At 51.5% G+C, this 57,671-nt stretch carries 53 protein-coding genes (1 of these 53 running past the window's edge); 23 read left to right on the plus strand and 30 right to left on the minus strand.

From position 1 onward, the window contains the following. The first annotated feature begins 445 nt into the window (after positions 1–445). Positions 446–1,135, plus strand: a complete 690-nt coding sequence (locus tag WH50_RS07230; RefSeq protein WP_110186709.1) for a ketol-acid reductoisomerase — start codon at positions 446–448, stop codon at positions 1,133–1,135. Here WH50_RS07230 and WH50_RS07235 read toward each other — a convergent pair. Continuing rightward, positions 1,125–1,619 carry an Lrp/AsnC family transcriptional regulator gene (locus tag WH50_RS07235; RefSeq protein WP_104154812.1) on the minus strand — a complete coding sequence of 165 codons (495 nt, stop codon included), beginning with the start codon at positions 1,617–1,619 and terminating at the stop codon, positions 1,125–1,127. The two genes, WH50_RS07230 and WH50_RS07235, sit on opposite strands and share 11 nt — an antisense overlap. Before the next feature lie 351 nt (positions 1,620–1,970). Between WH50_RS07235 and WH50_RS07240 the strand changes: the two genes are divergently transcribed. The 4 genes from WH50_RS07240 (at position 1,971) to WH50_RS07255 (ending at position 7,564) form a co-directional block, all read left to right on the plus strand. Then, the gene (locus tag WH50_RS07240; protein WP_110186710.1) at positions 1,971–3,164 is read left to right on the plus strand and encodes an amino acid aminotransferase; all 1,194 of its coding nucleotides are present in this window, start codon (positions 1,971–1,973) and stop codon (positions 3,162–3,164) included. A gap of 147 nt (positions 3,165–3,311) precedes the next feature. Beyond that, the gene (locus tag WH50_RS07245) at positions 3,312–3,791 is read left to right on the plus strand and encodes a prepilin-type N-terminal cleavage/methylation domain-containing protein (RefSeq protein ID WP_110186711.1); all 480 of its coding nucleotides are present in this window, start codon (positions 3,312–3,314) and stop codon (positions 3,789–3,791) included. 18 nt (positions 3,792–3,809) lie between these two features. After that, positions 3,810–6,572, plus strand: coding sequence for an EAL domain-containing protein (locus WH50_RS07250; protein ID WP_110186712.1), 2,763 nt, complete (start codon positions 3,810–3,812; stop codon positions 6,570–6,572). A gap of 194 nt (positions 6,573–6,766) precedes the next feature. Then, a complete protein-coding gene (locus WH50_RS07255) occupies positions 6,767–7,564 on the plus strand; it encodes a copper resistance protein NlpE N-terminal domain-containing protein (protein ID WP_110186713.1) in 798 nt (265 codons plus the stop codon). A 105-nt stretch (positions 7,565–7,669) separates the two neighbouring features. Here WH50_RS07255 and hutH read toward each other — a convergent pair whose 3' ends face one another. The 3 genes from hutH to hutI form a co-directional block, all read right to left on the minus strand. Then, positions 7,670–9,208 (minus strand): histidine ammonia-lyase, encoded by a 1,539-nt coding sequence (hutH, locus tag WH50_RS07260; RefSeq protein WP_110186765.1) that lies wholly within the window; start codon positions 9,206–9,208, stop codon positions 7,670–7,672. A 102-nt stretch (positions 9,209–9,310) separates the two neighbouring features. Next, a complete protein-coding gene (gene hutU / locus WH50_RS07265) occupies positions 9,311–11,002 on the minus strand; it encodes a urocanate hydratase (protein ID WP_110186714.1) in 1,692 nt (563 codons plus the stop codon). A gap of 135 nt (positions 11,003–11,137) precedes the next feature. Continuing rightward, entirely contained in the window at positions 11,138–12,406 is a 1,269-nt protein-coding gene (gene hutI / locus WH50_RS07270) for an imidazolonepropionase (protein ID WP_110186715.1), read from the minus strand. 189 nt (positions 12,407–12,595) lie between these two features. On the opposite strand from hutI, the gene WH50_RS07275 reads away from it, so the two are divergent. Further along, the gene (locus WH50_RS07275; protein WP_165838342.1) at positions 12,596–13,408 is read left to right on the plus strand and encodes a DUF2927 domain-containing protein; all 813 of its coding nucleotides are present in this window, start codon (positions 12,596–12,598) and stop codon (positions 13,406–13,408) included. 104 nt (positions 13,409–13,512) lie between these two features. On the opposite strand, the gene rhtB is transcribed toward WH50_RS07275, so the two are convergent. From rhtB to prmB, 6 genes are all read right to left on the minus strand, one after another. Further along, positions 13,513–14,142: a homoserine/homoserine lactone efflux protein gene (rhtB, locus tag WH50_RS07280; RefSeq protein WP_110186717.1), complete on the minus strand. Its 630-nt coding sequence runs from the start codon at positions 14,140–14,142 to the stop codon at positions 13,513–13,515. A 13-nt stretch (positions 14,143–14,155) separates the two neighbouring features. Continuing rightward, positions 14,156–14,482: a hypothetical protein gene (locus WH50_RS07285; RefSeq protein WP_133251270.1), complete on the minus strand. Its 327-nt coding sequence runs from the start codon at positions 14,480–14,482 to the stop codon at positions 14,156–14,158. 74 nt (positions 14,483–14,556) lie between these two features. Next, positions 14,557–14,829 (minus strand): DUF6489 family protein, encoded by a 273-nt coding sequence (locus WH50_RS07290; protein ID WP_104154823.1) that lies wholly within the window; start codon positions 14,827–14,829, stop codon positions 14,557–14,559. Between the two features lie 120 nt (positions 14,830–14,949). Next, positions 14,950–16,119 (minus strand): MFS transporter, encoded by a 1,170-nt coding sequence (locus tag WH50_RS07295; protein ID WP_110186719.1) that lies wholly within the window; start codon positions 16,117–16,119, stop codon positions 14,950–14,952. Positions 16,120–16,123: 4 nt separating this feature from the next. Further along, a complete protein-coding gene (gene aroC, locus WH50_RS07300) occupies positions 16,124–17,227 on the minus strand; it encodes a chorismate synthase (protein WP_110186720.1) in 1,104 nt (367 codons plus the stop codon). 114 nt (positions 17,228–17,341) lie between these two features. Then, positions 17,342–18,259, minus strand: a complete 918-nt coding sequence (gene prmB, locus WH50_RS07305; protein ID WP_110186721.1) for a 50S ribosomal protein L3 N(5)-glutamine methyltransferase — start codon at positions 18,257–18,259, stop codon at positions 17,342–17,344. 155 nt (positions 18,260–18,414) lie between these two features. Here prmB and WH50_RS07310 point away from each other — a divergent pair, with 155 nt between their 5' ends. Together WH50_RS07310 and folE are read left to right on the plus strand one after the other, a co-directional pair. Further along, positions 18,415–18,960: a Smr/MutS family protein gene (locus tag WH50_RS07310; protein ID WP_110186722.1), complete on the plus strand. Its 546-nt coding sequence runs from the start codon at positions 18,415–18,417 to the stop codon at positions 18,958–18,960. Positions 18,961–19,077: 117 nt separating this feature from the next. Then, on the plus strand, positions 19,078–19,617 hold the full coding sequence (gene folE, locus WH50_RS07315) for a GTP cyclohydrolase I FolE (protein ID WP_104154828.1): 540 nt from the start codon (positions 19,078–19,080) through the stop codon (positions 19,615–19,617). 67 nt (positions 19,618–19,684) lie between these two features. Here folE and WH50_RS07320 read toward each other — a convergent pair whose 3' ends face one another. Beyond that, a complete protein-coding gene (locus WH50_RS07320) occupies positions 19,685–20,587 on the minus strand; it encodes a DUF4892 domain-containing protein (RefSeq protein ID WP_165838343.1) in 903 nt (300 codons plus the stop codon). Between the two features lie 192 nt (positions 20,588–20,779). On the opposite strand from WH50_RS07320, the gene WH50_RS07325 reads away from it, so the two are divergent. After that, positions 20,780–21,697 carry a chemotaxis protein CheV gene (locus WH50_RS07325; RefSeq protein ID WP_110186724.1) on the plus strand — a complete coding sequence of 306 codons (918 nt, stop codon included), beginning with the start codon at positions 20,780–20,782 and terminating at the stop codon, positions 21,695–21,697. 62 nt (positions 21,698–21,759) lie between these two features. Here WH50_RS07325 and WH50_RS07330 read toward each other — a convergent pair whose 3' ends face one another. From WH50_RS07330 to WH50_RS07345, 4 genes are all read right to left on the minus strand, one after another. Further along, complete coding sequence (locus WH50_RS07330; protein WP_165838344.1) at positions 21,760–22,551, minus strand: alpha/beta fold hydrolase; 792 nt, start codon at positions 22,549–22,551, stop codon at positions 21,760–21,762. Positions 22,552–22,638: 87 nt separating this feature from the next. Then, entirely contained in the window at positions 22,639–23,094 is a 456-nt protein-coding gene (locus WH50_RS07335; protein ID WP_110186726.1) for a SixA phosphatase family protein, read from the minus strand. A 65-nt stretch (positions 23,095–23,159) separates the two neighbouring features. Further along, on the minus strand, positions 23,160–23,438 hold the full coding sequence (locus tag WH50_RS07340) for a DUF4389 domain-containing protein (RefSeq protein WP_110186727.1): 279 nt from the start codon (positions 23,436–23,438) through the stop codon (positions 23,160–23,162). Beyond that, positions 23,439–24,464, minus strand: a complete 1,026-nt coding sequence (locus WH50_RS07345) for an NAD(P)H-dependent glycerol-3-phosphate dehydrogenase (protein WP_110186728.1) — start codon at positions 24,462–24,464, stop codon at positions 23,439–23,441. A gap of 255 nt (positions 24,465–24,719) precedes the next feature. Here WH50_RS07345 and minC point away from each other — a divergent pair, with 255 nt between their 5' ends. The 3 genes from minC to minE all read left to right on the plus strand — a co-directional run bounded on the left by minC (position 24,720) and on the right by minE (position 26,627). Next, positions 24,720–25,457, plus strand: a complete 738-nt coding sequence (gene minC, locus WH50_RS07350) for a septum site-determining protein MinC (protein ID WP_110186729.1) — start codon at positions 24,720–24,722, stop codon at positions 25,455–25,457. A gap of 104 nt (positions 25,458–25,561) precedes the next feature. Continuing rightward, positions 25,562–26,371, plus strand: a complete 810-nt coding sequence (minD, locus tag WH50_RS07355; protein WP_110186730.1) for a septum site-determining protein MinD — start codon at positions 25,562–25,564, stop codon at positions 26,369–26,371. A 1-nt stretch (position 26,372) separates the two neighbouring features. Then, positions 26,373–26,627, plus strand: a complete 255-nt coding sequence (gene minE, locus WH50_RS07360) for a cell division topological specificity factor MinE (RefSeq protein ID WP_104154837.1) — start codon at positions 26,373–26,375, stop codon at positions 26,625–26,627. A gap of 95 nt (positions 26,628–26,722) precedes the next feature. Here the strand turns inward: minE and WH50_RS07365 are convergent, their stop codons facing one another. The 3 genes from WH50_RS07365 to dinG are packed head-to-tail and all read right to left on the minus strand — an operon-like array spanning position 26,723 to position 31,845. After that, positions 26,723–28,177, minus strand: a complete 1,455-nt coding sequence (locus WH50_RS07365) for a protein adenylyltransferase SelO (protein WP_110186731.1) — start codon at positions 28,175–28,177, stop codon at positions 26,723–26,725. Further along, positions 28,155–29,696, minus strand: coding sequence for an ATP-dependent RNA helicase RhlB (gene rhlB / locus WH50_RS07370; RefSeq protein WP_110186732.1), 1,542 nt, complete (start codon positions 29,694–29,696; stop codon positions 28,155–28,157). Before rhlB ends, WH50_RS07365 begins: the two co-directional genes overlap by 23 nt. Before the next feature lie 28 nt (positions 29,697–29,724). Beyond that, positions 29,725–31,845 (minus strand): ATP-dependent DNA helicase DinG, encoded by a 2,121-nt coding sequence (gene dinG / locus WH50_RS07375; RefSeq protein ID WP_110186733.1) that lies wholly within the window; start codon positions 31,843–31,845, stop codon positions 29,725–29,727. 187 nt (positions 31,846–32,032) lie between these two features. On the opposite strand from dinG, the gene lexA reads away from it, so the two are divergent. Both lexA and WH50_RS07385 read left to right on the plus strand, forming a co-directional pair. Beyond that, a complete protein-coding gene (gene lexA / locus WH50_RS07380) occupies positions 32,033–32,668 on the plus strand; it encodes a transcriptional repressor LexA (RefSeq protein WP_110186734.1) in 636 nt (211 codons plus the stop codon). 3 nt (positions 32,669–32,671) lie between these two features. Continuing rightward, positions 32,672–33,130: a cell division inhibitor SulA gene (locus WH50_RS07385; RefSeq protein ID WP_110186735.1), complete on the plus strand. Its 459-nt coding sequence runs from the start codon at positions 32,672–32,674 to the stop codon at positions 33,128–33,130. A gap of 288 nt (positions 33,131–33,418) precedes the next feature. Here WH50_RS07385 and WH50_RS07390 read toward each other — a convergent pair whose 3' ends face one another. The 3 genes from WH50_RS07390 to topA form a co-directional block, all read right to left on the minus strand. Further along, entirely contained in the window at positions 33,419–33,694 is a 276-nt protein-coding gene (locus WH50_RS07390) for a hypothetical protein (RefSeq protein ID WP_110186736.1), read from the minus strand. A gap of 147 nt (positions 33,695–33,841) precedes the next feature. Then, entirely contained in the window at positions 33,842–34,363 is a 522-nt protein-coding gene (locus WH50_RS07395) for a DUF6586 family protein (RefSeq protein WP_110186737.1), read from the minus strand. A 219-nt stretch (positions 34,364–34,582) separates the two neighbouring features. After that, the gene (topA, locus tag WH50_RS07400; protein WP_110186738.1) at positions 34,583–37,198 is read right to left on the minus strand and encodes a type I DNA topoisomerase; all 2,616 of its coding nucleotides are present in this window, start codon (positions 37,196–37,198) and stop codon (positions 34,583–34,585) included. Positions 37,199–37,601: 403 nt separating this feature from the next. Here topA and WH50_RS07405 point away from each other — a divergent pair, with 403 nt between their 5' ends. Then, the gene (locus WH50_RS07405) at positions 37,602–38,261 is read left to right on the plus strand and encodes a hypothetical protein (RefSeq protein WP_110186739.1); all 660 of its coding nucleotides are present in this window, start codon (positions 37,602–37,604) and stop codon (positions 38,259–38,261) included. Between the two features lie 57 nt (positions 38,262–38,318). On the opposite strand, the gene WH50_RS07410 is transcribed toward WH50_RS07405, so the two are convergent. From WH50_RS07410 to cobT, 3 genes are all read right to left on the minus strand, one after another. Further along, the gene (locus WH50_RS07410; RefSeq protein ID WP_110186740.1) at positions 38,319–38,585 is read right to left on the minus strand and encodes a DUF1653 domain-containing protein; all 267 of its coding nucleotides are present in this window, start codon (positions 38,583–38,585) and stop codon (positions 38,319–38,321) included. 11 nt (positions 38,586–38,596) lie between these two features. Further along, positions 38,597–42,532, minus strand: a complete 3,936-nt coding sequence (gene hrpA / locus WH50_RS07415) for an ATP-dependent RNA helicase HrpA (protein WP_110186741.1) — start codon at positions 42,530–42,532, stop codon at positions 38,597–38,599. A 99-nt stretch (positions 42,533–42,631) separates the two neighbouring features. Beyond that, on the minus strand, positions 42,632–43,765 hold the full coding sequence (cobT, locus tag WH50_RS07420) for a nicotinate-nucleotide--dimethylbenzimidazole phosphoribosyltransferase (RefSeq protein ID WP_110186742.1): 1,134 nt from the start codon (positions 43,763–43,765) through the stop codon (positions 42,632–42,634). Positions 43,766–43,856: 91 nt separating this feature from the next. Between cobT and WH50_RS07425 the strand changes: the two genes are divergently transcribed. The 4 genes from WH50_RS07425 (at position 43,857) to rimK (ending at position 46,727) form a co-directional block, all read left to right on the plus strand. After that, on the plus strand, positions 43,857–44,669 hold the full coding sequence (locus WH50_RS07425; RefSeq protein WP_207780220.1) for a DUF4198 domain-containing protein: 813 nt from the start codon (positions 43,857–43,859) through the stop codon (positions 44,667–44,669). A gap of 8 nt (positions 44,670–44,677) precedes the next feature. After that, positions 44,678–45,211, plus strand: a complete 534-nt coding sequence (locus WH50_RS07430; protein ID WP_110186744.1) for a carboxypeptidase-like regulatory domain-containing protein — start codon at positions 44,678–44,680, stop codon at positions 45,209–45,211. A 146-nt stretch (positions 45,212–45,357) separates the two neighbouring features. Further along, entirely contained in the window at positions 45,358–45,825 is a 468-nt protein-coding gene (locus tag WH50_RS07435) for an ATP-dependent zinc protease family protein (RefSeq protein ID WP_104152366.1), read from the plus strand. Further along, entirely contained in the window at positions 45,822–46,727 is a 906-nt protein-coding gene (gene rimK / locus WH50_RS07440; RefSeq protein WP_104152176.1) for a 30S ribosomal protein S6--L-glutamate ligase, read from the plus strand. The genes WH50_RS07435 and rimK overlap by 4 nt, the downstream gene beginning before the upstream one ends. Positions 46,728–46,812: 85 nt before the next feature. On the opposite strand, the gene WH50_RS07445 is transcribed toward rimK, so the two are convergent. Beyond that, positions 46,813–47,682 carry a mechanosensitive ion channel family protein gene (locus tag WH50_RS07445; RefSeq protein ID WP_110186745.1) on the minus strand — a complete coding sequence of 290 codons (870 nt, stop codon included), beginning with the start codon at positions 47,680–47,682 and terminating at the stop codon, positions 46,813–46,815. 94 nt (positions 47,683–47,776) lie between these two features. Between WH50_RS07445 and WH50_RS07450 the strand changes: the two genes are divergently transcribed. Continuing rightward, complete coding sequence (locus WH50_RS07450) at positions 47,777–48,286, plus strand: hypothetical protein (protein ID WP_110186746.1); 510 nt, start codon at positions 47,777–47,779, stop codon at positions 48,284–48,286. Positions 48,287–48,350: 64 nt separating this feature from the next. On the opposite strand, the gene WH50_RS07455 is transcribed toward WH50_RS07450, so the two are convergent. The 3 genes from WH50_RS07455 to yfcD all read right to left on the minus strand — a co-directional run bounded on the left by WH50_RS07455 (position 48,351) and on the right by yfcD (position 51,781). Next, positions 48,351–48,947, minus strand: a complete 597-nt coding sequence (locus WH50_RS07455) for a response regulator (protein ID WP_110186747.1) — start codon at positions 48,945–48,947, stop codon at positions 48,351–48,353. Positions 48,948–49,015: 68 nt separating this feature from the next. After that, positions 49,016–51,172: a putative bifunctional diguanylate cyclase/phosphodiesterase gene (locus WH50_RS07460; protein ID WP_110186748.1), complete on the minus strand. Its 2,157-nt coding sequence runs from the start codon at positions 51,170–51,172 to the stop codon at positions 49,016–49,018. A gap of 105 nt (positions 51,173–51,277) precedes the next feature. After that, entirely contained in the window at positions 51,278–51,781 is a 504-nt protein-coding gene (gene yfcD, locus WH50_RS07465) for an NUDIX hydrolase YfcD (RefSeq protein WP_110186749.1), read from the minus strand. 322 nt (positions 51,782–52,103) lie between these two features. Between yfcD and WH50_RS07470 the strand changes: the two genes are divergently transcribed. Continuing rightward, positions 52,104–52,745, plus strand: a complete 642-nt coding sequence (locus WH50_RS07470; protein WP_110186750.1) for a hypothetical protein — start codon at positions 52,104–52,106, stop codon at positions 52,743–52,745. A gap of 198 nt (positions 52,746–52,943) precedes the next feature. Here the strand turns inward: WH50_RS07470 and WH50_RS07475 are convergent, their stop codons facing one another. Together WH50_RS07475 and WH50_RS07480 are read right to left on the minus strand one after the other, a co-directional pair. Continuing rightward, a complete protein-coding gene (locus tag WH50_RS07475) occupies positions 52,944–53,339 on the minus strand; it encodes an acyl-CoA thioesterase (RefSeq protein WP_110186751.1) in 396 nt (131 codons plus the stop codon). An 87-nt stretch (positions 53,340–53,426) separates the two neighbouring features. Further along, complete coding sequence (locus WH50_RS07480) at positions 53,427–54,347, minus strand: LysR family transcriptional regulator (protein WP_110186752.1); 921 nt, start codon at positions 54,345–54,347, stop codon at positions 53,427–53,429. Positions 54,348–54,506: 159 nt separating this feature from the next. On the opposite strand from WH50_RS07480, the gene WH50_RS07485 reads away from it, so the two are divergent. Together WH50_RS07485 and WH50_RS07490 are read left to right on the plus strand one after the other, a co-directional pair. Beyond that, complete coding sequence (locus WH50_RS07485) at positions 54,507–55,097, plus strand: malonic semialdehyde reductase (RefSeq protein WP_110186753.1); 591 nt, start codon at positions 54,507–54,509, stop codon at positions 55,095–55,097. Between the two features lie 228 nt (positions 55,098–55,325). Continuing rightward, positions 55,326–57,671, plus strand: the 5' portion of a protein-coding gene (locus WH50_RS07490) for a Lon protease family protein (protein ID WP_110186754.1). The gene runs 48 nt beyond the window's last position; 2,346 of the gene's 2,394 nt are visible here — the first part of the coding sequence; the start codon lies at positions 55,326–55,328; its stop codon lies off the right edge, out of view.

A 57,671-nucleotide genomic window follows, 5' to 3' on the forward strand; every position in this document is an offset into this window, starting at 1 on the left:
CACCTTGGCCTGAGTCAACATCCAACCCAGCAGGCTGTTGAAAAACGTTATCGAGGCAGTCGAGACAAGGAAATACCCCGAGGGCACAAGAAACAGGCGAAAAAGCGGAGTTTAGTGAACTAAATGAGCATTTGACTCGCTCCGCTCGCCCCTTCGGGGCCGTGCTAAAGCACGTTCAGCCTTTGGCTGTGAGCCTGTTTTTGACGCGGTATTCGGCAACGCAGATAGATTTTCAACGACCTGCTAGGCACGATGGGGTGCTGCAAACCGACTCAATTCATACCTCAAGGAAGGAATTTCACTCAATATGGATACGTCACATCAATCCGCCACGAAGGCATCAATAGCTCCATTCGCCAATACGATACTGGGCGCAGTTTTGCTTCTGGCAATGGCAGGCTGTGCTCCACAACAAAAGGCAGTTACCTCCACACTGTCTTCACCCATGTCGCTGGAAAAAGCCCTGGTTGAACCGGCACAGGTGGAAGAGGCCATCGGGCTGGAGAAACAGCTCAACAGTCGCACCGATGAAGCCATTCCCTCTGGCGAAAATTGGTTCAAAGTGCTGCCGGGCACCATTCCCGTCATCATCACCGCCCCTCATGCCACACGGCCCTGGCGAGAAGGCAAAAGACGTTTTTCTGACGGGGGAGGTACAGCATCGCTGGCAGTACTGCTGCATGAGCTGACAGGCGCAACCGTCATCTACACCACGTACGAGGGGCCTTCAGACCCCAACTATTACGACGACAACGCATTCAAGGAGCAACTGGCACAGCTCATCGCCCTTAACAAGCCCCGTATGGTGCTGGATATTCACGGTAGCCATGCTTACCGCTCTTACGATGTGGATGTTGGCACAATGAATGGAGAGTCCCTGCAGGGTGAAGATAAGCTGCTGTCAGACCTGATTCAGCGCTTGCATCAGGACGGCATTTTCAGCCTTTCGGGTAACCGTTTTCCTGCTGCCAAAAACGCTACCATCACCCGCTTCAGCCATCAGCATGGTGTGCCTGCCATCCAGCTGGAGATCAACTCCACCTATGTCATGCCTTCTTCAGGCAATCTTGAGGCGCAGCGCTTTTCAAGACTGGCTCAGGCACTGGCTCGCTACATACAGGACATCAGCCACTGACAGAAGACATGGCGCGCTGCATAGGCATGCTGGTTTCATTCTTGACCTCACGCAGCGCGAAATTGGAATGCACTTGAGAGATACCTGGCATGCTGAACAGCTTCTGATTCAGAAAGCGGTCATAGGTCGCCATGTCAGGTACCACGATACGCAGCAGATAATCGGAATTGCCGGTCACGGCATAGCATTGCAGGACTTCGGGGAACTGTACGATAGCCTCCTCAAACTCCCGGCCAGCATCGGCCGAGTGACGCAACAGAGTGACCGTCACCAGAACACAGAGCCCCTGGTCCAGCGCCTGAGGGTCAAGCAGAGCCGTGTACTTGCGGATCACCCCCTGTTCTTCCAGCGCTTTGACGCGACGCCAGCACGCTGCAGGAGACAGCCCGACCCGGTCTGCCAGCAACTGATTTTTTATGCGGCCATCCTGCTGCAATTCCGCTAGTATTAGGCGGTCAAATTGATCAAAGGGTAAAAACGACATTCCAACAGGCCTCGGGCGAAAGAAAGGTTATTGTGACCAATACCACTTCTGAGAAAGAATAAACTGTTTCAGCCCGTTTTTGTTAAAGAAATAGCAAGCAAATTTCCTGCAGACGTCGTTACAATACAGCCACGCTAAATCATTTTCTTAGTAGCGTACCGCTCTCCAGGAGAGCCTGACTTCCGTCGCATGATCTGACCAGGCGCCAATCCATTACCTCTGTACGTCTCAGCCAGTGCAGACTGCCATCAGCCTGCCCCGGCCGCCGAAACAGACTCAGAGTACAATGGCCTCTCGCCACGAAAGATCAGGCTGATACTCATCATGTCCGACCAACTATAGAGAATTGCCATGTTCGAAAAACTGACTGCCCTGCCTCCGGATCCCATTCTGTCCCTGATGGGCTTGTTTCGTCAGGACACCCGCAGCAATAAGGTGGACCTCGGTGTTGGCGTCTATAAGGACGAACAGGGCAATACGCCGATCATGGCGGCTGTTCACGCGGCAGAAACACGTCTGCTGACAGAAGAAACCACCAAAACCTATATCGGCATGGCCGGTTCAGCCCTGTTCAACGAGCGAATTGCTGAACTGCTGCTAGGCAATGATCACCCTGCAATCAAAGACAAACGCATTGTCACTGCCCAGACGCCCGGAGGCTGTGGTGCTCTGCGTATGGTTGCTGAGTTTCTGCACCAATGCGCGCCAGGCAGCACCGTGTGGGTAAGCGACCCGACCTGGGGCAACCACATCCCACTGCTGAGCAGTGCTGGTCTGCAGCTGAAAACCTACCCCTACTACGACGGTGTCAAAAAGGAAATTCGCTTTGATGCCATGATGAGTGCACTGGAGCAGGCGGCAAAAGGCGATATCGTGCTGCTGCATGGCTGCTGCCACAACCCTAGCGGGGCCGATCTGGACAAGGACCAGTGGCACGCTGTCACCGAGCTGATGCTGCGCAAAGGCTTACTGCCTTTTATTGATATCGCCTATCAGGGCCTGGGAGATGGCCTGGATGAAGATGCTTACGGCGTACGTTATGTCGCGGCTCATGTACCTGAAATGGTCGTGGCGGGCTCCTGCTCGAAGAACTTCGGTCTGTACCGTGAGCGTGTGGGCTATCTGGTCGTTCTGTCAGCCAGTGCCGAACAGGCTGTCAATGCTGGTAGTCAGGTCATGACAACCATCCGTGCTCACTACTCCATGCCTCCGTCACATGGGGCCGCTATCGTTGAGACCATCCTCAGCAGCGTCGATCTCAAGAAACAGTGGCTGGATGAACTGAATGTCATGAACCAGCGCATTAATGGTTTGCGTCGCGAGCTGAATCTGGCACTGCAACAGCAAGGCGTCGATCAGGACTTCAGCTTTATCGAACGCCAGAAAGGCATGTTCTCGTTCCTAGGCATCAATAAGAAACAGATTCTGCGCTTGCGCGAAGAATTCGCCATTTATATGGTCGACTCCAGCCGAGTCAATGTTGCCGGACTGGCTTCAGGCAATATCGAATACGTTGCATCCTCCATTGCCGCAGTTATTCGCTAACCTTCGATCTCCAGAGGCGCTATGCCTGCAGTGACAGATAGCGCCTTTTCCACGCCTTATTCCCGTAATTACTTTCTATACCTGCCCGCAGCAGGATACTAAACTACATGTCGAATAAGCTGAGTGCTCAACACCTCAGAGGGTTGCATGTATCCCACATATAACAACAATATTAAACGTCTCCAACTTGGGCTTACCTTACTTGAACTGGTCGTTGCAACAGCGATTCTCGCTATTCTGGCAACCCTTGCCGTAGCGCAATATCAGAATTATCAGGAAAGAATCAAGCAGGAACAGGCGATTCAGGATATCCGCCTGCTGTCGGTCCAGATATCGTCCTATGCCTTTGACCACAACGGCAGCTTCCCGGACTCTCTGGATGATATTGGTCAGGGCAGCTATGAAGACCCCTGGGGCAACCCCTACCAGTACCTCAACATCACCACGACGAAAGGCAAGGGCAAGGTACGCAAAGACAAAAACCTTGTCCCTATCAACTCGGACTTTGACCTTTACAGCATGGGCCCGGATGGCAAATCCGTCAGCCCACTGACAGCACAGGCCAGTCGGGACGATATTATTCGAGCCAACAACGGCCAGTATTACGGCCTTGCTTCAGACTACTGAGAGTGAGACAGCATCTCGATGATTGAGCGCCGCTCACTGAACAGTCGCATTGCAAGACGTGTCTTTATACTGTTCGTCTGCTCCGCGCTGCTGCCAATCGGTATTACCGCCTGGATGTCCTACCGTCAGGTAAGCAATCTGATAACAGAAGAGCGGCAGACTTATTTACGCGATCTCAGCAAAAGTTACGGCCTTGCTCTGTTCGAGCGACTGCAGGATGCAGAGGTCACGCTGCGAGACAGTGCCTACATCGCCGAGTCTGCACAAACCCTGATGGCCTCTGTTGAGAAGCCGAAGCTTGAGCGCATGTTCGACTCAGCACTGCTGCTACAAGGCAACAGCTCGGCAACCCTGATTGGCCCCCCCTCTGCTGTATTGCAACGCTTGCACCCCACAGAGTCTGACGGCAGCAAGCTTTCCGTATTGCCCGACGAAAAAGACAAGCCTCGCGTCACACTTTCTATCCCGATAAAGCTTGAAAGTGGCACCGCATACGCCTTGGGCGTCTTAAAAGACAGCTATGTGCTACCCGATACGGCCATCCCGGAGAATACCGACATCTGCGTTCTGGACAGCCGCAAAAACAAGATTTCCTGCTACAACAACGGCCTGTTTACTTCAGTTAAAGATGTGAAGACCCAGCTTAATATGTCCACGCAGCGCAACTTTACCTGGCAGGATCAGGATCACGAGTATATCGCCAGCTTCTGGGACTTATTCCTCGACCACCAGTTCAGGAGCCGCCCATGGACTATCGTTGCCAGTCAACGCAAAGACAGAGCACTGGCCACATTGCAACGGTTCCGCACGCTGTATATTCCGCTACTGGGATTATCGCTGCTGTCTATCCTGCTTTTCAGTGTGCGAACGATCCGTCGCTCACTGAAACCTATCAACAATCTGATTGTCGGCGCACGTCATATCTCTGCTGGCGAGCTTAAGCACAGAATCGACATTGACAGCCATGATGAGTTCTCCGAGCTGGCAGTCGCCTTCAACGATATGGCAAAGGTACTCAACAGCCACCGCGAGCAAGAAACGTCTCAGACCGAGATTGATCAACTGATCCTCACTGGTAATGCCGAAGCACGTATTGCACGCGCCATCCTTCAAGGCCTCAACAATGTGTATCCCTATCAGCGCGCATCCATTTACTTTGAGGCAACCCGCACACTGCACTCCAGACCAGCCGCACTGACGCTGGAGAGCCTGCCTCTGGAGCCATCGGTATTTATCGCCGCCTCCCATAAGAGCAGCACGCCCGTCCCCATCGAAGCCATCCTTAACGAATCTGCGGTGGTTTCCATGTACGGCGCCGGACACTGCTCTTACATGCCACTGATCACGCAGGGGAAATTGCTGGGCGGTCTGATCATCCAGACTGAAAAGACGCCCTCTAAGCCAGTACATCAGGCCGCACTGGATGCCTTCATCAACAGAAGCACCATCGCTCTGTCTGCCCTCGCGCGTGAAAAGCAGCTGACCTATCAGGCAACCTATGACCTTCTCACCCAGATACCGAACCGGACATTGCTCAAAAAATGCGTACAGGATGCGATAGAGGCATACCAAAGCCAGCATGGATTAGTGTGTGCCATGCTGTTTATCGACATTGATCGCTTCAAGCAGGTCAACGATGTGCACGGCCATCATGTAGGTGACCTGCTGCTTAAGCAGATTGCCCAGCGTCTGCAGTCAGTCACGCCCGAGCAGGCCACCCTTGCCCGCTATGGTGGCGACGAATTCATTGTGTTTATTCCCGATACTAGCGTCAGCCTGGCCGAACAGGCGGCGCGGGCCATATCGAAATCCACGGAAGCTGAATTTCACCTCGGTAGTGTCAATACCTTTGTCAGCGCCAGTGTCGGCATATCCTTCTACCCGACCCATGCACACAATTACGATGAGCTGCTGCAGCGTGCGGATACAGCGATGTATTACGCAAAAGCAGCCGGACGTAACCGGCTTTATATGTACAACGAAGACATGACCAAGGCCGGCAAGCAGCGTGCGGATCTGGAGTACTTTCTGCGCTCTCAGGTCCAAAGCCATCATATCGAGGTGTTTTATCAGGCCAAGGTATGTGCCAGCACCGGTCAACTGGAGGGCTTTGAAGCGCTGATGCGCTGCAAGCACCCTGACTTCGGCTACATTTCACCTGCTTTGCTGATCCCTATTGCAGAAGAAACAGGGCTGATCCATCGGTTAGGTCTGCAAGTCATGCGCGATGCCATGAGTCAGTGTTTGCAATGGCGTGAAGAAGGAAAAGCTGTGAGCAGCCTTGCCGTCAACATTTCACCGGTACAGCTGTTCAGCACCGGTTTTATTGGCCAGCTGCATAGCGTGCTGTCTGAAACGGGTTTTAATCCTGAGCACCTGGAGCTGGAAATTACCGAAAGTATTCTCATCAATCAGCCAGCCTCTGTGTGCAGCCTTCTGGAGGAAATCAGAGCGCTGGGAGTGCGCATTTCACTCGATGATTTTGGCACGGGCTATTCTTCACTGTCCTACTTCGGCAAGCTGCCTATTGATGTTCTCAAGATAGACAGAAGCTTTGTCATCCCACTGGAGACGGAGCAAAAGCAGGTCGAAATCATCCGCTGCATCATCGACCTGGCCCACACCTTTGATATCAAGGTAGTGGCGGAAGGCGTTGAAACCGAAGGCCAGCTGAAAATGCTGCAACAACTGGGATGTGATGAAATTCAGGGGTTCTACTTCAGCCGTCCCCTTCCGGGAGAAGAGGCCGGACAATTGGCTCCCGTATTTGATTTGCCTTAGCAGGCGATGATTCCCATGCCGACACTGTCCACCATGACACCGACGTCTGGCCACAATGAAATATACTTTCACGAGTCAGGCGTAGGGGAACCTCACAACGGCTGCTATCATGACGCCGTCTCTCGCAGCTGATCTGTATTGTTCCTCAATAAAGCTGGCTGCCTGTATCGTTATCCGTCTCAGGAAACCTCACTATGAATACCGCTATCAGGAACAGAGCTACTGCCAATCGCCGCCCTCTTTATCTGGCATTGCTGCTCTGCCCTGCTCTGCTGTTGGCCGGTTGTCAGAGTACCGCGCAGGTTGGTAGCACAACGTCGGGCCAGAATCCGCAAGCCATGCCACCGGTGGCATCGGCTCAATCAGCACAGCCGGTTAAACCGGTAGTCGCACCAGCACCGGCCGTCACTCTGGGAACCCCCTGGAATATGCCTGCCAGTTTTAATGGCACGTTGCCCTGCGCTGACTGCGAAGGCATTGCGACCCACCTGATCCTGCTCGCCTCCCATACCTATGTCCTGCAGGAGACATATCTGGGCATCGAGTCTCACACCACCACTCAGGTGGGCAGCTGGCGATATGAGGACTACCGGGTCCTGCTGGATAACCCGCAGCGTAAACTGGGCTATGCGGTCACCAGTAATCACACCCTGCACCAACTGGATCAGGACGGTCAGCCCATCGACTCCAAACAGAACTATAGCCTGACGCTGAACCAGGGCGATGAAGACAACGCCCTGCCGCTGAAGGGGATCTTCAGCTATCAGGGCGATATCGCCGTACTCAAGGAGTGCAGCAGTGGTAAGGTCTTCCAGCTGACAGCCACACCAGAAGCACTCAACCTGCAAAACATGTACAAAAAGCTGCAAGGCAAGGACAAGGAAGCGCTGCTGGCAGAAGTATCAGGCCTTCTGGGCAGTGGCGACAAAGGTCAGGATGTACTGGATATTGAGCACGTGCAGAAGCTGACGACTGCGGGCAAATGCCAATAAGCATCTGGCCGTCAGTAGCCATCGAACTGAAAAGCCTCTCGTAGAAAACAACAAAGCCGACCCTAGTGGTCGGCTTTGTTGTATCAGTCAAAGCGAAAACTGTCGTTACTCACCCAGGCTGGGCAACAAATGGGCTGGCATCAGCGCGTTGTAGTGAGCCTGATGGATCAGTGCCTGTGCTTTGGCGATGTCAGGGGCAAAATAACGATCCTTGTCATAGAAACTCACCTCTTCACGCAGCATGGCATGAGCCTGCTGCAACGGCTGCGAAGGCTTGTGCGGTGCCCGGAAATCAACTCCCTGACAGGCCGCCAGCAGTTCCACCGCCAGAATCCCTGCCGTATTGTCTGACATATCGCGCAGACGACGAGCTGCAAAGGTCGCCATGGAAACATGGTCTTCCTGGTTGGCAGAGGTGGGCAAACTATCGACAGAGGCTGGATGCGCTAGCGTCTTGTTTTCCGATGCCAGTGCCGCGCCGGTGACCTGAGCAATCATGAAGCCCGAGTTGACGCCGCCGTTGTTAACCAGAAACGGCGGTAGCTTGGACAGATTGCTATCAATCAGCAGGGCCATACGGCGCTCAGACAGTGAACCGATCTCAGCAATGGCCAGCGCCAGATTGTCTGCCGCCATTGCCACAGGCTCAGCGTGGAAATTGCCACCGCTGATAATGTCGCCATCGTCTGCAAATACCAGCGGGTTGTCAGAAACGGAGTTCGCTTCCACCAGCAGCACTTCAGCTGCCTGACGGATTTGCTGCAGGCAAGCACCCATGACTTGGGGCTGGCAACGCAGTGAGTAGGGATCCTGTACCTTCTCGCAGTTCTGGTGAGAAGAGCCAATCTCTGATGCGTCCTGCAGTAAATGGCGATAGGCCGCCGCTGCATCCATCTGCGTCTGATGGCCACGCACTTCGTGAATACGCGCATCGAAGGGGCGACGACTGCCCAATGCCGCCTCAACCGACATGGCTCCCGCCACTGTCGCCGCCGCATAGAGATCCTCTGCGTAGAACAGGCCTTGGAGGGCAAAAGCCGTAGACGCCTGAGTACCGTTCAGCAGTGCCAGACCTTCTTTCGGTGCCAGGGTAATCGCATCCAGCCCTGCAATCTTCAGACCTTCCGCACCGCTCAGACGTTCCCCCTTGTAAAGCACTTCACCCTCGCCCAGCAGTACGGTGCTCATATGAGCCAGTGGCGCCAGATCACCGGAGGCACCGACTGAGCCTTTCTCAGGGATGCAGGGATATACCTCTGCGTTGACCAGACGTACCAGCGCGTCGATCACTTCCAGACGGATACCAGAGAAGCCACGCGCCAGAGAGTTGATTTTCAGTACCATCAACAGGCGCACCGTGGAAGGCTCCATAAACTGGCCCACACCGGCAGCGTGAGACAGCACAATACTGCGCTGCAGCAGCTCAAGATCTTCGGGGGAAATACGGGTATTGGCCAGCAGCCCGAATCCAGTGTTGATACCGTACACTACGCGGTTTTCCGCAATCACCTGCTGGACGGTTGCCGCACTTTTATGAATGGCCTGATGGCAAGCCGGATCAAGATGCAGCTCGACCGCTTCACGAGCCACTCGGCGCAGATCAGCCAGAGTCAGCTGTCCGGGTTTGATAGTGAGTTTGAACACAGCAACCACTCCACTTGTGCAGAACGCACTTTTATTTTTTTGAAAGTCAGAAGGGATGAAGTAATTCACCTCATCCCTCGGGTAATTACAGCAAAGGGCCTATCAGCCGTTCAGCATCGGCAAGTCCAGACCCTGCTCATTGGCGCAGTCCACAGCGATCTGGTAGCCAGCATCCGCATGACGCATCACGCCGGTACCCGGATCATTGCGCAGGACGCGGCCCAGACGCTTGCTCGCAGCTTCAGTGCCGTCAGCCACAATGACCACGCCAGAGTGCTGAGAGAAGCCCATGCCCACACCACCACCGTGATGCAAAGAAACCCAGGTCGCACCGCCAGCGGTGTTCAGCAAAGCATTCAGCAATGGCCAGTCGGACACGGCATCAGAGCCATCCAGCATGGACTCGGTTTCGCGGTTGGGGCTGGCAACGGAGCCTGAGTCCAGATGATCACGACCAATCACCACAGGCGCTTTCAGCTCACCCTTAGCGACCATTTCGTTGAAAGCCAGCGCCAGACGTGCGCGATCCTTCAGACCGACCCAGCAAATACGAGCTGGCAGCCCCTGGAAGGCAATACGTTCACGCGCCATATCCAGCCAGTTGTGCAGATGGGGATTGTCAGGAATCAGCTCCTTCACTTTCTGATCTGTCTTGTAAATATCTTCGGGGTCACCTGACAGTGCCGCCCAGCGGAATGGACCAATACCTTCACAGAACAGCGGACGCACATAAGCAGGTACGAAGCCCGGGAAATCGAAGGCGTTTTCCACGCCCACTTCCAACGCCATCTGGCGGATGTTGTTGCCGTAATCCAGCGTCGCTGCACCGCGCTCCTGCAAGGTCAGCATGGCCTGCACCTGCACCGCCATGGACAGTTTGGCTGCCTTGACTACCGCCGCTTCATCCTGCTGGCGCATTTCGCGGGCATGCTCCATGGTCCAGCCCTGCGGCAGGTAACCGTTCAGCGGATCATGTGCAGAAGTCTGGTCAGTGACCACGTCAGGTGTGACGCCACGCTTGACCAGCTCGCTGTATACATCGGCAGCGTTACCCAGCAGACCGACAGAGATAGCTTTGCCGCTCTCATTGGCTTCGTTGATAATTTCCAGCGCTTCGTCCAGCGACGTGGCTTTGTAATCCACGTATCGGGTACGCAGACGGAAGTCGATACGGGTTTCATCACACTCAACAACCAGTACGTTGAAGCCCGCCATCACACCGGCCAGAGGTTGGGCGCCACCCATGCCACCCAGACCGCCGGTAAGAATCCAGCGCCCTGTAGCTACACCGCCAAAATGCTGTTTGGCGACGGCGACGAAGGTTTCATAGGTACCCTGAACAATCCCCTGTGAGCCGATGTAGATCCATGAACCAGCCGTCATCTGGCCGTACATCATCAGACCTTTCTTATCCAGTTCGTTGAAATGCTCCCAGTTGGCCCAGTGGGGTACCAGGTTGGAGTTAGCAATCAGGACACGCGGTGCATTCTCATGGGTCTTGAACACACCCACGGGCTTGCCGGACTGAATCAGCAGGGACTCGTCATCTTCCAGACGCTGCAATACTTCAATGATCTTGTCGTAGCAGGTCCAGTTGCGTGCAGCACGGCCGATACCACCGTACACCACCAGACTCTGCGGATGCTCGGCCACATCAGGGTCAAGGTTGTTCATCAACATACGCATGGCGGCTTCGGTCAGCCAGCTCTTACAGGTTTTCTCGGTGCCGTGGGGCGCACGGATAACCCGGCTGGTATCCAGGCGGCTGTTAGCTTGAGTATTTTGTTGAGTCATGCTGATGCACCTCTGATCTTTCCCTCCGACCGGGTCGGAGCACAGTTATTTTTCCAACGGAGATGTTTACTAATTCAACGGAGATTGCTGCTGATTCCAGTTTTCTCATTGCCACGCACACGCGGGCGGTATTTCCTATATCGACTTGCTGTCAGGCTCATGCTCTGACAGCCGTCCTTTCCAAAACCGTAATGTGGGCTGAGATACCCCAAATTCATAAGCCAGCTCTGCAGGGTGGCGAATATTCCAGACCAGCAGATCAGCCTGCATACCTTCACGCAGCATGCCCAGCTGGCCACTACGCCCAAGTGCGGTTGCTGCATGCTGGGTGACGCCACGCAAGCTTTCCTCCGGAGTCAGACGGAACAGCGTGCAGGCCATGTTCATCATGAGTCGGATCGATGCCAGCGGTGATGTGCCTGGATTGAAATCCGTAGCCACGGCCATCGGCACCCTGTACTTCCGCAACAGTTCGATGGGCGGCAAGGTTTTTTCACGCAGGAAGTAGAACGCCCCGGGCAGCAATACCGACACCGTGCCTGCTTCGGCCATCGCAGCAACGCCAGCCTCGTCCAGATACTCGACATGATCCGCCGACCAGCCTTGATAGCGCGCGACCAGCTCGGTGCCCCCTAGCAGGCTCAACTGCTCGGTATGCCCCTTGATAGCCAGCCCATGTGTCTGCGCTGCCTGAAACACCCGCTCACACTGGGCAGGGCTGAAGGCAATCCCTTCGCAGAACACATCAACGGCATCAGCCAGTTTTTCTTCGCTGACCAGAGGAATGAGGGTCTGGCAGATCATGTCCACGTAGTCGTCTGCCTTACCCTGAAACTCAGGAGGGATGGCATGAGCAGCCAGCAAGGTCAGGGATACGTTGACTGGCATATCGGCCGTCAACTGCCGCGCCGCTCGCAGCAACTTGATCTCGTCTTCGAGCGTAAGGCCATAACCTGACTTGATCTCGATGGTGGTCACCCCTTCACGCATCAGTGCCAGCAGGCGCGGACGCGCCGCTGCTACCAGCTCTTCCACTTCTGCCTGCCGCGTAGCGCGTACAGTGCTGAGAATCCCACCACCTTGTCGGGCGATGGTTTCGTAAGGAACCCCTAACAAGCGTTGTTCAAATTCAGCAGCACGGTTGCCAGCGAACACCAGATGAGTATGGCAGTCGACAAAGCCTGGGCTGATCCACTGGCCAGCCAGGTCAACAACCTCAATGCCATCAGTATTCAGTGTGGTGGCAGGCCATTCATCCATTGATCTGATCGCGGCAATCCTGCCATCTGCAATCAGTAGCGCCGCGCGCTCCATCACGCCGTAGGCTCCATCACGTTGCGGATCCAGCGTAATGAGGTTGGCGTTGATCAAGACACGTTCGCAGCCATGGTTGACCTGAGGCATGAGGTTGCTCCTGCATGTACTTGCTTGTATATACAACTATATACATTAATATTTGCCCGTCAACTGCCCGACACAAAGTTTGGTAGCGATATCCCCGAACAAGGAAGTTGTATGCAGATCGGATCGTTAGCGCAGATGGCCAACTATTGATCGGCTATGCTGAATACGGATGATGACGAGGTGGGAGTGATGAAAAGGACAGTAAAGCGCTGGGCCAGCCGCCTGATAAGCCTTGTGCCGTTACTGCTGAGCGGCATAACAGATGCGGCTCAGACTACCTCGGCGCACAACTGGCAAGACCCTGGTTATATTGCTTCATCCTTCATCAAAATCGCACTACAGCGCGAGCATGAGCAAGTCCGTAATGGCATTCTGCTCAAGTGGCAAAATCCGATTGACTACTACATCTACACACCCAATGAAGCCATTGCCCCCTTCGCGGCCCTGATGAAAACGCATTTGCAGCAGCTATCAGACATCACCGGGCTACCCCTTCGATCAGTGCCCTTCAAGCAGGCGCGCATGCAGATATTTATTGTCCCTCAGGCTCAGGTAGATCAAACCCTGATTCGCTTCTACGGACGGCAACCGTTCAATAAGAAAATTACCAGTCATGCGGTGTGTTATGGCCAGGTCAAACTGCACAACAACGTGCTGCAGGGGGCGACGATAGTCATCCCTATCGATAATGCCATCGCCAAGGGTAAAGCCATCGACTGTTTGATTGAGGAGACGACTCAGGTACTTGGTTTGCCCAATGATTCGGATCAGGTTTTCCCGTCCATCTTCAATGACTACAGCATTGACCGTTACCTGTCCGGTCTGGACTACGTACTGCTGAAGATCCTGTTTGACTCACGCTTGCAGACAGGCATGAGTACCGCAGAAGTGCAAAAGCTGCTTCCAACGATCATCAGGGACCTAAAGCAACGGGGAGAAATCAAGGGGGCTGAACGGAAAGTGCGCAGTGAGGGTTTGTATCGCCAGCTAGGCGGCAGCTGACAGGATGTTATTACGCTGCCGCACAACAGGCTGTTGGAAAAGTAGTTTAAGAGCAGCTCAGACGGGCAGCCTGAGCAGCCCGTTAGAGTGAGGGGTCAGCTTACTCAGTGCCCCATGCGGGCGACAGCCAGCAGACTGCCGGCGCCGATAAAAAAGCTACCCAACACACGATTCTGCATTTTGACCCGTGCACTGTCGGCGAAAAAGGGCCGCAGACGGGAAGCTAATGACGCAAACCCCACCATCACCACAAAGTCGACACTGACCATCGTGGCTCCCAAAATGAGGTACTGCGCCAGCAGTGGCTGACTCAGGTCGAGAAATTGCGGGAACAGCGCCCCCAGGAAAATAATGGATTTCGGATTGGTCAGATTCACAAAGAACGCCGTCCACAACTGCTTGAGACTATCCTGCTTGCGCATGTCTCCGCCCGCCTGCCAGTCCAGGGCGGGCTTCTCTCGCCACTTGCGAACACCCAGATAGACCAGATAGCCAACACCAACCCACTTGATTAGCGTGAATGCAACGACGGATGTTGCCACCAGAGCCCCCAATCCAATCCCCACAATAGCAACAACCGCCAGAAAACCCAGCTGAAGCCCGACAATACCGGCAATGGAGCCGCGCAGACCATGCTTCAACCCATTACTCATAGTATTGACGGCACCTGGTCCAGGAGTAAGGCTGAGCAGCAGGGTTGCGACAAAGAACGTAATCCACACGCTTAAGGACATGATGCAGGAGTCTCTACCAGTTCAGAATCATCCAGACAGCGGGCAGCGCTGACAACGCACCATAAACGCGTGCCGCCAGCCGACCACTGAGAATTTTTTTCAGAATGACGAAATGCAGAATGGGGAAGGTAACGAACAAGCTACAGAGCACCATCCATCCGTTAAGATTCAGTGCGCCATAGACCGCAGAAAGAATCAGCACCAACGCGCCAAGATTGCCCCAAATCATCAATTCTGCAGTGATTTCCGAGGCGTTCTTTTTCATCAGAGCCTGCACTGACAGTGCGGCCGACATGGAAAACGTTCCTCCCAACAGGAACGCAGCAAGTAAACCGTTCATAGGCCCTCCAACAACAGCCGCCCATTGTAGTGAGGGATAATGAAGGACTCCAGTATAGCTAGTCGCTGGAGCGACTATTCCTTCTTATCAGTCTCATTAGATTCCTGACGCATACCGAAGCTGTTGCTCATCATTCCCAGCATCATTTTCTGCCAGGCCTCCATGGTCCCGATAGCCCCCGGAATATGAGGCTTTAACCAGCTGAGGGCATCATAGCCTTCCACTCCAGCTTCCATCTGCTCGCGAAAACGGTTCAACATTTCCTGATGCAGCGGCTCCAGATCAGGTAAACCGAACACTTTACGCAATTCCTCAGGCGTGACGTCTACCACAACATTGAACTTCATGTTTTTACTCCATATCTGTATGGCCTCGGTACACGCGACGCCGTAAACAATCACTTAAATGTCTTTTCACCAAGCCTAGCCGAGGGCTCGCTGCAATACCAACAGCCCCGGTATGAAACATCAGGCACTTGCTGTTGCCTGTTCCTTCAATCCCCAACACGCCAGCAACAGTGCCAGGCTGGTCACTATGGCGGCAAAGATGAACGTCTGCGACATGCCCAGTTCTTCCCAGATGTAGCCACTGGCCAAGGCTCCCAGAGAGCCACCTGCACCATACGCCACTGCAGAAAACAGCGCCTGCCCCTGCCCTTCATTCCCGCCGGAAAAATACTGCTGGACCAGGTTGATACCACAAACGTGCAGTACGCCAAACGTTGCCGCGTGGCAAAGCTGGCTGATCATCGCCAGTGGCAACGACTCGGGAGCCCAGGCTGTCAGCAACCACCGAGCAATACTGATCAGCAGCGCCAGCTTCAGCAGACGCAATACACCCAGGCGCAAAAAACGGTACATGTAGAAAAACAATACCACCTCTGCCAGTACACCCAGCGCCCAGAATCCGCCGATGGCCATGCTGGAATAACCATGCGCCTGCATATAGAGACTGTAGAACGTGTAATACGGACCCATGGCGACCTGTGACAGCAGAAAAACCACGTAGAAAAGTATTACTTGAGGAACAAGAAAACGCTGCAGGAAAGAGGGTCGCTGCTGATTATTGATGACCCCCTGTGGCTCACTAATGGAACAGGCGCACCCCCAACTTCCGGCCAGTGCAGCCATCAGGAACAGCGGCAGCAAACTTACAGGAAACCTCTCGAACAATGCCCCCAAGCCGACCACGGCCAGCACAAAACCAAGCGATCCCCAGATACGAATGCGACTGTAGTAAGGCCGCTGCAAGTCCAGATATTGCAGCGTAATCACTTCAAACTGCGGCAGCACGGCATTCAGAAAGAAGGTGAACGCCGTCATGGCCAGCGCCATCGTCAACCAGCTATCAGCCAGCCAGACCGTGATGACACTGAGCGTACCAAGAAAGGCTCCTATACGAATGATACGTAGCCGCTTGCCGGTATTGTCCGCCAACCACCCCCATACATTCGGACCAACGATACGGGTAGCCATATAGATGGACATCAACTGGCCGATGGCTACGCCGTCAAAGTCATGATCTTTGAGGTAGAGACCCCAATAGGGAGAGAAACAGCCGATGAAGGCAAAGTAGCAGGCATAAAAGCCGGACAGGCGCCAATAAGGCAACCCGTCTCGACTGAAAGGTACTTGCATCTGCTCAGGCAGAAGCGGGAATGACAGGTGTACTTACCTGAACATCCGCATTTTGCGCTCGATGGCGCAGGTAGTGATCCAGCACAACAATGGCCATCATTGCTTCTGCGATGGGAGTAGCACGAATGCCAACGCAGGGGTCATGGCGACCGTGTGTGACGACTTCGATAGGCTCTCCGCTTGCATCAATACTGCGACCAGGCAGACGCAAGCTGGAAGTGGGTTTTAATGCAATGCTGACGAGCAAATCCTGTCCACTAGAGATCCCGCCCAGAATGCCCCCGGCATTGTTGGACAGAAAACCCTGTGGTGTCAGCTCGTCACGATGTTCCGTACCCTTCTGCTCTACACAAGCAAATCCGGCACCCACCTCAACACCCTTTACGGCATTGATACTCATCATGGCATGGGCAAGATCGGCATCCAGTCGATCAAATACCGGCTCGCCAAAACCAGGGATCATGCCTGTGGCTACCACGTTGATCCGTGCACCGATGGAGTCCCCTTCTTTACGCAGTGCATCCATGTAATCTGCCATCTGCACTGCAGCGTCCGCGTCGGGACAGAAGAAGGCATTGTTGGTGACTTCATCCCATGAGAACTTGGCCGGATCCGCTTTGATTGGCCCCAGCTGAGAGAGGTAGCCCTTGATCTCAATGCCCAGCCGCTCTTTCAGAAACTTCTTGGCAATGGCACCTGCAGCCACACGCATGGCGGTCTCACGTGCAGAAGAGCGACCACCGCCACGATAATCGCGAATACCGTATTTATGGGTATAGGTGTAGTCCGCATGAGCAGGTCGAAATGTATCCTTGATGTTGGAGTAATCCTTGGAGCGCTGGTCCTGGTTTTCGATCAGCAGGCCAATGGAAGTACCCGTTGTCACACCTTCGAACACGCCGGACAGAATCCTGACCTCATCCGGTTCACGGCGCTGAGTGGTATAACGCGATTGTCCGGGCTTCCGACGATCCAGCTCGATCTGGATATCTGCTTCAGTCAGCGCAATGCCGGGTGGGCAACCATCAATGATGCAACCCAAGGCGATACCGTGACTTTCTCCGAAGGTAGTCACCGTGAATACCTGGCCTATGGTATTACCTGCCATGTGAAATCTAACCTCTGCTCAGGTTGCCCATACAACCTGTTAAAAATTCGTATGCTCCATGGAGCATGATTAATCTGGCAGCTTACTGAGCCAGCCGCCCTATCAGGACTGCCATCAGAACAGATGTGCACACTGCCGCAGTTGATCAGCGGTCAGCATGAAGACACCATGTCCACCGCGCTCGAAGTCCAGCCACAGGAAAGGTACCTGCGGGTACTGCTCCTGCAAGTGAATCTCAGAATTGCCAACCTCTACGATGAGCAAACCATCAGGGGTCAGATAGTCTACCGCCTGACGCAGAATTCGACGGGTAACGTCCAGTCCATCGTCCCCAGATGCAAGACCGAGTGCGGGCTCGTGGTGGAATTCGTCAGGCATAGACGCAATATCTTCGGCATCAACATAGGGAGGATTGCTGACAATCAGGTCGTACTGCTGTTCTGCCAAACCGTTGAAGACGTCAGAACGTATCGCTTTGACTCGATCCTCCATCTGGTGGCGCTTGATATTGAGCTTGGCAACAGCCAACGCATCAGGAGAAATATCAACCAGATCAACGCTGGCATCATCAAACACACTGGCACAGGCAATACCGATACAACCTGACCCTGTGCACAAATCCAGAATGCGGTGTACTGGTTTGCACTGCAGCCAAGGCTCGAAACGTTGCTCGATCATTTCTGCAAGAGGTGAACGTGGCACCAGCACACGCTGATCAACATAGAACTTCAGGCCAGCAAACCATGCCTCACCAATCAGGTAAGCGGCTGGAATACGATCCTTGACGCGCTTTAACACCCAGTCAGTGATCTTCTCACGTTCCTGACGTGTCAGGCGTGCGTCCAGCACCTCCTTGTCCACATCCCACGGCAGGTGAACAGCGTTGAGCACCAGATTCACGGCCTCATCCCATGCGTTGTCCGTGCCATGGCCAAAGAAGATCTTTGCTTCACTGAAACGGCTTACTGCCCAACGGATCATGTCACGTACCGTGCGAAGCTCATCGACGGCCTGTTCGGTGTTTAACTGCATCTCTAGTCCTGTTTACCCTGGTCCCAGCATGGACAGCGTGCGCACTCTTAGTCGTATTGCCGTCTCAGTAGCAGAATTTGGCTGGGAGGGACCAGTTCGGTTAAAGTGCCCCAATATTAATGAAACACGCAGCACAAGGCTATCTGTGAACACCCATGACTGAGGACGAATTCGAGCTATTCCGCAACCAGATGCACGGGGTAAGACGGATAAAAGCACCACAGCAGGTAGACAACTCCCGCCCCAGCAAAGATCAGAGCCTCAATCAGTATCGCCGCTACGCTGCTAGTCAGGAGATCGTTCAGGATCAGTCTGAGCTGACTGATGCTCACGTTGAGTTGGTTGGATCTGATACCCCGCTGCTGTTCTGCACGCCAGGTGTCCAACTCAATTTATTCAAACGACTTCGTCAGGGCCGCCTGGCATGGGAAGCTGGTCTGGACCTACATGGATTCAAGATAGAACAGGCACGTGAAGAGCTAGACCGCTTTATCCGTGATGCATTACGTATGGATATGCGCGTAGTACTGGTTGTACATGGCAAGGCCGTCAGTGACCAGGGCAAGTTCCCATTGCTGAAGTCCCACACTAACGACTGGTTACGCCAGATGCCAGCCGTACTGGCCTACTGCAGTGCCTTACCTAAAGACGGCGGCAACGGTGCACTCTACGTCCTGCTGAAAAAAGGCAGGCAAAGATGAAATATATGAACTGCAACGTGTGAAGTTTTCACCATTTCTCTCTACGCGCGGGCTTTACCCGACGCGCATTATTCCGTAATTTAGCGGCTTTTTTGCCAGACTAGCTGAGGACCCTGTATGGAACAGGCTTTCGCTCATATCATCACGAGCATAGGAGAAAATCTTGGCCGGGAGGGCCTGCGTGACACGCCCAAGCGCGCAGCCAAAGCGATGAGTTATCTGACTCGCGGTTACCAGCAAGATCTGCAGGAAATCGTCAACAATGCGCTATTTCCGTCTGAAAACAGTGAAATGGTGATTGTACGCAATATCGAGCTGTACTCACTGTGTGAGCATCATATGCTGCCTTTCATTGGTAAAGCACATGTCGCGTATATCCCTAAAGGCAAAGTGCTAGGTCTGTCAAAAGTGGCACGGATTGTCGATATGTTCGCTCGACGCCTGCAAATTCAGGAAAACCTCACCAAAGAGATTGCTGAAGCGGTCTTTCAGGTCACCGAGGCCGCAGGCGTTGGCGTCGTTATCGAGGCTCAGCATATGTGCATGATGATGCGCGGTGTTGAGAAGCAGAATGCCAGCATGACAACATCCATGATGCTGGGGAACTTCCGCACCGATGAACGTACCCGCAACGAATTCCTGTCGCTGATTCGCTGATTCGCTCAACATTACAAAACTAGGGAGTTCTCGCTGAACTCCCCTGACCTCACACTGTTGTTTAGCTCTATTTTTCGTCTTTAGGATAAGCCCAGAGCGCCACTCCATCGTCAGTAGCATTTGAGAATGGCCCCAATGGCCATACTTCAATCTCGACATCCTCGACACCCTGATCCCTGAGCAAACGTTTCACTTGCTCCCCTCGATTGCGAGCACGTTCCAGCAAGTCAGCCGGATCCTCTGCCCCTTTGATTCGACTGACCAGCCAAACAGACTTCCACTGCCCCTGTAAAACAGGATCGATCCAGTGATCAGGCAGGAAAGGTGTCACCAACTGATCATCAGACGAAAACTCTACCGGAACCTGCAATTTCAACGGCCCTTCGGCAGATCCGTTTCGGCCCGTTTGCACAATATCAAGGTGGAGATAGGCGCGTCGATTTGCACGTAACACCGAGTACGCAGCGACATAGATATCGCCATCCTCTACAGCAAAGCGTGCTAGCAGATAGTCCTGCTCTCTATCCATACCGTAGAGCACGGGATCATTGAACACATCGCTGGACCAATAGCTGCTATCACCGCAGGCGCGCGACTGACATTGAAAAAGAATTTCGGGATCGTGCGACGCGAGTTGCTCTTTGATCGACTCGAAAGCTTCTCGTGGTGCAACATTAGCAGGCAATTGGTACGTCAGACGCCACAATCTGCCTTTGCTGCGAATTTCACTCTCGGCCTGAATCTGACCATTGGATTTAACCATCGGACCGGTGGGTAACAGATGATAGTCAACGGTGTTTCGTCGATAAGTCACTATCCAGGAACCTGGGTAACGACTGAAAAGAGGGTTATCCTGACTGCCTGGTACATCATCTTCAGCAAAGGCAGAAATCTGCAAAACTGTATTAAGCACGACAAAGATGCCAACCCACCGCGCTAATAGTGATATTCTTCCCGCTAACGCTGTCACACTCAGCCCCCACATACTAGACTATTGATACTATTGTGAACTGGCCGCATCATACTTGTTGCCGCAGCACCGCTGCCACTTTCCAAAAGCGCTGGCACGACAAAGATTTAGCGTTGCTCAACAAGCATATAGAGCCAGAACTTATCGAATGCAACAACCCATCTAGATGGGACTGAACGAGCAGGATTTTCTATGGCTGGCGTACTAGACTCCGTAAACCAGCGCACCCAGCTGGTGGGCAAGAACCGTCTTGAGTTACTTACCTTCAGACTGAATGGTCCGCAGATCTACGGTATAAACGTTTTTAAAGTACGGGAAATTCTACAAACCCCCAAATTAACCGAAATTCCTGAAAGCCATCCGGTGATCAGAGGTACTGCGTATATTCGCGGGCGTACCATTCCGGTTATTGACCTAGCATTAGCAATGGGTAGTTCAGTACCCACTGACATTGAAGGCAGTTTTATCGTCATCAGTGAATACAACATGACCGTTCAGGGATTTCTGGTACGGGCAGTTGAACGCATTATCAATATGAACTGGGAAGACATTCTTCCACCCCCGAGTGGTTTGGGAAATCGTCACTATCTGACCTCAATTACACGCTTTGAGAATCGTCTGATTGAAATACTTGATGTTGAGAAAATTCTGTCCGAAGTAGCACCACGCAATGACGACGTCAGTGAAGAAATAGTTACAAAGGTCAAGGATCAACGCCCCGAACACTTCCGCGTTCTGATCGTCGACGATTCGTCCGTAGCCCGTAAGCAGATTAAACGTGCAGTAGAGGCCGTTGGTGCAGAAACCGTGTTACTCAATGACGGTGCGGAAGCTTACAGACACCTCCTGGAACTCAATGAGCAAGGCATAAACGTAGCCGAACACTATTACGTGCTAATTTCTGACGTGGAAATGCCAGAAATGGACGGCTACACCCTGACAGCAAAGATACGCTCAAACAGTGATTTGAAAGACCTGTATGTGATGCTCCATACTTCGCTGAGCGGCGTCTTCAATCAATCCATGGTCGACAAAGTAGGTGCTGATGACTTTTTGGCGAAATTCCAGCCTGATGTGTTAGCTGAACGCGTGCTGTTTCACAAACGCTAACGTGTGAAGTGGAAACGCGCCTAATATAGGCGCGTTTCCACTCTTACGTATCAGTCAACTAGCTATTTGCCTTCTCGTAGACTCTGCCAAAACCAACCTGCCACCTTGCCTGTGCCATCCTCCAGATGAAGATGGTGCCCTCCAGGTAATTGGGCCACCTGCAAATGAGGGATGACAGCCTGGCGTTGAGCCATGACTGGCCACAGCTTGATGTTCCCCTGATCAGCCAGCAACAAATGAACTGGCATCGAAAGACTAGCCAATACCGAGATCACTTCTTCCTCAGTCATCCGCTTAGTACTTTCACGCAACCGTGGGTCATGACTCCATTTGAGTCCCACATCCGTCACTGAAACGCCTCGCTCAATCAGGCGCTCTGCAGCCTGCCGGCTCAGCGGCCAAAGCCCATTCATGCGCGCCAGAGTAGCATGCTCATAGTCCTTGAAGTAACGTACCGGCCGCTTTGCTTCAGCACCCTCGGACTTACGCAGCACTTTCAATGCCGGCGGACTCCAAGCAGTCGACAGAGGCCCTAACGACTCAATCAGCAATAGTTTCTTGATGCGATCACTCGCAGCACCCGCGACAAGTGTAGATATTGCTGCCCCCAAGGAGTGACCAAACAGCGTGAAAGAGCACCATTGCAGCTCATCAGCCACGGCCAATACATCATCAACATATTGCCCAACCGGATAGTGCTGACTTTCATCCCGCCATGCAGAGCGGCCATGACCTGGCAAATCAATAGCAATCAGATGAATCTGCAGCTTAGCCCGGGGACACATCACATCCAACGCATCCAGCAACTGGGAAAAACTGGCAGCATTATCTAACCAGCCATGAATTGCCAGCACCGGCTCAGCGCCTGGAGTCCCCCATTCCAGCGCAGCAATTCGCTGCCCCAGAAAACTAACTTCCCTCATTCTTTACTCTCGGCTCAGTTAACGCACTGCTATCCAACGACCTTCAGCCATGGCACATCCGTACTCAACCACATCCATGTTGACTACCCGCACCTCACTGGTCCCCAATAGCTCGCTCTCCGCCCCCAACAGCCATCCAAGCAGTTCGCCTACAAGGGGCATGTGTGCTACCAGCATCACAACCTGCTGCTCTGCGAGTACATCCCGCAACCAATCCAATGTCGAATGAACAGGAGCATCAGGAACTAATAGACTACTGGTGATGATCGGCAGTTTGCACATTTCTGAACAACGCTGAGCTGTCTGCTGCGCACGTACAAATGGACTCGCGCAAAGAAGCGACGGGCTATGACGTGCGAGCAACGCGGTCAGCACCTGCGTATTGTCTTTCTGACCACGCAAGGTCAATTGCCGCTCGGCATCAGAATTTGCCCATTGCTCCGCCTCACCGTGGCGCATGACAATCAATTTCATATTTTTCCTGACACTCTTCAGCTAGCAAAATGGACATCAAGCTCGGGTTGACGTTATAGCGGCTTCTATTTACTGCTCGGCCATGCACTGAAGGGGAAAGGCTTTTCTTCAGAATGGTAAGTCAAGAATGCAAGTGCCTGACAAATAAACTCTCTAAGCGAATATCCCCACTCCAACAGAGCACGACTGGACTCACCAATAATCAAGCGGACAAGCCACTGTAAGACAATAACAAAGAAGGTTGCCAGGACTGCCAACTTCAATAGCAAAACAAAGAAAATCATGTACACAGTGCGGACCACATTCTCTTCTGAGAACAGCCGACCCAAAAATGAAGATTTCATCTAGTTCCCTCTTGGTAGTACAAACTCAACGTCAGAGCTTTGCTCACCTCCCATTAACGCCTGTACAACCTGTTGTACCGGCCGCTGATTGAACACTACTTCGTACAACCCATCGACCAAAGGCATATACACACCCAGCTCTGTCGCCCAGTGTTTTACAATCTGGAGGGTTCCAACCCCTTCCGCTACCTCTCCCAACTCTTCAACAATCTGGCCTAACGATCCACCTTTCCCCAGGGCGTGTCCGACCCGATAGTTACGACTGAGGGGCGACATGCAGGTAACAGCGAGATCACCGACACCAGCCAAGCCTATAAAGGTTAGTGGATTAGCTCCAAGACATACGGCGAATCGACTCATTTCCGCCAGACTGCGAGTCATTAACATACTACGCGTGTTCTCTCCCATTCCAAGGGCGGCCGCCATGCCTGTCGCTATCGCATAAATATTCTTTAGTGCCCCGCCTAGCTCCACCCCATACATATCGTTGTTGGCATAAATGCGGAAATAATCTCTTCGCAATACACGTTGAACAGCGGCGCGGACCTGAGGATTGTTGCTGGCAATCACCGTTGCAGTTAATTGACGCCTGGCAACTTCCTTGGCTAGGTTGGGTCCGCTCAAGACTCCAATAGGGTGATCTGGCAGCTCTTCGCACATGATCTGACTCATTAATTTAAAGCTGTCCGATTCAATGCCCTTGGTGGTACTGACAATCTGAGCTTCAGGCTGAATACAAGGCTTTATCTGCCGCAATACTTGTCTAAATGCCTTACTCGGCACTGCCATAAATATCAGATGACTATCTGCAACGGCATAACCTATATCACTGCATGCCTCCACATTTGCTAACAATGGATAATCTGGCATGTAGCGATTATTTACACGGCTCTTTTCAACCTCTTCAGCCTGCTGGGCATCCCGCATCCATAACCGGACCTGATGACCATTCTCGGCTGCAATATTCGCGATGATGGTGCCAAAACTTCCTCCACCCAGAACGGTTATGGCCTGATGATGAGACATAGTTCTCCTCGATATTCCGATATTGAACGCCAATCTGGCAGAGATTGCGCGAATGGTATCACTACTGTTCGCTGAAAATATAAGGCCGCATGCAATTACAGAGCGTCAATGAGGTCTCTAAGACACAACTGTTAAAAAGTCGTGCTATTATTGCACCGCTAATTTACTGAACTCACCCTGCGACCACGCCTTGATTGCTGGTTGGCAGTCGCCCCAAACAATTTAGGCAATCGCAAACATACAGGCAACCGACTCATGTCATCGCCCGCAACATCGAAAGCTTCCGACTGTTTTCGCCTGAAAGGCAGCATGTTTACGCTCAGCATGATTGAGCTAATACATTATTCGGCCATAGAGTTCAGCAACCAGCTATCCAGAACCGTCAACCAGGCTCCTCGCTTCTTTCAGCAAATGCCAGTGGTTATTTCTCTGGAACATCTCGCAGACGACAGCACTCCTGACTTCAAGGAAATCATCGAAATCTGCCGTTCACTAAAGGTGAATCCTGTAGGCATTCGAGGAGGCAGTGATGCCATGGTGGAAAATGCGTTCACTGCGGGTCTGCCCAGCATGGGCTCTGTCACGCCGTCTCCATCACCACAGCGAGCACAGACCTCCAGCCCACAGCCAGCCGCTGTGGAGCCCAGCCTGGTGCCAGCCCGTATCATTGACCGACCAGTGCGTTCGGGCCAGCAAATATATGCTCGGAATACCAGCTTGATAGTTCTTGCTCCCGTCAGTGCAGGCGCTGAATTGTTGGCAGATGGTGATATTCATGTATACGCGCCTTTACGCGGACGTGCTCTGGCAGGTATAAACGGCAATACTCAGGCAAGAATTTTTTGCAATGCACTGGAGGCAGAGCTGCTGTCAATCGCAGGCCAATATAAATTGAGCGAAGATTTACAGCATTCCGAGCTTTGGAAACAAAGTGTACAAGCCATGCTAGAGGATGAAAGCAAACTTCAGCTGAGTCCACTTTCGCTCAGCTAACTTCGCGCTGGCCGTTCACCCAAGTGCTTACATGTCATTCATAGAATTGGCCGTTTTTATTTTACGCAGTAATCAGATTTTTGCTTTTTAAGGAAAACACGACCGTGGCTAAAATTATCGTTGTCACCTCCGGTAAAGGTGGAGTAGGCAAGACCACCTCTAGCGCGGCCATTGGCACAGGCTTAGCCCTGCGTGGCCACAAGACAGTCGTAATCGACTTTGACGTTGGTCTAAGAAATCTCGACCTTATAATGAATTGCGAGCGTCGCGTTGTTTATGACTTTATTAACGTAGTCAACAATGAGGCAACTCTCAATCAGGCCCTGATCAAGGACAAGCGAGTTGAAACGCTGTACATCCTGCCCGCATCACAGACACGCGACAAAGACGCTCTGACCCGTGAAGGTGTAGAAAAGGTACTAATTGAACTCGCCGAGACATTTGAATACATCGTATGTGACTCCCCAGCGGGCATTGAGAAAGGCGCCTTAATGGCCCTGTACTTCGCAGACGAAGCCGTCGTGGTTACCAATCCTGAAGTCTCCTCCGTCAGAGACTCAGACCGGATTATTGGAATTCTCCACAGCAAGTCACGTCGTGCAGAAACAGGTCAGGAGCCGATCAAAGAGCACCTGTTGCTGACCCGCTATGACCCGGAGCGTGTAGAATTGGGAGAAATGCTCGGCGTCAAAGACGTGCAGGACATTCTTGCCATTCCGCTGCTTGGTGTAATCCCCGAGTCAGAGGCGGTACTCAAGTGCTCCAACCAAGGTATTCCCGTCATTCTGGAATCTCAGAGCGACGCTGGTCAGGCTTATGAAGACGCCGTGTCCCGACTGCTCGGCGATGAGCGCCCGATGCGTTTCCTGACCGCTCCGAAAAAAGGATTCTTTAAACGTATGTTCGGAGGTTAAAGTGGCCAGTTTTTTCGATTATTTCCGAAGCCGTAAGCCCAACTCCGCCTCCGTCGCGAAAGAACGTTTGCAAATTATCGTTGCGCATGAACGTTCACAGCGACAGCAGCCGGATTACTTACCTGCGCTGCAAAAGGAACTGCTGGAAGTTATCAAGAAATATGTGCAGGTTGCACAGGACGACATATCGATTCAGATCGACAATACCGACAACTGTTCGGTATTGGAACTCAACATCACGTTGCCAGAAAAATAAGCACGCTTTAACAAGAACCTATCAATATAAAAGTGCGAGCCGACTAATTGTCGGCTCGAATCTCTTCTCACGATGTAATGTTCTGCATTTTACGCTCAGGATGAGCAACTAATCTCAAGCGATTTCCCCCACTGTGGAGGTCTCTTTGCATACTTCAGAAACTCTGGCTGCTCATCAAACGGTTTTTGCATGATCAGGAAAAGACGCTCAACTTCACTGATATCTCCTAGCTCCGCCTTTTCGATAGCTTCCTGTAGCAAATAATTACGTATTACGTAGTGGGGATTAACAGCATTCATCAACTGTTGGCGCTGATCCCAGTCTTGGCCTTTCAGACGGTGCTGATACTGCTCAAGCCAAGTATCAAACTCAGGTAATTGCATAAACTCACTACGCAACTTTTCCGGCCGCCGACCTGGCCTTACCTCACCCAACCAACGAAATGCCAAGGTATAGTCCATTTTATTGGTCGCTAATAACTGCAACCAAGCCTTAAGCATCTCATGATCGCTTTCAGTGAACTCAGGTAACCCTAAGCGCCTTCTCATCAGCTCAGAAAATTCCCGCACCAGAATTGGCTCAAAACTTTCCAATCCCTTTCGCAAGCCTTCCATTTCAATTATTGGAGTCAACGCTTGCGCCAAACATTGCAAGTTCCAATAAGCAATTGATGGTTGTCGGTAGAACGCGTAGCGCCCTTGTGAATCAGAGTGATTGCAGACGAAGCGTGGATCGTAATCGTCCAGGAATGCGAATGGCCCAAAGTCGAAGGTATCACCCAGAATAGAAAAATTATCGGTATTCATCACGCCATGGCAAAACCCGTAGGCCTGCCAATAGGCGATCATCTTCGCAGTACGCTCAACAATCTCTGCAAACATGGCTTCGTAAGGCAGTGAGAGCGATGTGAAATGGCTGAAATACGTCTCAAGGCAGAACTCAGCCAACTGCTTTAGCAACTCATGCTGCTGACTGTAATAGAAGTACTCAAAATGACCGAATCGAACATGAGTTTTAGCAATGCGAATCAGCATCGCTCCACGCTCTTCCGTCTCTCGATAAACCGGTTCATCACTCCCCAGCAAACCCAACGCCCTTGTCGTTGGTACACCTAATGCCGCAAGCGACTCCGAACACAAATATTCGCGAATGCTCGAACGCAATACAGCGCGCCCGTCACCCATGCGAGAATAAGGCGTCGGGCCAGCCCCCTTCAGATGCACATCCCAGACTTCACCTTTGGTGTTTTGTACTTCACCTAAAAGGAGACCTCGACCATCACCCAGCCTAGGAGTATACCCACCAAACTGATGGCCGCTGTACACCATAGCAAGAGGGTTGGTGCCAACCCACGATGAACTACCACCAATGAGGTCAGCAATGTCACGGCGCTTGAACTGTTCGACATCCAGATCTAACAAGGCCGCAGCGGCAGGACTACCAGTCAACCACCGCAACCCTGCTAAAGGAGCAACCGCTTGCCGGGAATAGAACTCCTGCGGCAAGCGGCTGTATCGATTTATAAACTCAAGCGTTTCCAGTGTTTTCACTGGCAACTCCTAAGAGGTCTTCTGGGGGATGTTCACAAGGTAACTTATGCCCAATCAGCTCTTCCAGGGAGTGCAACAGGAAGGCATCGTCTTCGCCAATCAAACTGATTGACGTTCCCGTTTTACCTGCACGCCCGGTACGGCCGATGCGATGCACATAGTCTTCAAGATCTTCTGGAAGATTGTAATTGATCACGTGACTGATATCGTCAACGTGAATACCGCGTCCAGCGACATCTGTAGCGACCAATACATCAATTGATCCAGAACGGAAGGCCTCCAACGTACTCACACGCTTACGCTGAGTAACCTCACCAGAAAGCATTGCGACCTTGACGCCATCCTTGCGCAAACGCTCGTACAGACGTCGTGTCTGATCTCTGCGATTAGCAAACACCATCACCCGTTTCAGCTCACGAACCACAACCAGATTGCGAATGATTCGGTATTTATCGCTTTCGGCCACCATGTAGGCCACTTGCTCGACACTGTCAGTGGTCAATCGCTCTGATTCGATTGCGACATGCACCGGATCCTGTGTCCATTGTTCAGCCAATGCCAAAATGTCACCCGAATAGGTGGCGCTGAACAGTAACGTCTGCCGATCCCCCGTACGGGGAGTCTGACGAATAATACGACGTACATCAGGAATAAAGCCCATGCTCAGCATGCGATCGGCTTCATCCAGAACGAGCACTTCAACATCTCGCAGATTGACATTACCGCGGCCAATAAAATCGATCAGTCGACCTGGCGTAGCAACCAGAATATCGATTCTCTCACCGATCAACTGCTCACGCTGCTTCTCGAAATCCATACCGCCAAGAATGCTGACAACATTCAAATCAGTAAATCGCGACAGTGCTACAGCGTCTTTGGCAATCTGCATTACCAGCTCACGCGTAGGTGCCAGTATCAGCGCACGCGGAGTTCCATTTGGCAACGCGACATCTAACGGGAAGTCAATCAGGTCGGTAATAATGCTGACAAGAAAAGCAGCGGTCTTGCCTGTACCCGTTTGGGCTTTACCAGTTATATCCCGTCCCTGAAGGCTAAAAGGCAATGTTTTAGCCTGTATGGGGCTGCAATACTCATACCCCAGCTCAGCCACTGCATGCAGCACATCATCTGGCAGATTCAGATCATGAAATCGCACCTTACCTTCTGCTGGATAAACCTCAAACTCGGCGGGGCTCCAAGAGTTACGAGATTCAATATCTCGCGAACTGCGTCGTGTTCCATTCTTGGCCCGACGGGGGGTATTGCCAGCTTTCTCTTGCTGATCATCTGACGCAGAGAAGGTCTCTATCTCAGAGTCGCTCTCGTCACCATCACGCTGGTCAAGACGCTCTGAAGCGGGTTTACGTCGTCCATCCGTACGTCGACGAGACTTGTTATTACGACCACGAGAACTAGAACGACCAGACGCCTTTCGCTCGCCACGATCACGTTCGCCTTCAGACTGGGTCACAGCCCCACTGTCGAGCTTTTCAGCCTCACGCACGTTGTTTTCTTGCATCAAATCCTCTCTGGTAGGCACTAATTCATTAATCTATTCGACGACGAAATGGGGGCAGTGAATCCAGCAATGCCTTTCCGTATCTTTTGGAGACAACCCGGCGATCAAGCAATGTAATGCGGCCAGTATCTTGCTCCGAGCGCAAGAGCCTTCCCGCAGCCTGCACAAGTCGAATACTGGCATCAGGCATACTGATCTCCATAAAGGGGTTGCCACCCCGTTTTTCAATCCATTCTGCTAGGCCAGCCTCAACAGGGCTATCAGGCACCGCAAACGGAATTTTGGCAATGATAACATGAGTCAGGTATTTTCCTGGCAGATCAATACCTTCTGCGAAAGAAGCTAACCCGAATAAAATACTACCCCGCCCCTCATCCAGGTTTTCGCGATGCAACCTCAAGACTTCCTGTTTGCTGTAAGTACCTTGGGCGAGGATTAGATCAGCCCAAGGCTTGCCGATTTTTTCTAGCACCTCTTCCATTTGCCTGCGAGAGCTGAATAGCACTAGCGACCCTTCATGCAGGTTAAGGTTTTGCCTCAGCCACTCGACCAGCTCGGCGGTATGCTCCTGCGCTCGCGTAGGCTCATTACGCAAGAGAGGAACCCACAGCTCAGCAGCATCACCATGATTAAATGGGCTCTGCACGCGCTCATAGGCTGCATCACTTGGCAAGCCGGCACGCATCATAATGCGATCAAACCTGTTTAATGCTGTTAATGTTGCTGAGCATATTACAGCGCCAAAACATCTATTCCACAGCACCTGACGTAAACGCTCTGCCGCCAGTATCGGACTGGAGCATAGATTAGTATCCAATATATCCTGATAGTCGAGCTTCTCTGCCCACCGAGCCAATGGCACAGCGCCTTCTGCATCATGCTCACTGTAACTCGTGCACAGCGCCCGAGCCTCCTGAATACGCGCAAGCATCTGCCCAATGATAGGGAACCAGGCCTCAGCTTCCTTGGCTGATATATCAGGATATTCCCCCCCCATCGCCTGCTGAATGCCGCGACTCAATTTATCAACGAGACTTTGCAGTGCGCCCCAACCTTGCCGTAACTGATCACATAAGCCGCGCAGCTCTTCAGGCACACGCCCTTCAGCAAAACGGTATACGTTTGAGCTGTACTCGCTGTCATCACCCCACGTGACGGTGCTGCCAATCAATTCATTAAGGTATAGCAAACCCTGCTCAAGGGTTCTCACTTCGGAAGGAATCTGCTCTACAGCCTTCACCATATCGCCTGTCAGTCTTAACTGAGCTGCCATCGATGCCATATTTTTGTTCAGCTGCTTCAACCATCGATCGGTTGAGCGTACGGCCATCGCAAAAGTAAAGTGCCCAAGCGCCTTATCAGGCAAATGATGGCCTTCATCAAATACATAAATGGTCTTAGCTGGAGCAGGTAAAATGACCCCCCCTCCCAAGGAGAGATCTGCCAGCACCAAGTCATGATTTGCGACGATACAATCTGCGTCCTCAAGCTCCTGTCGAGCACGATAAAATGGACACTGACTAAAAAACTGGCAACGATGGCGAGTGCATTGCTGATGATCAGTCGTGAGCTTACTCCAACTACTGTCTGGCAACGGGTTGGGTAAATTATCTTTGTCACCGTTCCACTGGCCAGAAGACCAGATTTGCATCAGATTTTGCCAGTCCTCACCCTCTGCATCTTTGTTGCTCAGGGCATCCTGTTCAAACAGTGCCAACGTCGGATCGCTTGTCGCTCCTGTCAGACGCTCCAGCTTACTTGGACAGAGGTAGCGTCCCCTGCCTTTCGCCAGAGCATAGGAAAACTGCATACCGCCATTAGCCTTCAAGTCCGGCAGATCTTTTTGTGTTATTTGCTCCTGCAGAGCAACTGTTGCAGTAGATACAACAACCTGCTTTTTCCACACTTTTGCCAGCGGCAGGGTAGCAAGCAAGTAGGCGACTGTCTTCCCTGTTCCAGTGCCCGCCTCTATGACGCAAAGGTGCCGACCACCAATGCGGTTATGCTCAGAATCTTGCTCGATCTCTCCAAAAGTACGCGCAATAGTTCCAATCATCTGCCTCTGACCAAGCCTGGGTCGAAGAGATTTTGCCCCTAGATAAGCTCGATAGGCTTGCTGGATAGCCTCTTTATGGCTTTCTTCTAACATGCAACATCTTCCGCAATTCTGACTGGCTCATTCCACCAGCATTGTATAGGTAATCCCTATGTATGTCCGTTGCCACCAGCGCTACTACAAGCCGACAGAGCTGGTCAGATTTTCATCTTTTGGATTTACAACATGAGATGACTGTATATAATCACAGATACTGTATAAACAGACAGATAAAATCACAATGATTAAGCTAACACATCGCCAATCAGAAGTTCTTGAGTGCATTCGCCGGTATATTGAAAACACTGGCTTTCCTCCAACGCGCGCCGACCTGGCACGAGAGCTTGGCTTTCGCTCTCCTAACGCGGCAGAAGAGCACCTGAAAGCCCTGGCTCGAAAAGGCGCTATCGAAATTATTGCTGGAGCCTCACGCGGCATTCGCATTCCAGGTGATTCAGGCTCTGCCAATGATGAGTCCACACCCGAGGAAGAGACTGGTTTACCTATCGTCGGTCGCGTTGCAGCAGGCAGCCCTATTCTGGCTCAGGAACATATATCTGACCGTTGCCAGGTCCCACCTGATTTCTTTTCCCCCAAAGCAGATTACTTATTACGTGTTCAAGGTATGAGCATGCGAGATGCTGGAATTCTTGATGGTGATCTACTCGCAGTACATCGCACTCAGGAAGTCCGCAATGGGCAGATCGTTGTAGCTCGAATTGGTGATGATGTGACCGTAAAGCGTTTTGAGCGCAATGGACACTCGGTACAACTCATTGCTGAAAATCCAGATTTTTCTCCCATAGAGTTAGACCTCACCGCTGAAGAACTGGTGATTGAAGGTTTAGGCGTAGGCGTCATTCGCAGAGGAAGTTAAACCATGCTGTCATCCCTTACTCGTGCCACTTCAATATTGCAGCTAGACCATATTGCCAACATCAGGACGTTACCACCCACCACAGAATACACTGGCAATCATAACCAGGCAGGTATCACTGAGGTCGTGGTAAATCAGCAAAGAGATGGCAAAGAACTATGGCTACTACCGATGCTGGCACAGCTTAATGTGGATGACCGCTGGTTTACCTGGGTTGCCCCCCCGAACAATCTGGAAAAGGATTGGCTGCTCACAGTCGGCATAGACCTCAACAAATGTATTCTGTTGAAACCATGTCGCGGCCATGACGTCTACAATCTTAGTCGTCGAGCATTGCGCCAAGGAAACTGCCACCTTGTCGTCAACTGGCCGGAAAAGGAAATTTCATCAGCGGAATATGAAGGTCTGGAGCAAGCAGCTTTTGATGGTGACAGCCATTGCATCTTGATTCGCACTCGTTAAATCAGCTGAGCATCTGTATAGACGTGTGCATGACATTTAATGCCAGCTGAAGACGGTGACCCGAACATATAGATTCGTTCTGGGCAATTTATGTCGCATAACCTAATGAGCAGCGTGCAAAGTAAGACTCATCAGTAACTTAGTCGTTAGCTTGATGATTTATGAGAATAAATAAGTGACGTCTTTAGCTCGGCAGTGGGTTTAGCCAGCATAGGGCATTATCTAATTCTGTACAGTTCTTCAGCAAGCGAGTTCCCCAAGCCCGTCAGAAGCGTAGCCGCTTAAACCTTAATGCAATACGCGAGACGCTTCCGAATCAACGTCTGCTGCCTGTCTTTCCGCTAATTTCTCAGTCAATGCTTGCACGCCTGATGACAACATCCCTCTGGCCATTTCCAGGTATTGCTCACCCAGAAAATCTCGCATCTCACTCACTACTTGAAGTTTGATTAGAGGCACAACCTCATCTTCATCATGAAGCTGCAGCAACATTTCCCCATTTTCCAGCTCAACAATTTCCAATACTTTTGTATTCTCCAGCAAGCTGGCTAACTTCTCACTCACTTATCCAAAACTCCAACATGAAGCCCACCCATTCATTGAGCCTATATAAACGGTGAGACTGAATCTCGGGAAAAATCTCTGTAGACCGCAATTATCAGTTAACCATGAGGACTACAATTTAAAAGCTACGGACAAATACCACTAACCTTACCACTCAGCGAGCTGCTCACGCCCCTGTTCAACCAGCGCCTTCAATGCCTGCAACCAAGTTGCTAACTGCTCGTATCTGTACCCATCCTCAGCATGATTGGCTGACAGCTGGACTATGTGAATTTCGGAACTGGTAGAAGGCTGATCTGTAACGGCCTTCTCAATCACACGCCAGCAACCTTGATACTCAGTAATGAGCATACTTAACCAGCTATCTGGCTCACCCAGTAACTGCTGAATATAAGCGTACTCTGGCCCCTCATAGCCTCGCTGCTCAAGTAAATCATGCAAATCCAAAGCAGATCTCACTTGCTCCGCTGGGAGCTTGTAGCCCTGAGCAATCTCCCTCAGAAAGGCATGGTAAGCACCGTAGAGATGAAACAAAACGGACTCATGAAAAGACTCGATTAAAGCGTGCTTATCCCAACTCGTAGAATTACCAGCCTGGACAAGAGCATCCAGATGCAGACGTGCAAAATATAATTTCTTATTGGTTCTGCTGGCATAGAGCGGGCTCATGATCACGACCTCAACTTATGACGTTAGATGGTAATACAGAGAAGGTAGCGCTACAGACTTGCCATGACGAATATAGCAAAACCCTACCACAGATATTATAGGCAGGTAGCCCTATGCATTGAGGGTAGACCCAGCCTCAACCAAGTCGCCCCATCAATGAGCTTCAGAACTCAAATAGGCATGAACTGAAACCGACATGTTTCCACGCCGCTAGTTCAACTAGCCAACTACCCAATGACCATCCTTATAGTGCGCCTTCCACCCAGTGGCCTTCCCTTCGACTTCTGTCATGACATATTGCTCTTTGGCTTTGCGACTAAAGCGAACCATTGCAGGATTACCATTAGGGTCTTTTACAGGTGCCTCTAACAGGAAATGATATTTAGGATCGATTTCATCCTTGTGCGGTAGCAACTCATGGATGAATGGAGCACGAGTTTCTCTATTTTTGGGGAACTGACTGGCCGCCAGGAATAATCCGGTCGCGCCATCACGCAGTACGTAGTGATCATCTACCTTTTGACAGCGAATCTCAGGCATTGAGACAGGATCCATCTTGGGTGGCGCGGCTTCACCACTTTTCAGAAGCTTACGAGTGTTACCACAACTCTCGCTGGTACACCCAAAATACTTGCCGAATCGACCCGTTTTTAGCTGCATATCAGCGCCACACTTATCACACTCGATCAGTGGGCCATCGTATCCTTTGAGCTTGAATTGACCTTTTTCAACATCAAATCCAATGCAGTCCGGGTTATTACCACACACATGGAGCTTGCGATCAGCATCTATGAGGTAACTCTCCATCGCCGTACCGCATAAATGACAACGCTTTTTATTACGCAGCAGGCGAGATTCCTCTTCGTCATCCCCCTCTAAACTGACCACTTCGTCACCAGGAACCAAATTGATAGTTCCCTTGCAGCGCTCTTTTGGCGGCAGGTTATAGCCTGAGCACCCCAGAAAGACACCTGTAGTACCTGTCCGAATCATCATCGGGCGACCGCATTTAGGGCAGGGAATATCCGTTTCAGTGGGAGCATTAGCACGCATACCGCCATCATCATCGTTGGCCGCATCCAATTTGGCTGAGAACTCGCGATAGAACACATTCAATAGCGTACGCCAGTCTTCCCGTCCGGTAGCCACATCGTCCAGACGCTCTTCCATCTTGGCCGTGAAGCTGTAATCAAGTAAGTCGGGAAAGTTCTCTACCAGACGATCAGTGACAATATCCCCGATCTTTTCCGCATAGAAGCGACGATTCTGTACCTCTACATAACCCCGTTCCTGAATGGTGGAAATAATAGAGGCATAAGTGGATGGGCGACCAATCCCTCGTTTCTCCAGCTCCTTGACCAGGCTTGCTTCAGTAAATCGAGGCGCGGGCTTGGTGAAATGCTGGCTAGGCAACAGCTCCTGCAACGTCATGACCGATCCAGTCTGCAAGTCCGGCAGAATGACATCTTCTTCTTTTTTGCCTGCGGCAGGCAGAACACGGGTGTAGCCGTCAAATTTCAGAATCCGGCCCTTAGCTTTTAGCTCAAACTCGCCCGCCACTACCGTCAGTGTCGAACTGAGGTACTTCGCTGGCACCATCTGACAAGCTACGAACTGACGCCAAATCAGGTCATACAAGCGCTCTGCATCACGATCCATACCAGCAAGCTGAGTTGCCTTGAGATTCACGTCGGAAGGACGTATGGCTTCGTGAGCCTCCTGAGCACCTTCCTTACTTGAGTAGACATTCGCTGTTTCTGGCAAATATTCGCTACCAATCTGGCTGAGAATATAGTCGCGACATCCTGCTACAGCCTCTGCTGACAGGTTCGTAGAATCTGTACGCATGTAGGTTATGTAACCAGCTTCATACAAACGCTGAGCCAGCATCATGGTCTTTTTCACCCCAAAGCCGAGACGCGTACTAGCTGCCTGTTGGAGAGTAGAAGTTATAAATGGCGCTCCCGGCTTGGACTGGGTTGGTTTGTCCTCACGCTCTGCAAGATTGAACTGTGAAGCTTCAAGGGATGCCAGAATCTTATCGACCTGACTACGACTGACGGGGCGGAATGCCTCCCCAGACTGCCTGACAACCTGAAAACGCACCTGATCTTTGTTCTGTTTTAGATCTGCAGCGATTTCCCAGTACTCTTCAGGGATGAAGGCACGAATTTCGCGTTCACGCTCGACAACAAGACGCACAGCTACGGACTGCACACGGCCCGCAGATAACCCTCGTGCAATCTTGGCCCACAGCAATGGAGAAACCATGTAGCCCACAACGCGATCAAGGAAACGCCGCGCTTGCTGAGCATTCACTCGACTCATATCCAAGATGCCAGGGTTGGTAAAAGCCTGGCGAATGGCATTTTTGGTAATTTCGTTGAAGACTACGCGACGATAGCGGTCAGGATTGCCGCCAATGGACTCCATCAGGTGCCAGGCAATAGCCTCCCCTTCGCGATCCAAGTCCGTTGCCAGATAAATAGCTTCAGCGTCTTTGGCAAGGCGTTTGAGCTCGTCTACTACCTTCTCTTTGCCCGGCAACACTTCATAATGTGCGTCCCAGTTATTGTCAGGGTCGACCCCCATCCGAGCTACTAACTGCTCATGTGCTTTTTTGGCTTTGTAGATAGTTTTCTCAGCCGCAGACATCTTTCTGGTCTTCGCAGCCTCTTGAGCACGTTGCTTGGGGTCTACGGTCTTGCCACTACCACTGGTAGGCAAATCACGAATGTGCCCCACGCTGGACTTAACCACATACTCCGGCCCAAGGTACTTGTTGATGGTCTTGGCTTTGGCAGGTGACTCGACAATTACTAATACTTTACCCATAACCCCTTAAAAACCCCTTTCAGGTGGGTGACAGCCACAACCCATAACCAGGCAATACGACGCAAGCGCATTGCGGATCAAGCCTAATTCATACGACGTCTTGCGCGGCACTTATAACGACCTCAAAAACGCCTTGTCAAGTTTTATCTTATTTAAGGACAGTATCAGTACAGCACGTAACCAGCTTTGCCGGTATCAAATGATAACTGCAGTTTTTACTGCTGCTACCTTCACTCCAGCGGCAATGATTGCGTAACCGCCTCTGTAATACTTACTTGCTGATCTTTGTTACCACGCGACGCGCGGTTCGCACTGATACTGGAAACACTTCAGCATAAGTCGTGAAGCAAAAGCAAAATTAAGTACAATCCTATCTCAGATTATTTACCTGGATCGATGTTCTATGTGGCTTACCGTTGTTATTGCTGTACTACTACTGGTGCTTATCACCTCTCTGTTTGTCAGCCACCTGGCCTATAAGCGTGAACAAGCAATGTTGGCAATTGAGCAGCGATTTGGAGCATTACGCAGCAGAACTGAATTTCTACAGGAAATTCAAAGTGCCGTTCAGCACCTGATCATGCCCCCTTTGATCTGGAATTATCTCATCGACTTCCATATCAGCCTGCTGACACAGATGAAAGAAGTAAAACCCGATGAAGCATACCTGAATGATCTTATCGAGGAACAAGAAGCTCTGCGCAGTCAGCAGGGCGTCTATCAAGTACCCGCCACTGATCGATCCATCGTGCGGGCACAAAAATATATTAAATATGTAATGCGCACACTTCGCCAGATGAGAGGAGAGAACATGCTGAGCGCCCATCAGCTGGATGAGAGCATTCATCAACTGTCCTACGTGCATAACGTCATTGAAATTGACGCTCACACGCAACAGGGCATCAAGGCACTGGAGCAACGTCATTATCAAGAGGGCGTAACTCACCTCAAGCATGCAAAGGCGATGATTGCTCGCACAGTGATGAGTGACGAAGAACGTCAGGAACGCACACAGAAGGTTGACCAATATCTGGCCAACCCTTATAACCACACCGTTTCTTGAACCCCATCAACGTACAGCAGGCATTGCTATTGAGTGGATGGCTGTGAGATAGCACACTTACTGACCACTCTCTTCACTGTCCCTCAAGCCCGAGCTCGCCTTCTGCAAGGAAAAACGAGGAACGATTTCGCCAAGCACATCGACACTGTCACAGAAACTGCTTAACGGCCTTACCCATAAGCCACGTTCTCCGTATAACGCCCTGTAGAGCACCATCCACTCCTCAGTCTCCGTGTGCCGCACCACCTCCAACACCTGATACCGCCCGCCTTTGAAGTGCAGGTAGAATCCTGGCTGGACAACAGGTTGCTGTTCATCACTCACTGCTTTGCTCCTTAGGCACGTCGTACCTGTTCCCACAGTTTGTTCAGCCGTTTTGCAGATACAGGCTGCAATGTTCCCAGATTCTGAGCGAATAACGAAATCCGATATTCTTCCAGCATCCAGCGAAATGCTTCAAGATTGGGATCTACGATCCCCAGTTTTTCATGAGCCGACTTTCGTTCCGCGTATTGCATCCAGTACGCCTGCAGCTCCTGACTGGCAGCCATTTCCTTGCCAAGATGATTCTGAAAACGCTCCAGCCTTAGCTCAATGCCACGCATGTACAGACTCATGCGTCTCAGATAATGTAAAGGCGTTGCAGACACGAACCCTTTGTATACTAGTTTTTCAAGCTGCTGCTTAACATCCGAAAGTATCAGAGCCCAGGCCAGATTGACCTTTCCCTGTAGGAACTTTGCTACCCGGTTTCGACTTTCCAATATGGCAGCCACCAGCTCCGCCAGCTCATTGGCAGCTGCCACAACTTGATTTCGCCCTGCATCAAGTCCTAGTTCAAAGGCCTCTCGTGTACGCGGCCAATCCTTATCGTGCAGAAATACCTGTTCAAACGCAGCATTAATAACATCATCCACCAACTCTTCCTTACGTCCTACCGCCACGAAGAACAAAGCCGATTGATTCAGTTTAGGCATATTTTTCTGTAGATACTTAACTTGCTGAGCCAAACGAAGCCGGTAGAGTCGCAACAATCCCAAACGCATGGATGCTCTGGCCAGATCAGGATGATCAAAAACTTTCACTTCAAGATGATCGCCAGCATCCTGCCAGGCAGGATAACCTTTCAACTTTATTCCTGCCTGCTCCAGCGTAATCTCCTCTGGCAACGAGACATCCTCTGGCCAGTCAGTCAACCCCGTTCGCTCTAGCTCAGCCAAGGGCATGCGCGCCAATTGCTGCTGTACCTGCCCGGCAAACTGCTCACATAAGGCTTCAAGGTCACGCCCCATACCAAGATCTTTCCCCTTGGCATCCAGCACACGCAGGTTAAATAAATGATGAGCTTCAAGTGCATCTAACTGCCAGTCCTCGGCAGGCACGAGCACACCCGTCATGCGGCGTAGCTGTAGTGTTATCGCTTCGAGCAAGCTACCATCAGCAGAAGACATCGATGCCAGCATGGCATCAACAAAGTCAGGGATGGGCACGAAATTACGTCGCAACTGCTTAGGCAGCCCCTTCAGCAAGGCAATACATTTATCGCGCAACATTCCTGGCACAAGCCACTGCAAGCGCTCTGCGGGTAACTGCCGCAGCAGTGCCACTGGCACGTCCAGCGTGACGCCATCGAGCTTATGCCCCGGATCAAAATGGTAACTCAGCGGAAGCTCCATGCCCTGCCAGCGAAAAACATCAGGATATTGAGCCTCAGTTACACCTTCGGCCTGATGCCTCATCAGATAGGCTTTGGTTAAAAACAGTGCTTTAGGATCGCGCTGCTCAACACGTTTACGCCAACTCTCAAACGACGTGCCCCCAACGACCTGTTGCCCGCCCAGTTCATCCAGCTTCTCGCGATAGAACGCGTACAGCGTTTCTTCATCGACCAGAATGTCGCGACGGCGTGACTTCGCCTCTAATGTTTCTACCTCGTCAAGCAGCTCCCGGTTATGGCTAAAGAAAGGTGCTCGCGTATCGTAGTCGCCATTCACCAGTGCCTCGCGAACGAACAGGGTCTGGCTAACCTCACTATCTACCGTGCCAAAACTGACCCTGCGTTTGGGGACAATAATCAATCCAAACAAAGTTCGCTGCTGATAGGCAACTACCTCTGCCCGTTTACGTTCCCAGTGTGGTTCAAGATAAGCATCCTTGAGTAAGCCTTCTGCTAGCGGCTCTACCCACTCGGGCTCAATTCGGGCTGCACAACGACCGTACAGACGGCTGGTTTCCACCAGCTCGGCAACAACAACCCAACGAGGCTTTTTCTTGAAGAGTGCAGAGCCGGGGAAAATCATAAAGCGACGATTGCGGGTGCCGTGGTAATCCCCCTCGTCCGCTTTCTGGCCGATATTCCCCAACAGCCCGGTCAGCAATGATTGATGGACCGCTTCGTAGCTTGCCGGATCCGCGTTGAGAGCCAGCCCCATCTCCTTGATCAGCAAATACAGCTGGCGATGCACATCACGCCATTCCCGCATGCGCAAATAGTTGAGGAACTGCTTGCGACAATACTGGCGCAACTGATTCTGGCTTAACTCCTGACGCTGCTCTTCATAGCCCTGCCATAACTGCACATAACTGAGGAAATCCGAGTCATCATGCTGCCACTGCCGGTGTCTTTCATCAGCAGCCTGCTGCTTCTCAGTCGGACGCTCGCGAGGATCCTGCACCGTCAAGGCACTCACAATGATCAGCACTTCGCTCAGGGAGTTACGCTCAGCTGCCGCAAGAATCATGCGCCCTAATTGTGGATCGATAGGCAGTCTGGCCAGTTGCCGCCCCAGAGCCGACAATTCACGGGTGTTATCTACCGCCCCCAGCTCTTGCAACAGGCGGAAGCCATCATTCACAAAGCGGCTGTCGGGCCGCTCAAGGAAGGGGAACGCTTCGATATCACCGAGCTTGAGAGACAACATCTGCAGAATGACGGACGCCAGATTGGTCCTCAGAATTTCTGCATCGGTAAACAGGGGCCGCGAAATAAAATCCTCTTCGCTATACAGTCTGATACAGACGCCGGGGCCAAGACGCCCACAACGCCCTTTTCGCTGATTGGCGCTCGCCTGGGAAATGGGCTCAATCGGCAGGCGTTGTACTTTAGATCGATAGCTATAACGACTGATGCGCGCGACACCGGTATCAATCACATAGCGAATACCCGGCACTGTTAACGAGGTTTCAGCCACGTTAGTGGAAAGGACAATACGCCTGCCACGCCCCGAAGGATGAAATATTTTTTGCTGTTCCGCGTTAGAGAGACGCGCATAGAGAGGCAGTACTTCAGTGTCACGCAGATTAGCCTTGCGCAGCACTTCAGCCGCTTCGCGTATTTCTCGCTCCCCACTGAGAAATACCAGCACATCACCTAGCGGCAAGCGTTGCTGACGCTCGTACTCCGCCAGCTCTCCCACCGCCTCCAATACACCTTCGTATTGCGTCAGATCACGATCACCGGCCTCTTCATCATCGTCAGACCAGCCCACCAGCGGACGGTAACGCACTTCGACCGGGTAAGTTCGACCAGAGACTTCAAGCACAGGGCAATTATCAAAGTGCTGGGAAAAGCGTTGCAAATCGATGGTTGCGGAGGTGATGATGATTTTCAGGTCAGGGCGCTTCGGCAGAATTCTGCGCAGGTAACCAAGCAGGAAGTCGATATTGAGACTCCGCTCATGTGCCTCATCGATAATCAGCGTATCGTATTGTTCCAACAGTGGATCATGCTGAGTCTCTGCCAGCAGTATGCCATCGGTCATGAGTTTGATACGGGTGCTGGCGACCGACTCATCGGTGAAGCGAACCTGATACCCCACCATCTCACCAAGCGGCACGGACAGTTCTTCTGCCACTCGCGCAGCCACTGCACGCGCGGCCAACCGTCTTGGCTGAGTGTGGCCGATGCGACCACGGGCACCACGACCCAACTCAAGACACAGCTTGGGCAACTGGGTGGTTTTACCTGAGCCCGTTTCGCCTGCAATGACGACTACCTGATGACCATCAATCAATCTCAGTATTTCGTCACGCTTCTGGCAAATAGGTAGTTGCTCGTCGTAGTTGAAAACTACGCGTTGTTCCAGGCGGGAAGCGACGGTAGCCGCAGAATTATCAGCCAACGTCTCGAAGCGTCCTAGCAGCTTGTCAAACGGCCGCTGCTCTTTCTGAGCTTTGCGAATAGCACCCAATATTCGTCGCAATTGACGCGCATCAGCTAGCGTACAATGTGCGAGACGGTCGTACAGCTCATTAAATGATAGGTTTTCCACTGCAGATCTGTATCCTAACCTGTCGATTTGGGCTGGGCATTATAGGCGAGAGCCTACGGCTATGCAGCTTTAGGCTCCGAGCGCAAATTAAAGAACCCGCTACTCAGCCCAATCCCACTCCATTTCTTCCACTGTGGCCATGTCGTTGTGTAACAGACAGGCCTGGCGCAGTACCCCAAGAGCAATTGCCGCTCCACTACCCTCGCCCAGGCGAATATTGAGATTGAGTAAAGGTCTGGCCGCCATCGCAGCAAGAAGGGGCTCGTGTGCTGGTTCGGCAGAGACATGACTGAAGATTAGCCATTGTCTGACAGCGGGCTGAGTGCGGACGGCCAGCAAGGCAGCTGCACTACCCACCACACCATCTACCATGGCAGGAAGACCTAACTGAGCACAACGGATAAAGCCTCCGACTTGAGCCGCTATTTCCAATCCACCCAGACTTTGCAGCACTTTCAACGGGGGAGTGGCAGATGTTATCTGATGGTACCTGAGCGCCTCAGCGACACGGGCCACCTTCAACGCCAGCACATCCTCATCCAGTCCGCTGCCGGCACCACAAACCTGCTCAGCTTTCAAACCCAGACAGGCAGCGGTCAGGGCTGCTGCCGAAGACGTTGCGCCACTACCGATGTCCCCCGCCAACCACAAACGACAGCCGGACTCCCATGCAGCATCCACGCGATCTCGGCCAATCGCCATTGCCTTGAAGCATTCATCTTCCTGCATTGCCACCTGATCAACGAAACTGGCCGTACCCTGCCTGACAACTCGATTCAACACACCCTGCATAGGCTCAAGCTGACCACGCGCCCCGACGTTTACCAGCTCAAATCGAGCCCCCTGCGTCCGAGCAAGGATGCTGATCGCCGCACCACCACGTGAAAATATGCGGATACGCTCTCTGGTAAGCTTCTCATGGGAGGAAGAAATACCCTCATCAATGACACCGTGATCGGCCGCAAAGACAGTGATATGAACAGGATCGATTGCAGGCCTGGCTGTGGACTGCATTGCCGCCAGCAACACTGCCACTTTTTCAAGCTCTCCCAGGCTTCCCAGGGGCTTGGCCAGGCAGGCCTGCCGCGCCTCAGCCTGTTGCCTGAAGATCTGCTTGAGAGATTTGCTCGCCTGCTCAAACCAGTAATCAGTCACTTTCGCTCCTCTGGCCTTGGGGCCGACATCTTTTGTGAAGGTGGTATAAAAAGTGTTCAAGGTTATAAGTAATGCCATTTAGGGAGTCCAGCGATTAATCCACTTGCCCCTTGACCATGACAAGCCCTATTCCTACCATCTGCGGCATGCTTACCAAGGACGCCAGCCGATGAATGCACTGCTCTGCAGCTTAGGAGTATCCAAGCGCCTCATACAATGGGGGGCAGGAGTTGCAGCTGGCATGGTGTTTTCAGTATCGGCACAGGCACAGTTTCAAGAGATCATCCCTGATCAAGCAATATTACAGGACGTACTGCAACGTCATCTGCACCTGGACATTCGCTTCACTCATCCGATGGACATGGGCCCGGTGCTACCTATGGATTACCCGGAGGAAGTCGGCGTTATTGCCAATGGTCGTCGAACCATACTGACGGACAAGTTACAGACAAATACGGAAGACGGAGCGCAAACTTTCGGCCTGGACTATGAAGTCAAAGCACCGGGTGATCATATCTTTTATATAGTGCCGGCCCCTTACTGGGATCCGTCCGAACAGAAAATGATCAGCCAGTATGCAAAGGTCATTGTAGACGCCTACGGTGCCGGTAATGGCTGGGACGTACTGGTCGGCATGCCGATGGAGATTCAGCCCCTGAGCCGCCCTTACGCACTATGGGCTGGCAATGTATTTCAAGGCGTCGTCCTGCGTCATGGAGAGCCAGTCCCCTATGCTGAACTGTCGGTAGCCTACCACAACGATGGTAGCGTAATTCCGCCTGCAGATTCTTATTCAGAACAAATCATCAGGGCAGACATCAACGGCACATTCACCTATGGTATACCGAAGGCAGGCTGGTGGGGGTTTGCCGCCGCTGCCATGGCCAACGACCCCCTTAAAAATCCAGAGGGTGAAGCCGTTAACCACGAAGAAACTGGCGTGATCTGGGTTCACGCGCTCGACATTCACAAGGCCCATTGATCAAACCTATGCGCAAACTGTTTTCCAAGCTGCCCTCCCTTTGCCTTCTGGGCATACTGTGCTCGTTCAGCAGCTCAGTATTTGCGCACAAATTAAAGCTGTTCCTCTCCGTTGAGGGCCGTTATGTTTCCGGGCAAACCTACTTCATAAATGACGGCCCCGCTCCTGGCACCACTATCAAACTACTGGATGCACAAAACAGAACCATTACCCAGATCCTGTCTGACGCGGATGGCTATTTTCGCCTGCCACTTCCTGAACGAGGCGAAGTGATGGTTGAAGCCGATGCAGGGGCTGGACATTCCGATCATGTACATCTCACGCCACAACCGGCTGTCAGCCAGACAGCCGCCATTGATGATGATATGAGCCCCTCACAGCGACTGGACTTTGGCATCATCCAACATCAGCTCGACAACCTGCACGAACAGCTGCAACAGCATGATCAGCGTACCCGTCTGTTCGATATCTTTGGTGGCCTGGGCTACATTCTGGCGATCTTGTTTGGCTTACTGCTCTGGCGCCATCACAACCGCCGATAGTCCATACAGGCATATTGCATTTCTAGTTTGATGACCTACACTGCGCGGATGCTGTCTGGTACCTCCCATCGTCTGCTCTGCCGTAGAAACGACATCATCCACTGTTAAAAAAGCACTCCCCCACTATGGTGTTGAGGAAACAGACCATGACTCAGAGCAATACGCTGGGATGGTATGAATGGGTTTCGTTACCCGAACTCGGACTGCCTGCGATTAAAGCGAAGGTGGACACCGGGGCACGCACTTCCTGCCTGCACACCTACAGGGTAGAGCCATTTAATCGTGATGGAGAACCCTGGATTCGGTTCCATGTTCATCCCTTACAGCACAACAGTGACACTTCTATCTGCTGCGAAGCCAAGGTCAAGGAGCAGCGTCAGGTAAGGGATTCTGGAGGGCATACCACATTAAGGTATGTCATCGAGACAACCATTAGCCTCGGTACGCTGCTTCATCAGGTTGAAATCACCCTGACGGCACGCGATGACATGCAATTCCGCATGCTGCTTGGGCGTACATCCATACCCAGGGGCTGCGTGGTGGACCCACATCGTTCACGACTGATGTCTGGCAAACCTGCCAGCAAAAAGAAATCCAAGAAGGCCGAATCATGAAGATTGCCATCCTTTCCCGTAACCCGGGACTTTACTCTACCAAACGCCTTCTGGAAGCTGCCGAGCAACGTGGACACGAAGCGCGTGTGATCGATACCCTCCGTTGTTATATGAACATCTCCAGCAATGCACCCAGCATTCACTATATGGGTGAAGATCTGAATGACTATGATGCAGTAATTCCACGTATCGGAGCATCAGTGACGTTTTATGGCACTGCGGTACTTCGCCAGTTTGAAATGATGGGCGTCTATCCTCTCAACGAGTCTGTTGGCATTTCTCGCTCTCGCGACAAACTTCGCTCACTTCAACTGTTGTCACGCAAAGGCGTTGGCCTGCCTGTAACCGGCTTTGCCCATTCTCCCGATGACATCCCTGACCTGATCGACATGGTCGGTGGCGCTCCCCTTGTCATCAAGCTACTTGAGGGCACTCAGGGCATAGGAGTAGTGCTTGCAGAAACCCGTAAGGCCGCAGAAAGTGTCATCGAAGCTTTTATGGGGCTGGATGCCAACATTATGGTGCAGGAATTCATCAAGGAAGCCGGAGGGGCAGATATCCGCTGTTTCGTAGTGGGTGGACGAGTTGTGGCAGCCATGAAACGTCAAGCTCAGCCTGGCGAGTTCCGCTCCAATCTTCACCGAGGCGGTTCTGCTTCTCTTGTTCGGTTGACCAGAGAGGAACGCGAGACGGCAGTAAATGCGGCACGCATCATGGGATTGAATGTGTGTGGCGTTGATATTCTTCGAGCAGAAAGAGGCCCGTTGGTTATGGAGGTCAACTCCTCACCCGGCCTGCAAGGAATAGAAGCAGCCACGGGCAAAGATGTTGCGGCAATGATCATTGAGTTTATTGAAAAACAAGCCAAGCCCAATCGCACTCGCACCAGAGGCCGCGGTTGAGATTCCTTTCCAAAAGTGAAACTAAAATTCCAGCTAACAATATCCTGCCTGACCTGATGGTCAGGCAGGATTGAACAGATTGGCCTTATGCCTGGTTCTCAACCTTGTCTGAAGAAGCAAATGCCACCGCAGGTTCAGTGAATCCACCCTCAATGTGGATAGTTCGCTGCGGGAAGGGAATTTCAATATTTTCCTCATCAAACAGCGTTTTAATACGCTCATTGAGTGCAAAATAGACATCCCAATAGTCGCTACTTTTTACCCATGGACGCACCACAAAGTTCACAGAGTTATCTGCCAGAGCGGCGACGCCAATCACAGGAGCGGGCGCAGGCAGAATACGGCTCTCTTCAGCCAAAATACGCTCCAGAACCTTACGGACATGGGCCAGATTCGAGCTGTACCCCACCCCCACTGTCATATCGATACGACGCTCGGTTTTGGTTGAGAAGTTAGTAAGCGTATTCTGCAGCAAGTTGGAGTTTGGCATCACCACATGCTGGTTATTTGATGTCTTGAGCTCGGTATACAGCAGGCCTATATGCTCAACTGTCCCCGCAGTACCCGCACAATCGATAAAATCACCAATGCGGAAAGGGCGAAAAGCGGTTAACAAGATACCTGCGGCGATATTAGACAAGGAGTCCTTCAGTGCTAGGCCTACAGCCAAACCTGCAGCACCCACGACAGCTATCAAAGACGTTGTTTGAATACCCAGCTGTGTCAGTGTGATAATAACGGTCAAAATGACCAGCACGGCATGAGTCAGTGTGCGCACAAAAGAGGCCAAAGTGGGGTCCATCTGCGCTTTGACTAACAAACCCAATACGACACTGCTAATTCTTCTGCTCAGCCACCACCCAAGAATAAAGACTAATAAGGCGGAAATTAGTCTGGGCCCCCAGGTCAGGATAATTGTCTCCACATATTGACTATCGAATGCAAAATTTTCCATATTTACTCCTGAATTGATATTGGATTGTCACATCCAATCAATGACACCATTGGAGTATAATCGACTTTTTTGATCGATTCAGAGGAAAACTGTTGTGCTACAAGTATTTGCCGGTCTTTGGGGCATTGCAGGGGTTTCACTGTTGCTGCTGTCGGCAATAGGTCGTCTGTTGCCTCTGAGTCTGTCTGCCTTTGACATGCCACTGTCCTGGCAGCATTGGATAACCTTTTGGTTTTTTCTAATCTTCATGCTTTACAACGAAGGCTATCGTGGCTTTCAAAAAGCGTTCTCTCCGCGCACCGCAGCACGTGCACGCTATCTCAGTCGATCAGCTACTCCAGCACAAGCCATTTTTGCTCCCTTTTTCTGCATGGGTTATTTCCACACTACGCGAAAAAGACAGATCATCTCGATCAGCATTACCTGCACCGTTATTCTCCTGATTATTCTGTTCCATTTTCTGCCCCAGCCTTGGCGTGGCATCTTGGATGGAGGCGTTGTTGCTGGTCTAATATGGGGCATACTTTCTTTTTGGCACTGCTGCTGGAATGCATGGTTTAATGTGGATTTTTCTCATTCTGCTGAATTACCACAGCATTCCTGATAGAAAAATAAAAAAGGACCTATTGGTCCTTTTTATTTATAAAAGCATTATTAAATGCAGAATACTATTCCACACCTAAGCCGGGCTTTTCGAGATGTATTTGCATATCCAACAAATCGGCAACTTTCTTTAATAGAATTTGATTTTCAAATGGCTTCGACAAAATATCATCTGCTCCCTGCTGAATAGCATCCTGCAACTGATTCTCGCTGAGTGCTGAAACCACCAGCACTTTAACCCCTCGCCAACGCTCATCCTGACGCAAAAAATCCAGGACACCAAACCCATTAAGCCCTGGCATTTGCAAATCCAACGTGATTAGCGAAGGATTGAACTCAGCCAGCTGCGTCCCAGCCTGAAAGCTGTCATGTACAACCCGTGTCTCAAAACCTGCACGTCGTAACACCCTTTCAATGGCACTTGCCATAGCTGGTTGATCTTCAATGATCAAGATTCGCCGGCTCAAGTCCTGAAATTCTGCAGGAACAGGCATATCATGCTCACGCAGAAAGGCGACAAAATGGTCAATACTGATCCTGTTGTCTCCCCTGCCTGGCAGCTTGAACGCTTTCAACTGGCCTCGCTCGATCCATCTGATGACTGTGCGAAAATTCACACCACAGTATTTAGCGACTTCGCCTGTGGTAAGGGCTTTTTTCACGTGACAACCTCTTCTTCTTAAACTATTACGATCAGGGAGCCATCTGATACTCCACTGACAACAGGCAGTTATGTATATCCCTGACCTTCGAGAAAACCTTCAAACTCCTCTACCGGCATTGGCCTTCCCTGCAAATATCCCTGAGTCATATCGCAACCTGCTTCAGCCAGGAATTGCCACTGGGGCTGTGTTTCAACGCCTTCCGCCACGACTTTCAGACCTAAACTCTTAGCCAATGCCAAAATGGCGCAGATAATTGCGCGATCTTCGTTATCGTTTTCGATATCACGAACAAAAGCTCTATCGATTTTCAGTGTTTGAATTGGTAGACGTTTGAGATACGCCATGGATGAATAGCCAGTTCCAAAATCATCAATGGCCAGTCCGACACCCAAATCACGTAAAGCAAACAGCTGGTAAAGCGCCTCATCCACATCCAACATCAGTGTGCTCTCAGTCAACTCTAGTTCCAGCATCTCTGCAGGAACATCGAATCTCTTAAGCAACTCACTTACTTTATCTACCAGAGACGCATCCATCAGCTGTCTGGCAGACAGATTGACGGCGATAGGGATAGTCCACCCCATCAATCGCCAGTCCGCGATTTGTCGACAAGCCTCCTCAAGCACCCAATAACCCAAGTTAACAATCATGCCAGTCTCTTCTGCGACTGGAATAAACTCCATAGGTGAAATCATTCCCTCCTCACCCAAAGGAAACCAACGGATGAGAGCCTCAACGCCGGCTAACTGACATGGACTAGACGTATCCATTTTGGGCTGATAAAACAACTTCAACTCATTACGGGGAATGGCCTGCCGCAGCTTGTTAGCAATTTGCAAGCGTCCCTGAGGATGCTCCCCCATAGAGTTTTCATAACAGAGAATACGATTCTTCCCCAGCGCCTTGGCACGAAAACGTGCCATATCGGCGTGTTTAAATAACTCATCAGCGTCTCTGGCTTGATTAGGAAAAAGAGCAACACCTAATGTAGCGCTGGGGTAGATTTGTTTGCCGTTTATATCAAAGCATTCTGTGCAGATGGTATGCAGCTCTCGGGCGACTGACAGAGCCTCAGCTTCAGAAGGGACATCAGGTATCAAAACAGCAAATTCGTCCGCTTCCAATCGGGCAATCTCACCGCGTTGACCTAGCTGCTTCTTCAACTTTCTCGCTACAGCAATCAAGAGCGCATCGCCAGTGGCATGCCCCCATGACTCGTTCACCAGCTTAAAGTTATCCATATCCAGCAGTATCAGTCCAAGCTGACGAGAAGCTTCAGCCTGCTTCATTAATCGATTGAGATTATCGACGAAATGCTGGCGGTTGGGTAAATCAGTCAATACATCAAGGTAGGCCAATTGATTAAGCTTACGCTCAGCCAGCCGCTGCTCTGTAATATCACTGAAAAACAGGACAAAGTGAGTGACCTCTCCCTGCTCCCCCAGAACGGATGAGATATCCATTTGGCTAATATACATCTCGCCATTTTTATTCCGATCTAACACCTCTCCACGCCAGTGTCCCTGAGTAAACAACTGGGTCAACATTGACTGATAGAACGGTTGACCATGCCAGCCAGAGCCTAGCATTCGTGGTTTACGGCCAATGATCTCGGCCTGCTCGTAGCCACAGATATCCGTACAAGCCTGGTTGGTATTCAGGATATTAAAATGCCGATCTGTAATGATGATGCCCTGAGCAGCATGTTCCAGTACATGCGCCGCTATTTGCACTCTATTTTCCAGAACCCGGGAAGAAGTAACATCCTCCAGCACGCCAACCCAGCGTTTATGCCCATCATCACTCAGGCAAATAGCGCGCAGGGAAAAGTGATACGCCTGCTGATCCAACGTAAGAGGAAATGACAAATTTGACTGCTTTGCCGTCGAGCTTGACTGCATCAATCCGCGCAGAAACTCTTGTTCTGATTCTGGGAGAGCAGTAATCCAGTCTGCGGAGCGTAGCCAATATAATGAACTATCCACGCCTAGTAATCTTTTCAGCTCAGGCGACAGCCACCAACCCTCCTCACTACGATATTCCCAGACATAACCGCCCATGAGCTGCATTGCCTGTCGTAGCCGACTCCATTCAGCTTCTATTCTGGAAAAGCCACGCGATGATCCATCCTCAGAAAGATGGCCGATACGCTCTATCAAACTAGTGAGCGTTGGAAACCACTGTTTATCCCAAGATGAATTCATCATATCCAGCGTAGCCATACATCCCAGACTGTTATCGCCAACTTAGTTTTGCCATTACCTGACCTTATCAGTCCGGTAGCACTGCACAATCACTCAGCAATCATTTCAGAAACAACAAATTAATCACATCTTCTCATTTCGCTGTACAGACCGCCAGTAGCGAAAGGCGCTCATACTAGTCTCCGTAATGGGACCCATTAGCTCAGTTGAGATATTTGCTACGGGTATGAACCATGCTTCCTCTACTTCTTCAGGCTGAAGGCATAGCTCTCCATCCCACATACAGGAGTAGACTCGACCCCAGACCTGATAGTCATCACCCTCATCAAAGAACATGCCGTGATCAGTTAGAACAGCCTTAACACCCAGCTCCTCTTCCAGCTCCCGCTGTGCTGCATCCCTCCACTCTTCATCAGCAGCGACAACACCGCCAGCAGACAACTCTAGCCAGCCCGGTCGAAAATCCTTGCGCATAGTACGACGATGTACACATATCTCACCGGCACTGTTAAAGACCAACACATATACAGCGCGATGACATAATCCTTCCGCACGCATTCGTGCACGAGAGACACTGCCTATGACGGTATTCTCGCGGTCAACCCACATAATCAGCTCATCACTCATCTATATCCCTCTCAAACGAGATGTACGACTCACAACATGATGAACATTCGTTCCAAACATTGATACTTATCAAAGGCCTGAAACCGCACTTTAGATATAGTGATCATCGAAAGCTAACGCTTTCCTCCCTGGCTCACTTGGCTCCTGAAGAGTATGGGAGCGGCCCTTTCCCCGGAAAGGGCCTTTATTTTTTCTTTCTCTTCTTTTTATTAGGCGCAATTCAGGCATAATGCGCTCACCTCCAATGATCACTCGTCACCCTGCTATGGTTTCCCTGGTTAGATCCTGCCTAGTCGTTGCAATATGTTCTGGTATTGCGAACGTGTGTTTTGCTGCACCTTTTTCCATACAGATAGATGAAACACTGAAGCCATTGCAGTCCATAATTGCAGCGGAGCTACCACAATACTGTGAGTTGCAGCCTCAGTTTTTCATTGAGCAGCAGGATATCCCGCCTGAAAATCTGGCAGCGTCACTCCGTCTGAGCTGGCGTGCTGACGGCTATTATGAAGACGACACCTTACTAGCCACAGCACCATTAGCATTGTGGCGCCCGCAGTCTGCAACCAGTGTCACCCTTGCAGATCTTGATCCAACCTTACCGTTAGCCATAGCTGACCCACGTAAAGATGCCTACGGCCAGGCCAGTCAGAGCTATCTGGTCGAAAATCACACCTGGCCGTGGCCGGTGGAACTTATTAGCCTTCAGCCCAGCCAGCGTATATTTGACGTCCTGCGACAAAATGGAGCTTCACAAGGGTTCGTACCTGTTCCCTTGCTGATGGAAGCAGGAATTGATCGCAACCAATGGGCGGTGATGCCTCCATCAAAGCTCCGCCCTGTTGCGGTTATTGATCACTTCTATCTTGATGACCCAGAGCAAGAAGCCTGCTGGCTACACCTACTGGATAGTGCCGTGATAGTTAACGCTCTGGAGAAGCTAGGTTACGAACTCCCGCAATAACTATCACCCCTGCACACTCTTCAGCAATCTGACCAGCTATTTTCAATATTGAATCTGTAAATAGTTGGCAACATTGGTCTTTTTAGTTCCCGCAGATACTGTCTAACTCGTCGTGAAAAGAGAGCCTCTAATTCACGAAAGTAGCCTCTCCTACGTAGCAGATAGTTGACAAGAGTTTAACTTGATAACTTGCAGAGACTATGCTGCGGCCATGTGTAGCTGTAGACGCTCCCTGATATCGTCAGTAATGCGTACCGATTTCTTTTGAATCCAATCGTAGTAAACCATTGTCACTCGACCTCTAGCCCCCAGCGTTTCACCTTGCCAGGCCTCCTGCAGGACGACAAATGAAGAGTTGCCAATACGCTCAATCCAAGTCTTCACCTCTACTGGCTGATTGAAGAACAACTCACCAATAAAATCGACCTCAAGTCGCGCCAGAATCAGATTCCATTTTTTGGGGTCCATATCTGGCGTAAACAGCGGGAACAAATCATTCCTGGCTAACTCGAACCAGACAGGCAGGCGGGTGTTATTAATATGACCTAAAGCATCCGTATCGTAAAAGCCTGGTTCAATCATCTTGCTAAACATGATTACTACTCCACTGCCGTTATTTGTCTGGCAGCAGTTATCACAATTATTTACGTTTACGTCAACTGAACATCGCAAAACGCAGAATCACAGATCCATGCCCACTTTCTTACACTGCAATTTAAGATGAGAGGGGAGATTTTGTACGAACCAGTCACGCGCCTTCCCACCTGGTTTTGGCTTCCAGTACAAAGAAACTGGCACCGGCTCACGCTCTTTCACTACCGGAATTTGTACCAATGCGCCTTCTTCAATTAGCGGGTCAGCCATTTTAACCGGCAGAAAACCACTACCCATCCCTTGCTTCAAGGCGGCAATCTTGGCGTTAAAGCTGGATACAGTGAGTGTTGGTTGACGGTCTAGCAAGCCAGTGGACAGCGGTGCACGATCACGCGAGGTGTCTGCAACGACGATCGCGCGATACTGTCTGATGTCTTCATCATCAGCTGGGCGTTGCAGCCTGGTAAGAGGATGATCCGGTGCCGCGACATAATGAAAGTTCACGTACCCTAATGTGATCTGATGCAGGCCACGAGCAAATTCAGGGTGCAGTGGCGCAACTAACAAGTCTGCACGATCATTCAGCAACGCGTCCCATCCACCACCGAGCACATCCTCTTGCAATCTGATGTCGGTATGCCCCTGCTCTTCCCTGTAGAAATGCCCCACCAATTCGAGAATTGGAAAAACAGGCATTACAGAATCAACAGCCAGTGTCAGACGCGACTCCCATCCATTGGCCAACTGCCTGGCCTCCTCAACGATTCGCTCAGATGTCTGCAACAGCTGCCGCCCCTGCTCCAGTAAATACTGCCCGGCGGGAGTTAACTTGGCCTTATGCCCCTGCCGATCGAACAGCAGCATGTCCATATCCTGCTCCAGCTTCTGAATGGTGTAGGAAACGGCAGATGTCACTTTATTCAGATCATCTGCAGCTCCGGCAAAGCTTCCTCGCCTGTCAATGGCATCCAGTACACGTAAGGCTTCCAGACTGATCGGTAGTGACATAATGGATATTCCTGTTGTATCAATCGCAAGTACGGGTATCGCATCTAAAAAAACAGCGTCCAGGCGCCTCAATTAGATACTCAATATCAGACGATGGCTTGTTTTTTTCGCATTGGCACATTAACTCAAAGATACTTAGCTCCCAAGGAAAACGAATCCATGTCCAACCTCTCGCAGGATGCAATGCAGCAACTCTTCAGTGATGCCAGAACGCACAGCCACTGGCAGCCTCGCTCCATCGAAGACTCACTATTACAGGCTTTATATGAACAGGCTAAATGGGGACCAACCAGCATGAACTGCCAGCCCATGCGGCTGGTTTTTGTAAAGTCGCCGGAAGCCAAAGAAAAGCTCAAGCAAGCCCTGGCGCCTGGCAATGTCGATAAAACGATGAATGCCCCGGTAACCGTTATCGTTGCCACGGATATGACATTTTATGAAGGTATGCCCAGGCTGTTCCCTGCCAATGCAAATGCCAGAGATATGTTTGCCAACAATACGGCGTTAGCGGAAGCAACCGCCCTGCGTAACGCGACGCTACAAGGTGGCTACCTGATTTTGGCCGCCCGCGCACTCGGACTGGATTGCGGGCCAATGTCCGGTTTCAATGCCGATCTAGTGAATGATCTGTTTTTCGCAGGCACAGCCATCAAAGCAAACTTCCTTATTAATCTCGGTTATGGCCTCTCAGACAAAGTCTATCCTCGAGGACCACGCTACGACTTTGACGAGGTGTGCACTATTACCTGAGTCTTTATACTTGCTTGCCTACAGGCAGTCATTTCTCTGGCTGCCTGCATTGTACTGGGCTAAGTTAAATGAACTATAAAAACCTTATTCAACCAGCAACTCCTTGGCTTCAGGCTAAAAACACACGCACAGACAGGTGCATTACTCAGGTACAGGCAACGCTAGTTGCATTGGATGCGCCAGCCTGATACAAGACTGGCAGTTTTTTACCCTTAGGAAGTTCAAAGGATGGCAAAAGCGCCTCGTCTTTCCCCTTTACAGCCGGAACAGCTGTCCGTTCATCTAAGTAAGAGCGATCTACCATTTTCATCAACTGCTGACCTTGAGCCACTCAGCGGTATCCTGGGTCAGGAAAGGGCTGTAAGAGCATTGCAATTTGGTGTTGCCATGCGTCGCCCAGGCTACAACATCTTCGTCATGGGCGAGCCCGGTACTGGCCGAGCTTCATATGTACGCTCCTATTTGAAAAGTGAAGCCAAGCGTCAGAAGACGCCATCGGACTGGGTGTACGTCAATAACTTCAGTGACCAGCGTTCCCCCAATGCTATTGAGCTGCCAGCCGAGGCGGGCGCGGCCTTCAAAGACGACATCAACCAACTTATTGATAATCTGCTGCTCACTTTCCCGGCAGCCTTTGAAGACCCACGCTATCAGCAAAGCAAAAATGCCATCGAGCGTGAGTTCAATCAAAACTACGAAGAAGCCTTGGAGCGCGTAGAAAAGGCAGCCAGTCGCCAGGGCATTGCGCTATTCCGTGAAGCAGGTTCAGTGTCTTTTGCACCGATTGTCGAAGGCAAGCCCCTTGATGATGCAGACTTCACACAGCTCTCTGAAGAAGAGCGTGATCGCATAAATAGCCAGATCAGTGATCTGGAAAGCCAGTTACGTGATGAACTTATTGGCCTTCCCCTGTGGCGTCGTGAGACCAGCGAGAAACTGCGCACGCTGAATCAGAGCACTATTTCAGAGTCAATCGCCCCACTGCTGACTCCCCTCCAGGAGAAGTACGAAAGCAATCAGGAAGTATTGACCTACCTGCAGCAGGTAGCCAGCAACCTTCAGAAAATTGTCATTGAAGAACTGGTTGATCAGGACACCCGCGACGAACCCGCAAAACGAGAAGCACTATCGTCCCTGTACAGCCCCAATCTGGCGGTCTCCAGAAAGCAGACAGCTGGCACCCCCGTGGTGTACGAGCCTCACCCAACCTACAACAATCTATTTGGTCGCATTGAGTATCTGCATGACCAAGGCGCACTGGTGACCAATTACCAGCAAATCTGCGCGGGCGCATTACATGCAGCCAACGGCGGTTACCTGATCGTCGATGCCGATAAGGTTCTGTCAGACTATGTATGGGACGCCCTGAAGCGTGCACTGAAACGTCGTGAGCTGAAAATTGAGTCACCCTACGCAGAAATGGGTCTGGTCAGCACTACTACGCTTTCACCAGAGACTATTCCACTGGATGTCAAACTTGTCCTGATTGGCTCGCGCGACATTTACTACGCATTGCAGTCGCTGGACCCAGAGTTCAGTGAAATGTTCCGTGTACTGGTCGACTACGAAGACTACATTGAACGCACACCAGACAATCTGATGTCGTTCTGTCGTCTGATTCGTGATCGCTGCGACAAAGAGGGTTACCTCAGCCTGAGCGATGATGCCATTGCACGTCTCATCACCCACAGCGCGCGCCTGGCTGAGCATCAGCACCATATGACTGCCTCCATTGGCGAGCTGTTCGAACTGCTGGCAGAGGCCGACTATCTGGCAAGACTGGGGTCTGCCGAGCAGATTACCGGTGAACATATCCAACGTGCGCTGAAAGCCAAACAAGAGCGTACTGGGCGTGTGAGCGAAGAAGTCAACAAGCAGATTCTGGACGGCACTGTTTTGCTCGAAACCAGCGGCAAAGCTGTCGGCAAAATCAATGGCCTCACTGTCATGTCGATTGGTGATGCCCAGTTCGGTGCCCCAGCACGCATCAGCGTTACCGCCTATCCGGGTTCCAAAGGGATTGTCGACATCGAGCGCGAAGTTGACCTGGGCCAGTCAATTCATTCCAAGGGAGTGATGATTCTGTCGGGCTATCTGGGCAACATGTACGCTCAAGAGACCCCGATGACGCTGTGCGCCCATATTGCCATGGAGCAAAGCTATGGTTACATCGATGGTGACAGCGCCTCTCTGGCAGAACTGTGCTGTCTGATCTCGGCTTTGATCAAAGCCCCCCTGAAGCAGTCTCTGGCCATCACAGGCTCAGTCAATCAGCATGGTGAAGTGCAACCGATTGGCGGAGTCAATGAGAAAATCGAGGGCTTCTTCCGCGTATGCCAGGCACGTGGTTTAACTGGTGAACAGGGTGTTGTCATTCCGAAAAGTAATGTACAGAACCTGGTGCTGGAAGATGATGTTGTTGACGCAGTACGTCAGGGCAAGTTCTCTATTTATGCCGTATCAACAGTAGATGAAGCCTTGGAACTATTCACTGGCCAGACGGCCGGTGTTATACGCAAAGATGGCACCTTTCCCAAACGCAGCCTGAATGCCAGAGTTATTGATCGCCTTGAA

Origin of the sequence: Pokkaliibacter plantistimulans, assembly GCF_003194385.1 — a bacterium.
GTDB classification, from domain to species: Bacteria; Pseudomonadota; Gammaproteobacteria; order Pseudomonadales; family Balneatricaceae; genus Pokkaliibacter; species Pokkaliibacter plantistimulans.

What these genes read in the sequence shown, in the direction of transcription:
- WH50_RS07230 (WP_110186709.1), top strand. Translation starts at nt 446, where the DNA reads ATGTCGCTGGAAAAAGCCCTGGTTGAACCGGCACAGGTGGAAGAGGCC.
- WH50_RS07235 (WP_104154812.1), bottom strand. Translation starts at nt 1,619, where the DNA reads ATGTCGTTTTTACCCTTTGATCAATTTGACCGCCTAATACTAGCGGAA.
- WH50_RS07240 (WP_110186710.1), top strand. Translation starts at nt 1,971, where the DNA reads ATGTTCGAAAAACTGACTGCCCTGCCTCCGGATCCCATTCTGTCCCTG.
- WH50_RS07245 (WP_110186711.1), top strand. Translation starts at nt 3,312, where the DNA reads ATGTATCCCACATATAACAACAATATTAAACGTCTCCAACTTGGGCTT.
- WH50_RS07250 (WP_110186712.1), top strand. Translation starts at nt 3,810, where the DNA reads ATGATTGAGCGCCGCTCACTGAACAGTCGCATTGCAAGACGTGTCTTT.
- WH50_RS07255 (WP_110186713.1), top strand. Translation starts at nt 6,767, where the DNA reads ATGAATACCGCTATCAGGAACAGAGCTACTGCCAATCGCCGCCCTCTT.
- hutU (WP_110186714.1), bottom strand. Translation starts at nt 11,002, where the DNA reads ATGACTCAACAAAATACTCAAGCTAACAGCCGCCTGGATACCAGCCGG.
- hutI (WP_110186715.1), bottom strand. Translation starts at nt 12,406, where the DNA reads ATGCCTCAGGTCAACCATGGCTGCGAACGTGTCTTGATCAACGCCAAC.
- WH50_RS07275 (WP_165838342.1), top strand. Translation starts at nt 12,596, where the DNA reads ATGAAAAGGACAGTAAAGCGCTGGGCCAGCCGCCTGATAAGCCTTGTG.
- rhtB (WP_110186717.1), bottom strand. Translation starts at nt 14,142, where the DNA reads ATGTCCTTAAGCGTGTGGATTACGTTCTTTGTCGCAACCCTGCTGCTC.
- WH50_RS07285 (WP_133251270.1), bottom strand. Translation starts at nt 14,482, where the DNA reads ATGAACGGTTTACTTGCTGCGTTCCTGTTGGGAGGAACGTTTTCCATG.
- WH50_RS07290 (WP_104154823.1), bottom strand. Translation starts at nt 14,829, where the DNA reads ATGAAGTTCAATGTTGTGGTAGACGTCACGCCTGAGGAATTGCGTAAA.
- WH50_RS07295 (WP_110186719.1), bottom strand. Translation starts at nt 16,119, where the DNA reads ATGCAAGTACCTTTCAGTCGAGACGGGTTGCCTTATTGGCGCCTGTCC.
- aroC (WP_110186720.1), bottom strand. Translation starts at nt 17,227, where the DNA reads ATGGCAGGTAATACCATAGGCCAGGTATTCACGGTGACTACCTTCGGA.
- prmB (WP_110186721.1), bottom strand. Translation starts at nt 18,259, where the DNA reads ATGCAGTTAAACACCGAACAGGCCGTCGATGAGCTTCGCACGGTACGT.
- WH50_RS07310 (WP_110186722.1), top strand. Translation starts at nt 18,415, where the DNA reads ATGACTGAGGACGAATTCGAGCTATTCCGCAACCAGATGCACGGGGTA.
- folE (WP_104154828.1), top strand. Translation starts at nt 19,078, where the DNA reads ATGGAACAGGCTTTCGCTCATATCATCACGAGCATAGGAGAAAATCTT.
- WH50_RS07325 (WP_110186724.1), top strand. Translation starts at nt 20,780, where the DNA reads ATGGCTGGCGTACTAGACTCCGTAAACCAGCGCACCCAGCTGGTGGGC.
- WH50_RS07335 (WP_110186726.1), bottom strand. Translation starts at nt 23,094, where the DNA reads ATGAAATTGATTGTCATGCGCCACGGTGAGGCGGAGCAATGGGCAAAT.
- WH50_RS07340 (WP_110186727.1), bottom strand. Translation starts at nt 23,438, where the DNA reads ATGAAATCTTCATTTTTGGGTCGGCTGTTCTCAGAAGAGAATGTGGTC.
- WH50_RS07345 (WP_110186728.1), bottom strand. Translation starts at nt 24,464, where the DNA reads ATGTCTCATCATCAGGCCATAACCGTTCTGGGTGGAGGAAGTTTTGGC.
- minC (WP_110186729.1), top strand. Translation starts at nt 24,720, where the DNA reads ATGTCATCGCCCGCAACATCGAAAGCTTCCGACTGTTTTCGCCTGAAA.
- rhlB (WP_110186732.1), bottom strand. Translation starts at nt 29,696, where the DNA reads ATGCAAGAAAACAACGTGCGTGAGGCTGAAAAGCTCGACAGTGGGGCT.
- dinG (WP_110186733.1), bottom strand. Translation starts at nt 31,845, where the DNA reads ATGTTAGAAGAAAGCCATAAAGAGGCTATCCAGCAAGCCTATCGAGCT.
- lexA (WP_110186734.1), top strand. Translation starts at nt 32,033, where the DNA reads ATGATTAAGCTAACACATCGCCAATCAGAAGTTCTTGAGTGCATTCGC.
- WH50_RS07385 (WP_110186735.1), top strand. Translation starts at nt 32,672, where the DNA reads ATGCTGTCATCCCTTACTCGTGCCACTTCAATATTGCAGCTAGACCAT.
- WH50_RS07395 (WP_110186737.1), bottom strand. Translation starts at nt 34,363, where the DNA reads ATGAGCCCGCTCTATGCCAGCAGAACCAATAAGAAATTATATTTTGCA.
- topA (WP_110186738.1), bottom strand. Translation starts at nt 37,198, where the DNA reads ATGGGTAAAGTATTAGTAATTGTCGAGTCACCTGCCAAAGCCAAGACC.
- WH50_RS07405 (WP_110186739.1), top strand. Translation starts at nt 37,602, where the DNA reads ATGTGGCTTACCGTTGTTATTGCTGTACTACTACTGGTGCTTATCACC.
- cobT (WP_110186742.1), bottom strand. Translation starts at nt 43,765, where the DNA reads ATGGCATTACTTATAACCTTGAACACTTTTTATACCACCTTCACAAAA.
- WH50_RS07425 (WP_207780220.1), top strand. Translation starts at nt 43,857, where the DNA reads ATGAATGCACTGCTCTGCAGCTTAGGAGTATCCAAGCGCCTCATACAA.
- WH50_RS07430 (WP_110186744.1), top strand. Translation starts at nt 44,678, where the DNA reads ATGCGCAAACTGTTTTCCAAGCTGCCCTCCCTTTGCCTTCTGGGCATA.
- WH50_RS07435 (WP_104152366.1), top strand. Translation starts at nt 45,358, where the DNA reads ATGACTCAGAGCAATACGCTGGGATGGTATGAATGGGTTTCGTTACCC.
- rimK (WP_104152176.1), top strand. Translation starts at nt 45,822, where the DNA reads ATGAAGATTGCCATCCTTTCCCGTAACCCGGGACTTTACTCTACCAAA.
- WH50_RS07445 (WP_110186745.1), bottom strand. Translation starts at nt 47,682, where the DNA reads ATGGAAAATTTTGCATTCGATAGTCAATATGTGGAGACAATTATCCTG.
- WH50_RS07460 (WP_110186748.1), bottom strand. Translation starts at nt 51,172, where the DNA reads ATGGCTACGCTGGATATGATGAATTCATCTTGGGATAAACAGTGGTTT.
- yfcD (WP_110186749.1), bottom strand. Translation starts at nt 51,781, where the DNA reads ATGAGTGATGAGCTGATTATGTGGGTTGACCGCGAGAATACCGTCATA.
- WH50_RS07475 (WP_110186751.1), bottom strand. Translation starts at nt 53,339, where the DNA reads ATGTTTAGCAAGATGATTGAACCAGGCTTTTACGATACGGATGCTTTA.
- WH50_RS07480 (WP_110186752.1), bottom strand. Translation starts at nt 54,347, where the DNA reads ATGTCACTACCGATCAGTCTGGAAGCCTTACGTGTACTGGATGCCATT.
- WH50_RS07485 (WP_110186753.1), top strand. Translation starts at nt 54,507, where the DNA reads ATGTCCAACCTCTCGCAGGATGCAATGCAGCAACTCTTCAGTGATGCC.